The 55,076-nt window shown below is 70.3% G+C and carries 55 protein-coding genes, 2 tRNA genes, 2 pseudogenes and 1 riboswitch (2 of these 60 cut by a window edge); of the genes and pseudogenes, 40 read left to right on the top strand and 19 right to left on the bottom strand.

The features are described 5' to 3' along the window. Positions 1-1,659 carry the 3' portion of a serine/threonine-protein kinase gene (locus tag ABD327_RS01570; RefSeq protein WP_344448241.1) on the top strand. The gene continues 600 nt to the left of window position 1, outside the view, so the window shows 1,659 of its 2,259 coding nt (coding positions 601-2,259); its start codon lies off the left edge, out of view; it ends in the stop codon at positions 1,657-1,659. Positions 1,660-1,878: 219 nt separating this feature from the next. Here ABD327_RS01570 and ABD327_RS01565 read toward each other — a convergent pair whose 3' ends face one another. Continuing rightward, complete coding sequence (locus tag ABD327_RS01565) at positions 1,879-2,967, bottom strand: ADP-ribosylglycohydrolase family protein (RefSeq protein ID WP_344448239.1); 1,089 nt, start codon at positions 2,965-2,967, stop codon at positions 1,879-1,881. 161 nt (positions 2,968-3,128) lie between these two features. After that, complete coding sequence (locus ABD327_RS01560) at positions 3,129-4,217, bottom strand: class I SAM-dependent methyltransferase (protein ID WP_344448238.1); 1,089 nt, start codon at positions 4,215-4,217, stop codon at positions 3,129-3,131. A 317-nt stretch (positions 4,218-4,534) separates the two neighbouring features. Between ABD327_RS01560 and ABD327_RS01555 the strand changes: the two genes are divergently transcribed. The 7 genes from ABD327_RS01555 (at position 4,535) to ABD327_RS01525 (ending at position 9,768) form a co-directional block, all read left to right on the top strand. Further along, the gene (locus ABD327_RS01555) at positions 4,535-5,851 is read left to right on the top strand and encodes a hemolysin family protein (RefSeq protein WP_344448237.1); all 1,317 of its coding nucleotides are present in this window, start codon (positions 4,535-4,537) and stop codon (positions 5,849-5,851) included. Then, the gene (locus ABD327_RS01550) at positions 5,848-6,867 is read left to right on the top strand and encodes a hemolysin family protein (RefSeq protein WP_344448236.1); all 1,020 of its coding nucleotides are present in this window, start codon (positions 5,848-5,850) and stop codon (positions 6,865-6,867) included. The genes ABD327_RS01555 and ABD327_RS01550 overlap by 4 nt, the downstream gene beginning before the upstream one ends. An 80-nt stretch (positions 6,868-6,947) precedes the next feature. Continuing rightward, complete coding sequence (locus tag ABD327_RS01545) at positions 6,948-7,586, top strand: TetR/AcrR family transcriptional regulator (protein ID WP_344448235.1); 639 nt, start codon at positions 6,948-6,950, stop codon at positions 7,584-7,586. 25 nt (positions 7,587-7,611) lie between these two features. Continuing rightward, a complete protein-coding gene (locus tag ABD327_RS01540; RefSeq protein WP_344448234.1) occupies positions 7,612-8,151 on the top strand; it encodes a TetR family transcriptional regulator in 540 nt (179 codons plus the stop codon). A gap of 56 nt (positions 8,152-8,207) precedes the next feature. Next, positions 8,208-9,419: a cytochrome P450 gene (locus ABD327_RS01535; RefSeq protein ID WP_344448233.1), complete on the top strand. Its 1,212-nt coding sequence runs from the start codon at positions 8,208-8,210 to the stop codon at positions 9,417-9,419. Positions 9,420-9,478: 59 nt separating this feature from the next. Continuing rightward, positions 9,479-9,595, top strand: coding sequence for a DLW-39 family protein (locus tag ABD327_RS01530; protein WP_344237191.1), 117 nt, complete (start codon positions 9,479-9,481; stop codon positions 9,593-9,595). Positions 9,596-9,695: 100 nt separating this feature from the next. Further along, positions 9,696-9,768, top strand: a tRNA-Ala gene (locus ABD327_RS01525). Between the two features lie 42 nt (positions 9,769-9,810). Here the strand turns inward: ABD327_RS01525 and ABD327_RS01520 are convergent. Beyond that, on the bottom strand, positions 9,811-10,422 hold the full coding sequence (locus tag ABD327_RS01520; protein WP_344448232.1) for a TetR/AcrR family transcriptional regulator: 612 nt from the start codon (positions 10,420-10,422) through the stop codon (positions 9,811-9,813). Between the two features lie 120 nt (positions 10,423-10,542). Here ABD327_RS01520 and ABD327_RS01515 point away from each other — a divergent pair, with 120 nt between their 5' ends. The 4 genes from ABD327_RS01515 to ABD327_RS01500 are packed head-to-tail and all read left to right on the top strand — an operon-like array spanning position 10,543 to position 13,312. Beyond that, positions 10,543-11,406: an SDR family oxidoreductase gene (locus tag ABD327_RS01515; protein WP_344448231.1), complete on the top strand. Its 864-nt coding sequence runs from the start codon at positions 10,543-10,545 to the stop codon at positions 11,404-11,406. A gap of 33 nt (positions 11,407-11,439) precedes the next feature. Next, positions 11,440-11,793, top strand: a complete 354-nt coding sequence (locus ABD327_RS01510) for a PadR family transcriptional regulator (RefSeq protein WP_344448230.1) — start codon at positions 11,440-11,442, stop codon at positions 11,791-11,793. Then, the gene (locus tag ABD327_RS01505; RefSeq protein WP_344448229.1) at positions 11,790-12,620 is read left to right on the top strand and encodes an ATP-binding cassette domain-containing protein; all 831 of its coding nucleotides are present in this window, start codon (positions 11,790-11,792) and stop codon (positions 12,618-12,620) included. The genes ABD327_RS01510 and ABD327_RS01505 overlap by 4 nt, the downstream gene beginning before the upstream one ends. Continuing rightward, positions 12,620-13,312, top strand: coding sequence for an ABC transporter permease (locus tag ABD327_RS01500; protein ID WP_344448228.1), 693 nt, complete (start codon positions 12,620-12,622; stop codon positions 13,310-13,312). Before ABD327_RS01505 ends, ABD327_RS01500 begins: the two co-directional genes overlap by 1 nt. 31 nt (positions 13,313-13,343) lie before the next feature. On the opposite strand, the gene ABD327_RS01495 is transcribed toward ABD327_RS01500, so the two are convergent. Further along, positions 13,344-14,384, bottom strand: coding sequence for a saccharopine dehydrogenase family protein (locus ABD327_RS01495; RefSeq protein WP_344448227.1), 1,041 nt, complete (start codon positions 14,382-14,384; stop codon positions 13,344-13,346). Between the two features lie 99 nt (positions 14,385-14,483). On the opposite strand from ABD327_RS01495, the gene ABD327_RS01490 reads away from it, so the two are divergent. Further along, a complete protein-coding gene (locus tag ABD327_RS01490) occupies positions 14,484-15,461 on the top strand; it encodes a helix-turn-helix domain-containing protein (RefSeq protein ID WP_344448226.1) in 978 nt (325 codons plus the stop codon). A 67-nt stretch (positions 15,462-15,528) separates the two neighbouring features. Here the strand turns inward: ABD327_RS01490 and ABD327_RS01485 are convergent, their stop codons facing one another. Further along, complete coding sequence (locus ABD327_RS01485; protein ID WP_344448224.1) at positions 15,529-16,662, bottom strand: Fic family protein; 1,134 nt, start codon at positions 16,660-16,662, stop codon at positions 15,529-15,531. A 227-nt stretch (positions 16,663-16,889) separates the two neighbouring features. Between ABD327_RS01485 and ABD327_RS01480 the strand changes: the two genes are divergently transcribed. The 6 genes and pseudogenes from ABD327_RS01480 (at position 16,890) to ABD327_RS01455 (ending at position 21,558) form a co-directional block, all read left to right on the top strand. Continuing rightward, positions 16,890-18,182, top strand: coding sequence for a sensor histidine kinase (locus ABD327_RS01480; RefSeq protein ID WP_344448223.1), 1,293 nt, complete (start codon positions 16,890-16,892; stop codon positions 18,180-18,182). After that, positions 18,182-18,829 carry a LuxR C-terminal-related transcriptional regulator gene (locus tag ABD327_RS01475; protein ID WP_344448222.1) on the top strand — a complete coding sequence of 216 codons (648 nt, stop codon included), beginning with the start codon at positions 18,182-18,184 and terminating at the stop codon, positions 18,827-18,829. The genes ABD327_RS01480 and ABD327_RS01475 overlap by 1 nt, the downstream gene beginning before the upstream one ends. 95 nt (positions 18,830-18,924) lie before the next feature. Beyond that, positions 18,925-19,044: pseudogene (locus ABD327_RS01470) on the top strand (response regulator transcription factor); the annotation flags it as partial. Between the two features lie 93 nt (positions 19,045-19,137). Continuing rightward, the gene (locus ABD327_RS01465) at positions 19,138-20,262 is read left to right on the top strand and encodes an ABC transporter permease (RefSeq protein ID WP_344448221.1); all 1,125 of its coding nucleotides are present in this window, start codon (positions 19,138-19,140) and stop codon (positions 20,260-20,262) included. Continuing rightward, positions 20,259-20,957, top strand: coding sequence for an ABC transporter ATP-binding protein (locus ABD327_RS01460; protein ID WP_344448220.1), 699 nt, complete (start codon positions 20,259-20,261; stop codon positions 20,955-20,957). The genes ABD327_RS01465 and ABD327_RS01460 overlap by 4 nt, the downstream gene beginning before the upstream one ends. 19 nt (positions 20,958-20,976) lie before the next feature. Beyond that, positions 20,977-21,558, top strand: coding sequence for a TetR/AcrR family transcriptional regulator (locus ABD327_RS01455; RefSeq protein ID WP_344448219.1), 582 nt, complete (start codon positions 20,977-20,979; stop codon positions 21,556-21,558). Here the strand turns inward: ABD327_RS01455 and ABD327_RS01450 are convergent. Further along, a complete protein-coding gene (locus tag ABD327_RS01450) occupies positions 21,540-22,184 on the bottom strand; it encodes a TMEM175 family protein (protein WP_344448218.1) in 645 nt (214 codons plus the stop codon). The genes ABD327_RS01455 and ABD327_RS01450 overlap by 19 nt on opposite strands. Positions 22,185-22,324: 140 nt before the next feature. Here ABD327_RS01450 and ABD327_RS01445 point away from each other — a divergent pair, with 140 nt between their 5' ends. From ABD327_RS01445 to ABD327_RS01425, 5 genes are all read left to right on the top strand, one after another. Further along, positions 22,325-24,064 (top strand): choice-of-anchor M domain-containing protein, encoded by a 1,740-nt coding sequence (locus ABD327_RS01445; protein WP_344448217.1) that lies wholly within the window; start codon positions 22,325-22,327, stop codon positions 24,062-24,064. 137 nt (positions 24,065-24,201) lie between these two features. After that, positions 24,202-25,026, top strand: coding sequence for an NAD(P)-dependent oxidoreductase (locus ABD327_RS01440; protein ID WP_344448216.1), 825 nt, complete (start codon positions 24,202-24,204; stop codon positions 25,024-25,026). Then, on the top strand, positions 25,019-25,399 hold the full coding sequence (locus tag ABD327_RS01435; protein ID WP_344448215.1) for a carboxymuconolactone decarboxylase family protein: 381 nt from the start codon (positions 25,019-25,021) through the stop codon (positions 25,397-25,399). Before ABD327_RS01440 ends, ABD327_RS01435 begins: the two co-directional genes overlap by 8 nt. Before the next feature lie 207 nt (positions 25,400-25,606). Then, positions 25,607-27,286 carry a DEAD/DEAH box helicase gene (locus tag ABD327_RS01430; protein ID WP_344448214.1) on the top strand — a complete coding sequence of 560 codons (1,680 nt, stop codon included), beginning with the start codon at positions 25,607-25,609 and terminating at the stop codon, positions 27,284-27,286. A 134-nt stretch (positions 27,287-27,420) separates the two neighbouring features. Further along, positions 27,421-28,236 (top strand): polysaccharide deacetylase family protein, encoded by an 816-nt coding sequence (locus ABD327_RS01425; RefSeq protein ID WP_344448213.1) that lies wholly within the window; start codon positions 27,421-27,423, stop codon positions 28,234-28,236. A gap of 1 nt (position 28,237) precedes the next feature. On the opposite strand, the gene ABD327_RS01420 is transcribed toward ABD327_RS01425, so the two are convergent. Both ABD327_RS01420 and ABD327_RS01415 read right to left on the bottom strand, forming a co-directional pair. Beyond that, positions 28,238-29,014 carry an acyltransferase gene (locus ABD327_RS01420; RefSeq protein ID WP_344448212.1) on the bottom strand — a complete coding sequence of 259 codons (777 nt, stop codon included), beginning with the start codon at positions 29,012-29,014 and terminating at the stop codon, positions 28,238-28,240. 79 nt (positions 29,015-29,093) lie between these two features. After that, the gene (locus ABD327_RS01415; RefSeq protein WP_344448211.1) at positions 29,094-29,894 is read right to left on the bottom strand and encodes a hypothetical protein; all 801 of its coding nucleotides are present in this window, start codon (positions 29,892-29,894) and stop codon (positions 29,094-29,096) included. A 159-nt stretch (positions 29,895-30,053) separates the two neighbouring features. Here ABD327_RS01415 and ABD327_RS01410 point away from each other — a divergent pair, with 159 nt between their 5' ends. Continuing rightward, on the top strand, positions 30,054-30,593 hold the full coding sequence (locus ABD327_RS01410) for a peptidylprolyl isomerase (protein ID WP_344448210.1): 540 nt from the start codon (positions 30,054-30,056) through the stop codon (positions 30,591-30,593). 49 nt (positions 30,594-30,642) lie between these two features. Beyond that, entirely contained in the window at positions 30,643-31,449 is an 807-nt protein-coding gene (locus ABD327_RS01405; RefSeq protein WP_344448209.1) for a rhomboid family intramembrane serine protease, read from the top strand. Between the two features lie 101 nt (positions 31,450-31,550). Here ABD327_RS01405 and ABD327_RS01400 read toward each other — a convergent pair whose 3' ends face one another. Then, positions 31,551-31,808 carry a cell division protein CrgA gene (locus tag ABD327_RS01400; protein WP_344448208.1) on the bottom strand — a complete coding sequence of 86 codons (258 nt, stop codon included), beginning with the start codon at positions 31,806-31,808 and terminating at the stop codon, positions 31,551-31,553. 150 nt (positions 31,809-31,958) lie between these two features. Here ABD327_RS01400 and ABD327_RS01395 point away from each other — a divergent pair, with 150 nt between their 5' ends. Genes ABD327_RS01395 through ABD327_RS01385 form a run of 3 tightly spaced genes read left to right on the top strand, consistent with a single transcriptional unit; the run spans position 31,959 to position 33,420 of the window. Next, the gene (locus ABD327_RS01395) at positions 31,959-32,603 is read left to right on the top strand and encodes a class E sortase (protein ID WP_344448207.1); all 645 of its coding nucleotides are present in this window, start codon (positions 31,959-31,961) and stop codon (positions 32,601-32,603) included. Between the two features lie 9 nt (positions 32,604-32,612). Then, entirely contained in the window at positions 32,613-32,780 is a 168-nt protein-coding gene (locus ABD327_RS01390; protein ID WP_344448206.1) for a hypothetical protein, read from the top strand. Continuing rightward, positions 32,767-33,420, top strand: coding sequence for an anthranilate synthase component II (locus tag ABD327_RS01385; RefSeq protein ID WP_344448205.1), 654 nt, complete (start codon positions 32,767-32,769; stop codon positions 33,418-33,420). The genes ABD327_RS01390 and ABD327_RS01385 overlap by 14 nt, the downstream gene beginning before the upstream one ends. A 133-nt stretch (positions 33,421-33,553) precedes the next feature. Here the strand turns inward: ABD327_RS01385 and pknB are convergent, their stop codons facing one another. The 8 genes and pseudogenes from pknB to ABD327_RS01345 all read right to left on the bottom strand — a co-directional run bounded on the left by pknB (position 33,554) and on the right by ABD327_RS01345 (position 42,679). After that, on the bottom strand, positions 33,554-35,470 hold the full coding sequence (pknB, locus tag ABD327_RS01380) for a Stk1 family PASTA domain-containing Ser/Thr kinase (RefSeq protein ID WP_344448204.1): 1,917 nt from the start codon (positions 35,468-35,470) through the stop codon (positions 33,554-33,556). 24 nt (positions 35,471-35,494) lie between these two features. Next, complete coding sequence (locus ABD327_RS01375) at positions 35,495-36,652, bottom strand: serine/threonine-protein kinase (protein ID WP_344448203.1); 1,158 nt, start codon at positions 36,650-36,652, stop codon at positions 35,495-35,497. Between the two features lie 9 nt (positions 36,653-36,661). Beyond that, positions 36,662-38,179 carry a peptidoglycan D,D-transpeptidase FtsI family protein gene (locus ABD327_RS01370; protein ID WP_344448202.1) on the bottom strand — a complete coding sequence of 506 codons (1,518 nt, stop codon included), beginning with the start codon at positions 38,177-38,179 and terminating at the stop codon, positions 36,662-36,664. Beyond that, positions 38,176-39,720 (bottom strand): FtsW/RodA/SpoVE family cell cycle protein, encoded by a 1,545-nt coding sequence (locus tag ABD327_RS01365; protein ID WP_344448201.1) that lies wholly within the window; start codon positions 39,718-39,720, stop codon positions 38,176-38,178. The genes ABD327_RS01370 and ABD327_RS01365 overlap by 4 nt, the downstream gene beginning before the upstream one ends. Positions 39,721-39,751: 31 nt before the next feature. Further along, positions 39,752-40,441, bottom strand: coding sequence for a hypothetical protein (locus ABD327_RS01360; protein ID WP_344448557.1), 690 nt, complete (start codon positions 40,439-40,441; stop codon positions 39,752-39,754). 292 nt (positions 40,442-40,733) lie between these two features. Next, positions 40,734-41,336, bottom strand: a pseudogene (locus ABD327_RS01355) (PP2C family protein-serine/threonine phosphatase); the annotation flags it as partial. Between the two features lie 47 nt (positions 41,337-41,383). Further along, complete coding sequence (locus ABD327_RS01350) at positions 41,384-41,929, bottom strand: FHA domain-containing protein FhaB/FipA (protein WP_344448200.1); 546 nt, start codon at positions 41,927-41,929, stop codon at positions 41,384-41,386. A 9-nt stretch (positions 41,930-41,938) separates the two neighbouring features. Then, on the bottom strand, positions 41,939-42,679 hold the full coding sequence (locus ABD327_RS01345) for an FHA domain-containing protein (protein WP_344448199.1): 741 nt from the start codon (positions 42,677-42,679) through the stop codon (positions 41,939-41,941). Positions 42,680-42,809: 130 nt separating this feature from the next. Here ABD327_RS01345 and ABD327_RS01340 point away from each other — a divergent pair. The 6 genes from ABD327_RS01340 to ABD327_RS01315 all read left to right on the top strand — a co-directional run bounded on the left by ABD327_RS01340 (position 42,810) and on the right by ABD327_RS01315 (position 47,719). Next, positions 42,810-42,892 (top strand) — tRNA-Leu (locus tag ABD327_RS01340). A 244-nt stretch (positions 42,893-43,136) separates the two neighbouring features. Beyond that, positions 43,137-44,108 carry an ABC transporter substrate-binding protein gene (locus tag ABD327_RS01335; protein ID WP_344448198.1) on the top strand — a complete coding sequence of 324 codons (972 nt, stop codon included), beginning with the start codon at positions 43,137-43,139 and terminating at the stop codon, positions 44,106-44,108. Further along, positions 44,105-45,133: a FecCD family ABC transporter permease gene (locus ABD327_RS01330; protein ID WP_344448197.1), complete on the top strand. Its 1,029-nt coding sequence runs from the start codon at positions 44,105-44,107 to the stop codon at positions 45,131-45,133. Before ABD327_RS01335 ends, ABD327_RS01330 begins: the two co-directional genes overlap by 4 nt. Then, positions 45,130-46,167: a FecCD family ABC transporter permease gene (locus ABD327_RS01325; protein WP_344448196.1), complete on the top strand. Its 1,038-nt coding sequence runs from the start codon at positions 45,130-45,132 to the stop codon at positions 46,165-46,167. The genes ABD327_RS01330 and ABD327_RS01325 overlap by 4 nt, the downstream gene beginning before the upstream one ends. Then, positions 46,164-47,015 carry an ABC transporter ATP-binding protein gene (locus tag ABD327_RS01320; RefSeq protein WP_344448195.1) on the top strand — a complete coding sequence of 284 codons (852 nt, stop codon included), beginning with the start codon at positions 46,164-46,166 and terminating at the stop codon, positions 47,013-47,015. The genes ABD327_RS01325 and ABD327_RS01320 overlap by 4 nt, the downstream gene beginning before the upstream one ends. A gap of 74 nt (positions 47,016-47,089) precedes the next feature. Then, positions 47,090-47,719 (top strand): TetR/AcrR family transcriptional regulator, encoded by a 630-nt coding sequence (locus tag ABD327_RS01315; RefSeq protein ID WP_344448194.1) that lies wholly within the window; start codon positions 47,090-47,092, stop codon positions 47,717-47,719. A gap of 18 nt (positions 47,720-47,737) precedes the next feature. Here the strand turns inward: ABD327_RS01315 and ABD327_RS01310 are convergent, their stop codons facing one another. Together ABD327_RS01310 and ABD327_RS01305 are read right to left on the bottom strand one after the other, a co-directional pair. Then, entirely contained in the window at positions 47,738-48,592 is an 855-nt protein-coding gene (locus ABD327_RS01310) for an SGNH/GDSL hydrolase family protein (RefSeq protein ID WP_344448193.1), read from the bottom strand. A 537-nt stretch (positions 48,593-49,129) separates the two neighbouring features. Beyond that, positions 49,130-49,453 carry an SSI family serine proteinase inhibitor gene (locus ABD327_RS01305; protein WP_344448192.1) on the bottom strand — a complete coding sequence of 108 codons (324 nt, stop codon included), beginning with the start codon at positions 49,451-49,453 and terminating at the stop codon, positions 49,130-49,132. Positions 49,454-49,644: 191 nt separating this feature from the next. Here ABD327_RS01305 and ABD327_RS01300 point away from each other — a divergent pair, with 191 nt between their 5' ends. From ABD327_RS01300 to ABD327_RS01280, 5 genes are all read left to right on the top strand, one after another. After that, entirely contained in the window at positions 49,645-49,980 is a 336-nt protein-coding gene (locus ABD327_RS01300; protein ID WP_344448191.1) for a rhodanese-like domain-containing protein, read from the top strand. 37 nt (positions 49,981-50,017) lie between these two features. After that, a riboswitch (TPP riboswitch) is annotated at positions 50,018-50,135 on the top strand. Beyond that, positions 50,131-51,549, top strand: coding sequence for a purine-cytosine permease family protein (locus ABD327_RS01295; RefSeq protein ID WP_344448190.1), 1,419 nt, complete (start codon positions 50,131-50,133; stop codon positions 51,547-51,549). It overlaps the preceding riboswitch by 5 nt. A gap of 118 nt (positions 51,550-51,667) precedes the next feature. Continuing rightward, positions 51,668-53,518, top strand: a complete 1,851-nt coding sequence (locus tag ABD327_RS01290) for a PAS domain S-box protein (protein WP_344448189.1) — start codon at positions 51,668-51,670, stop codon at positions 53,516-53,518. A gap of 251 nt (positions 53,519-53,769) precedes the next feature. Then, positions 53,770-54,240: an ATP-binding protein gene (locus ABD327_RS01285; protein ID WP_344448188.1), complete on the top strand. Its 471-nt coding sequence runs from the start codon at positions 53,770-53,772 to the stop codon at positions 54,238-54,240. Positions 54,241-54,431: 191 nt separating this feature from the next. After that, on the top strand, positions 54,432-55,076 hold the 5' portion of the coding sequence (locus ABD327_RS01280; protein WP_425547019.1) for a response regulator transcription factor. The gene runs 60 nt beyond the window's last position; 645 of the gene's 705 nt are visible here — the first part of the coding sequence; its start codon is at positions 54,432-54,434; its stop codon lies off the right edge, out of view.

Raw genomic sequence — 55,076 nt, 5'->3', positions numbered from 1 at the left:
CCGTCGGCCCGTTCGCTGCGGCGGGGCGTCCTGCCCGAACTCGACGCCCATCTGCGCGATCTGCTGGCGAAGGAGCCCGGGCGCGGCCCCTCCAAGGCCGCCGAGGTCGCCGAGACGCTGCACCGGGCCTGCGCCCCCTACGAGTCGCGGTACCGGCTGCGCCTGCTGGCGGAGGCCGAACGGATCGCGTGGTCCATCCCGTTCTGGCACCACCGGATGCCGGTGCTGCAGGGCATCGTCGAGGTGCTGGCCGAGGAGGACCCGGAGGAGGCGGAGCGCCTCGCCCGCACCGTCACCAAACCGCACTTCCAGGCCCACCTGCTGCTGACCATCGCCAAGACGCGGGCGGGCGATGACGCGAGCCTGGCCAAGAAGCTGCTGACGGCCATCGAGGCCCTCGCCTACACCGTCTCCGACCCGGTCGTCTCCCGGGACGGGATCCTGCGCGGCCTGGTGGAACTGCTGGCGGTGCACGACCCGGAGGACGCCGAGCGCCTCGTCCGCAACATCTCCGGGCAGTACGACATGCCCGCCGCGCTGTGCGACCTCGCCGAGGCGGTGGCCGACCGGGATCCGGAACGGGCGAAGGAACTGCTGAGGGAGGCCGCGGAGTGCGTCGCCGCGATTCCCAGCACGTCCGAACGGGTGGGAATGGCCTGCCGGGTGTCCGGAGCGCTCGCCGGACGGGATCCGGAGAGGGCGAGGGAGCTTCTGGCCGACGCCGAACGCCTGGTCCGCGGGGACAGGTCCACCAGGGGCGGCGGCTGGGACGGGGATCTGCCTCCGCAGAACGGCTGGCTCTCCCGGATCGTCGAGGCGATGGCCGGGCAGGATCCCGCGGCCGCCGAGCGGCTGGCGCGCGGAATCGACGACCCCGAGGTCCGGGCCAGGTCGCTGGGATCCATCGTGGAGGCCGTGGCGGGACGGGATCCGGCGGCCGCCGAGCGGCTGGCGCGCGGCATCGAGCACGCGGGCACCCGCGACGTGGCGCTGGGCGGCATCGTCAGGGCGGTCTCCGCGCGGGACCCGGTCGCCGCGGAGCGCATCATCGACGACATCGAGGACCCCGACTTCCGTATCACCCCGTGGTTGGACCTGGTCAGGGCGCAGGCGAGACGGGACACGGCGTTCGCCGAACGCATCGCCCTCGCCATCCCCGATCCCGAGTCCCGGGCGTGGAGGCTGCGGGACGTGGCCGAGGCGCTGGGCGCCGAGGACCCCGTACGGGCGCGGGCCCTGCTCGCGGAGGCGGCGGCACCGCGGGTGAGCGCGGCCGCGCTGCGCGCGGTCGTCGGGGTGCTGGCGGGGCTGGACCCGCCGGAGGCCGAGCGGCTGGCGCGCGGCATCGACGATCCGGCCCACCGCGCGCAGGCGCTCCGGGACGTCGCGGTCGCGGTGACCGTGGAGTCCCCGCATCATGCACGCGGGCTGCTGGCCGAGGCGGAGAGCCTCGCGCGTACCGTCGTGCGTCCTTACGACCGCGACGCGGTGCTGCGCGAGACCGTCCAGGCCCTGGCCGCGATAGACCCGCCGGAGGCCGAGCGGCTGGCCCACACGATCGGCGCCCCCGAACAGCGGGCCGTCGCGTTGCACGACATCGCCGCGACCCTGGCCGGATACGACGCCGCCCCCCGCTGCGGCTGCCGGCCATCCGGATAGCGACCCTCCGTCCGGAACGACGGCGGACCACCGCGATACCTTGCACCGGCAGGAGGCGTCGGCGGCCCCGGGTAGCGGCTGCTCCAACGGTGGTCCGCCGGCGGTTCTCCATAATGCCGACGATCATTGTGGGAAGGCGTCGGCAGCCCTGAGTGGTAGCTGCTCCCCGGTGTACGAGAGTGGTTTCTTCGGGGTGTCGACGATCGTCGTGAGGAGGCGTCAGCAGCCCGGGTAGCGGGTCTCCCAGGCGGGGGTGCGGGAGCCGGGCATGAACCGGGTGGCGAAGTCGTCGGCGAGTTCGGTGATGGTGCCGCGGCCCTCCAGCAGGGCCAGCCAGTCCGGGGGCAGGCCGAAGTCGCCGTGGCGGATGCCGACGAGGTTGCCGCACATCGAGCCGGTGGAGTCGCTGTCCCCGCCGTGGTTGACCGCGAGGATGAGGGCGCCCGCCGCCGAGACGGTCTCGGCCAGCGCGCAGTAGACGGCGATGGACAGCGCCTCCTCCGCCACCCAGCCCTCACCGAGGCTCTCGACCTTCGCCGGGCTGGGGCTGCCCTTGTCCGCGAGGTCCAGGGCCTGCCGGAGGGCGTCGGAGGTCTCCTCGTGCCCCGGGTGGCTCCGCAGCGTCTCCAGGGTCTGCAGGACGGCTCCGCGCAGGGACTCGCCCGCCATGAGGTGGGCGACGATCTTGGCGAAGGCGCCGGCCGAGTAGTAGCCGGTGGGATGGCCGTGGGTGAGTTTCGCGCAGTCGGCCGCCAGGTCGAAGGCGCGGTCGGGGAGGCAGGCGATCCCGAAGGGCGCGGATCGCATCACGCCGCCGCATCCCTTGGAGTCGGGGTTGACCGGCCCGGAGGATCCGCCGGGGCGCCGGTGGGCCTCGAGCCCGGACAGGCAGGCGTTGCCCGGCGCCCGCCGCGCGTACAGCCACTCCTGCTCCCGCAGCCATCCCGTGCGGACGATCTCGTCCGGAGGCTCGGGCCGTGCGGACCGCTGGGTCTCCAGCCAGCGCAGCAGGGCGTTGCGCACCACTTCGGTGGGGTTGCAGAAGCCCCTCTGCTCCTGCCGGGAGGAGGCGCGGATCAGCCCCTCCGCGGTGAACAACGTCATCTGCGTGTCGTCGGTGACCAGCCCGATCCGCCCGGCGGCGTCGGGGACGAGCCCCACGACGCCGTCCGGACCGTGGTTGCTCCGGATCGCCGCCAGCGAGTCGAATTCGACCGGATAGCCGAGTGCGTCCCCCAGCGCCCCGCCGAGCAGGCAGCCCCGCACCCGTGCCCGGAACGCCGCCTGCTCCTGCCAAGACCAGCTCAATGAAGATCCCCTCGGTCGGCTACCACCTGAACTTTCGTATTTATCCGGTCGACACCCTAGATCGATAAGGGGAGATTCGGGAGGGGGCATGGTTTCACGTGGATCCATGGCGCTCATGGACCACCGTGATCGGCCAGGCGAGGGGCTCGCGGCACCGCGCGTCAGGCGGTGAGGTGGTAGAAGCGCCACAGGTCGTGGTCTATCGGGGCCTCCTTGAAGGACGCGTACCCGGCCGCGACGGCGTATTCGCCGACGGTCGGGGAGCGCAGGACGGTGCCGGCCTCCACCTTGGCCCCCTCGGCACGGGTCGCAGGAAGGCAGTGAAGGGTGCTGAAACCGTAGTTGAGGCGTTCCAGGAGGCCGCCGGGCGTGGCGTAGGCGTCGGCCACGCGTTCGTCTCCGATGAGGACGGAGCCTCCGGGGACGAGCACATGCCTTACATTGCGCAGGACCCCTATGGGATCGGCCATGTCGTGGAGGGACTCGAAGACGCAGGCCAGGTCGTACCGGGCGCCGCCGGGGTCGAAGGCGGCGGCGTCGGCGTGGAAGAAGGCGACGCGGTCGGCGACGCCCCGGGACACGGCGTTCTCCCGGGCCTCGATCACCGAGGCCTCGTCGAGGTCGACGCCGTGCACCCGGGCGGCGGGGAAGGCCTCCGCGATGGCGATCGTGGACCAGCCCGTGCCGCAGCCCAGGTCCAGGACGTGGGCTGCGTCCTCGACCAGCCGGGCGGACTCGGCCAGCCGGGCGGAGACGTCGGGCAGGGCGTCGATCCATCCGGCGATCGAACGGAGGAACATCGGCCGGTTGAGCCGTCCGATGCCGTGCCGGGTGCCCGCTCCGTAGGCGGAGAAGGGGACGCCTCCGCCGGTCCGGAAGGCGTCGGCCACCTGGTCGACCACCCCGGCGACGGACGCGACGAAGCCGGGGAGCGTCCCCGCGTAGAAGGCGCTGTCCTGGTCGATGAGGACCTCGTGCACCTCGTCCGGCAGCCGGAAAGTCCGCGCGTACGGGTCGCCCGCGCCCTCGTCGGCCACGGCCAGCCAGCCGGCCGAGCCCTGCTGCTCCAGCCACTCCCGGGCGTAGCGCGGGTGGACGCCGGCCTTCTCCGCGAGGCCGTGCGCGTCGAGGGGGCCTCCGGCCAGGGCCTCGTACAGCCCGAGCCGCACGCCCAGGCAGACGCCGAGCGTCTCCAGCGCGGCCACCGCCTCGGTCAACATCCGTTCGACCAGTTCCTCGGCTGTGGTCATGCTCCGCCTTCCTCTCGACCCGCTCTGACGTGGTGGTTCCGCTCCCTTCGGCCTGCCCCGTGACCCTCTGTCTCCACCCTGTGACCGAATGGTCGTGTCGGCCACGGGCGGCCGTACGGAAAAGGGTGATTTTCCTGCGGAGACCGTGAAGGGCCTGCTAGAGCGAGAGGTTTCCTGGGCTTAGGGTTTAAGGGATAACTCTTGGACGTTCCGGTTCGTTGAACCGGACAGAGAACGATCAGGGAGAGGGGTGCGGTGTCCGATAGTTCGGACTCCGGTCATAGAGCGGGCCTGTCGCAGAGGCCGGGTGAACCCCGGTGACGGTCTTGTTCGGGTTGGCCGCCGTGTTCATCCTGACGGCGGCGACCGGATACTTCGTGGCGCAGGAATTCGCCTACGTGACGGCCGACCGGCTCGAATTGGAGCAGGCGGCCCGAGAGGGCGACAAGAAGGCGGCGCGAGCCGTCAAGGTGCTGGAGCGGCTGTCGTTCATGCTCTCCGGCGCCCAGCTGGGGATCACGGTCACCACCCTGGTGGTGGGCTTCATCGCGGAACCGGCCCTGGCACAACTGATCAGACCGGTGCTGGAACCCCTGGGAGTGCCCGAGGCCGCCGTCGGCGGGGTGGCGCTGGGAATCGGGTTCCTTCTGGCGATCATCATCCAGATGGTGCTGGGCGAGCTCTTCCCCAAGAACCTCGCGCTGGCCAGACCGGAGACCCTGGCGCGGGCGCTGGCTCCGTCCACGCTGCTGTACCTTACGGTCGCGTCCCCGCTGATCAGGTTCTTCGACTCCTCGGCCAACCGGGTGCTGCGGGCGGCGGGCATCGAGCCCGTCGAGGAGCTGCACCACGGCGCGACGCTGGAGGAGCTCGGCCTGATCATCGGTGAGTCGGAGGAGGAGTTCGCCGACGAGCACGTCCACCTGCTGGAGCGGGCCCTGGTCTTCTCCGAGCACACCGCGGACGAGGCGATGATCCCGAGGGTCGACGTGGTGACCATCCCGGCCGAGGCCACCGCCGACGAGATCGTCGAGGTCATCGGGCGGAGCGGCCACACCCACTACCCGGTGGTCGGGGAGCGGGTGGACGACATCATGGGCGTCCTGGGGCTGCGGCAGATGCTGCCGGTCTCCGCCGAGGAGTGGGACAAGGTCACCGCGGGGAGCCTGGCCCGCCAGGCGCTGCTCGTCCCGGACTCCCTGCCGCTGCCCGAGGTGATCGTGCAGATGCAGGAGCGCAGGGACGAGATCGCCGTGGTGATCGACGAGTACGGCGGGTTCGCCGGGCTGCTGACCCTGGAGGACGTCGCCGAGGAGCTCGTCGGGGACATCTCCGACGAGACCGACCTGGAGAGCCCGCAGGTCACGCCCAAGGACGAGTGGTGGCATCTGGACGCCGGCCTGCGGATCGACGAGGTCGAGCAGCTCACCGGACTGGAGCTTCCCGAGGGGGACTACGACACGGTGGCCGGGCTGGTCCTGCGCAGGCTGGGGCGGTTCGCCGACCCCGGTGACGTGATCACGGTGGAGGAGGGCGGCCGTGCCCTCGAGATCGAGGTGCTGAGCAACGGCCACCACGTGCCCGACAGGATCCGGCTGCGGGAGCGGCCGGTCCGGGAGGAGGAGCCGGCATGAGCGTGCCCACCGGAATCCTGCTGACCGTCCTCCTGCTGCTGGGCAACGGCTTCTTCGTCGCGGCGGAGTTCGCGCTGGTGGCCGCCAGGCGGCCCCGGCTGGAGAAGGCCGCCTCGGAGGGCAGCCGGGCCGCGGCCTCGGCGGTGGCCGGGATCCGCGAGCTGTCGCTGATGCTGGCCGGCGCCCAGCTGGGCATCACGATGTGCTCGCTGGGCCTGGGCATCGTGTCGGAGCCGGTGATCGCCGAGGTGCTCAGCCCCGCCTTCCACGCGCTGGGGATCTCGGACGCCGTCTCGCACGCGGTGTCGTTCGTGATCGCGCTGGCGCTGGTGACGTTCCTGCACATGGTCATCGGCGAGATGGCGCCGAAGTCCTGGGCGATCGCCCGCCCCGAGCGGGCGGCGATACTGCTGGCGCTGCCGTTCCGCGGCTTCACCAAGCTGTTCCGGGTGGTCCTGCTGGCTCTCAACCGCACGACCAACGCGCTGCTGCGGCTGATGCGCGTCCAGCCGCGCGACGCGATGTCGGTGTCGCGCACCCCCGAGCAGCTCAGGCATCTGGTGGAGGAGTCCCGCCGCCTGGGCCTGATCGACGAGGTGGACCGCAACGTGCTGAGCCGGGCGCTGGAGGCGCCGGAGACCAGCCTGCTCCCGCTGATCATCCCGCTGGAGGAGCTGACCTCGGTGGAGCCGGACGCCGACGCCGAGACGGTCGTCGACACCGCGGTGCACACCGGGCACACCCGGCTGCTGCTGCGGGACGCCGACGGCGAGCTGGTCGGCATGGTCCACGCCAGGGACGCCTATCTGGCGCGGGCCAAGGGCGAGCCCTTCCGCGCCATGGACGCCGGCTACCCGGTGCCGGTGCTCACCCCCGAGACCCCGGTCGCCGGGGCGCTGGCGATCCTGCGGAGCCGGCACAGCCAGCTCGGCCTGGTGCGGGGCGAGCACGGACTCGTCGGCCTGATCAGCCTGGACGACCTGGTCACGACACTGCTGGCGCCGACCGAGCGGTGAGGCGGACGAGCCTTCGGGCTCCGGCGCCGACGGGCACCGGGGCCTTCGTCCGTCCGGAGGGCGGTTCTAGGGTGGGGAATGTGGAAGACGGGCTGCGGGAGCGCAAGAAAAGGGAGACCCGGCAGCTGATCTCGGACGCGGCCACCGGGCTCTTCCTGGAACGCGGGTTCGACGACGTCACGGTCGGGGAGGTGGCGGAGGCGGCCGGGGTGTCGGCGAAGACGGTGTTCAACTACTTCCCGCGCAAGGAGGACCTGTTCCTCGACCGGTTCCCCGAGGCGCTGGAGCTGGTCGCCCGGGAGGTGCGGGAGCGTCCGGAGGGCGCCCACCCGGTGGCCGTGCTGCGTGATCTCATGCTTCGGCTCCTGGCGGAGGGCGACGCGCTGGGCGGTTACGCGAGCAGGCCGTCCTTCGCCCGGTACTGGCAGGTGGTGCTGGAGTCGCCCGCGTTGACGGCCCGGGTCCGGGAGTTCGTGGAGGAGCTGGAGGACCTCCTCGCCCGGCTCTTCGCCGAGGCCGGCGGGACGGATCCCGACGCTCCCGGCAACCGGCTGGCCGCGGCGTGGGCGGTGGCGGCCTACCGCACCGTCTACGCGACGGGGGTGCGGCGCGCCTTCGCGGGGGAGGACGGGGAGGCGTCGAAGGCCGAGGTGGCGGAGCTGATCGAAAAGGTCTTCCACAGGCTCCGTTCGGCTGTGGAGGAATGCTCGGTCCTGTGACCGGCGGCTGATACCGTCCGGACACGTGTCCGTACATGAGTCCACACGTCGGCGGCTGACCGACCGCCAGGCAGACACCGTCCGCAGGCTGACCGAGGCGACCGTCGCCGAGGTGCGGGAGACGGGGTACGACGGGCTGACCGTCAGGAACGTCGCGCGTCGCGCCGGAGTGGCGGCGGCCACCGCCTACACCTACTTCGCCTCCAAGAACCATCTTCTCACCGAGGTCTTCTGGCGCAGGCTGGAAGGGCTCCCGCTCACCGAAGGAGACGCGGCCCAGGCGCTCAAGGACGTCCTCCTGCTCGTCGCGAGCGAGCCGGAGCTGGCGGCGGCCTGCACGACGGCGGTCCTCGCGTCCGATCCGGACGTGCAGGAGCTGCGGCTTCGCATCGGCGTGGACATCCACAAGAGGCTGGTGCACGCCCTCGGACGGGAGGACCCGCTGATCCTGGACGGGCTGGAGATGGCCTATTCGGGCGCGCTCCTCCAGGCGGGGATGGGCTACATGTCCTACGCCGAGGCGGCCGAGCGGCTCGCCGAGGTGGCCCGTCTCCTCGTGCGCTGAGCTCTTCGGGGTGCCCCTCTTGCCCGCGCCGTTGCGTTGAACTAACGTCTGGACACGTGTCCAGTAATCTCGAGTACAGCCCGTACGACTACCGGATCCACGAGGACCCCTATCCGGTCTACGCCCGGCTCCGCCGCGAGGCGCCGCTCTACCGCAACGAGGAGCTCGACTTCTGGGCGCTGTCCAGGCATGCCGACGTCGCGGGCGCCTTCCGCGAATGGGAGCGCTTCTCCAGCATCAACGGCGTCACGCTCGACGCGTCCGCGTGGGGCCCGTGGGCGCACCGGACGATGTCGTTCCTGGCGCTGGACCCGCCCCGGCACACCCGCCTGCGCGGCCTGGTGTCCAAGGGCTTCACCCCGCGGCGGGTCCGCGAGCTGCACCCGCGCATCCTGGAGATGACCCGGGAACTGCTGGAACCCCTGGTGGAGGAGGGCTCCTTCGACTTCGTCGCCGACTTCGCAGGCGTCCTGCCGATGGACGTCATCTCCGAGCTGATGGGCGTGCCCGAGGCCGACCGGCCCGAACTGCGCAGGCTCGCCGACGTCGTCGTCCACCGCGAGGAGGACGTGCAGGACGTGCCGCCCGCCGGGATGGACGCGGCGCTCACCCTGGTCGGCTACTACGAGGAGCTGCTCGCGGCCAAGCGCCGCAAGCCCGGGGACGACCTCACCTCGGCCCTGCTGGAGGCCGAGCTCGACGGCGACCGGCTCGCGGACCGCGAGATCATCGCCTTCCTGTTCCTCATGGTCATCGCCGGCAACGAGACCACGACGAAGCTGCTCGCAAACGCCCTCTACTGGGCCTGGAGGCACGGATTCGTCGAGCGTTCCCTGAAGGAACCGGTGGACGGCTGGATCGAGGAGACGCTGCGCTACGACACCTCCAGCCAGCAGCTCGCGCGCACCGTCACGGAGGACTTCACAGTCCACGGGCGGACCGTCCCGGCGGGGTCGCGGCTGCTCCTGCTGGTCGGCTCCGCCAACCGCGACGAGGACGTCTTCCCCGACCCCGACCGCTACGACCTGGGCCGCGACACCTCGCAGCTCATCAGCTTCGGCGCGGGAAGGCACTACTGCCTGGGCGCGAACATGGCCCGTCTGGAGGCGCGGATAGCGCTCGACGAACTGGCCCGGCTGGCCTCCTCCTACGACGTGGACGGCGGGCGGGCGGTCCGCGTGCACTCCTCGAACGTGCGGGGCTTCTCGACCCTGCCGGTTTCGGTGATCCCCCGCTCCCGCGGAAGAGCCGGAGGGGACGTTCGATAGTGTTCAGACGTTGCTAGGTTTGAGTTCTGACCACTGTCGACGGTGAAGGGGTCCTCACCATGAAAAAGCTTCTCGTGCTCGCCATTCTCGGCCTCGGCGGTTTCGCGGTCTGGAAGCGCCTCCAGCAGGACCGCGCCGAGCTGGACCTGTGGACCGAGGCGACCTCCGCCGAGTGACGGGCTGACGAGAACCGGCGCCGCGCTTTCAGCGGCGCCGTTTCCATGACCGGGAACCCGTTCGCGACCGGCGGCTTTCCCCGGTACTCTGGCCGCACCAGGGGCCGTAGCTCAATTGGTAGAGCACCTGCCTTGCATGCAGGAGGTCTGGGGTTCGATTCCCCACGGCTCCACCGCCACCCCGTCCTCCCCGAGGGCGGGGTTTCGCTTTTCCGTCAGGCGCGGTGGCGCAGGCCGTTGAGGGCCGTCTCGACGATCCGGTCGGCGTACGCGTGGGTCAGGGGGCCGCCGCGTTCGAGCCACCGGGTGCGCAGCGGTCCCCACAACATCTCGACGGCCAGGTCCAGGTCCAGGTCGTCGGACAGTTCCCCGGCACGCTGCGCGCTGCGCAACCGCTCCTTCTTCAGTTCCTTCATCGGTCCGTCCAGCTTTTCGGCGTAGGCGGCCGCGAGGGCGGGGTCCTGGAGGATCTCGGTGTTCAGCGCCCGCATCGGCTCGTCGTAATGAGGATCGTTCAGCTCGTCGGCCGTGGCGCGCAGGACCGTCTTGAGGTCGGCTTCCAGGTCTCCGGTGTCGGGCAGCGCCGCTTCCCGGCCGTCCTGTCCCTCGGTGAGCGCGAGGAAGGCATCGAACAGGACCGCGCCCTTGGACGGCCACCAGCGGTAGATGGTCTGCTTGCCGACTCCGGCGCGGGCGGCGATGCCCTCGATGCTGAGCTTGGCGTAGCCGACCTCTCCGACCAGCTCGAAGGCCGCCGTGAGGATGGCGCGGCGCGATGCCTCGCTGCGGCGGGCGGCGTCGGGGCTTTTTCTGCTCTGCGTCGTCATGCGCTCATGTTAGCTGAGACGAGACGGTCCGTCTTGACATGGATTCGTCCGGGGTGCACCATGGCTCCTGCAAGACAAGACGCAACGTCTCGTCTTGCCTCATCGAGAAGGAGTTTCCTCATGGCCACCTCCCCCGCAAGCCGCGTCTGGTTCGTCACCGGTGCCAGCAAGGGTCTCGGCCGGGCCTTCGCCCAGGCCGCGCTCGAAGCGGGCGATCGAGTCGTCGCCGTGGCGCGCCGTACCGCCCCGCTGGACGAGCTCGCCGCCGAGCACGAAAGCCGGCTGCTGACCCTGCCGCTGGACGTCACCGACCGCGACGCCGTCTTCGCCGCCGTCGCCAAGGCCGTCGAGCACTTCGGCCGGCTCGACATCGTCGTCAACAACGCCGGTGTCCTGTTCCTGGGCATGCTCGAGGAGTTCACCGAAGCCCAGGCCCGCACCCAGATGGAGACGAACTTCTTCGGCGCCCTGTGGGTGAGCCAGGCGGTGATGCCGTACCTGCGCGCCCAGGGCTCCGGACACCTTCTCCAGATCTCCAGCATCGGCGCTCTGGGAGGCTTCCCCAGCAACGGCATGTACAGCGCCAGCAAGTTCGCTTTGGAGGGCATGAGCGAGGCGCTGGCGATGGAGGCCGCCTCGTTCGGCGTTAAGGTCACCATCGTCCAGCCCGGCGGCTACTGGACCGACCTGTACTCGACCGGCATGACGATGACCGAGCCGATGGAGGCGTACGACTCGCTGCGCGCCGAAATGCAGAAGCAGTGGGCCGAAGGCTCGATCGACAGCGATCCCCGCCTGGCCGCCGAGGCGGTGATGAAGCTGGTCGCCTCCGACGACCCGCCGCTGCGCCTCCTCCTCGGCAGCATGGTCTACGACCTCGCCTTCGACATCTCCCGGCGCCGCATGGACACCTGGGCCGCCTGGGAGGAGGTCAGCCGGGCCGCCGAACACGCCATCCCCGCCCCGGGTTCGGATGATAGCTAGACTGAGTACTGGTAATCAGTTAGCCTACCTACCATGTGGAGACAGATGAGGCAGCAGTGGCTGCACGGATTTCTGGACGTGTGCCTGCTGTCTCTGCTCGCCGAGCGTCGCGACTACGGACGGGGGCTGGCGGAACGGCTCGTCGAAGCGGGATTCGACGAGGTTCCGGGCGGCACCCTCTATCCGGCCCTGCTGCGTCTGGAGAAACAGGGGCTGGTCCGGACGGAGAAGGAGGCGTCCACGTCGGGGCCGCCCAGGAAGTACTACGAGCTCACCGAACTCGGCCGGACGGGCGTGCGCGAACGGCGACACGCATGGGAGCACTTCAAGACCGCGATGGACGCCGTCGTCGTCTCGCCACTGGACGCGGAGGAGGTGGGGACGTGACTCCCGAAGAGGAATGGGGGACGCAGCTTCTCAAGCACCTGACGTCCACCGGGATCGCACTCGCGGAGGCGCGTGAGCTCGCGGGGGACGCCCTGGCCGAGGCCGCGGCCGCCGGAATCGACCCTCGTGCGATGTACGGACCGGCCGTCGCCTACGCCAGTACGGTCGCCCAGGCCGTGCGGAGCGCCACAGCCACCGCGGCGCCGCTGTCCCGTACGCGAGGGCCGGTGGTGCTCCGGCTGCACGGCGTCTCCAAGCGCTACCGCCGTCGGCGGGTTCTGAAGAACGTGCACCTGAGCCTGCGCGCAGGCGAGGTGGCGGCGATCGTGGGCGCGAACGGCTCGGGCAAGTCCACCCTGCTGAACATCTGCGCCGGGCTCACCCGCGCCACGTCAGGCGTGGTCGAGCGCACCGCGCGGGTCGGCTACGCGCCCCAGCAGGACGGCGTCGCTCCGCTGCTGACGCCGGAGGAGCACTTCCGGCTGTTCGGAGCGGTGCACCGGATGGGCCGGAAGAAGGCCGCGGCGATCGGCACCGGCCTGGCTTCCCGGCTCGGCTGGCGTCCGCGCGAGGGCGTCGTCGTCGCGCACCTGTCCGGCGGAACGCAGCAGAAGCTCAACGTCGTCCTCAGCGAGCTCAACCGGCCCGAGCTCATCCTGCTCGACGAGCCTTATCAGGGCTTCGACCAGGGCTCCTATGTCGACTTCTGGGACCAGGTCTTCCGCTGGCGGGACGGCGGCGCCGGGATCCTCGTCGTCACGCACATGCTCCACGACCTCGACCGCGTCGACCACGTCCTCGAACTGCAACCGGTGGAGGAGCCCTGATGCTGCTGACCGTGGCCTCGACCAGCCTGCGCGAACTGGCCCGCCGCCGCGTCGCCCTGCTGTTCGTCTTCCTCCTCCCGTGCGTCTTCTACTGGGCGCGCATCGACGTGTCCTGGCAGGCGGTCCGTTTCCTCGCGATCGGCGTCGGCTGGGCCGTCGCCACCCTGTCGCTGTTCAGCCACGTCGGCGCCCGCCGCCTCGACCAGCGGCTCAGCGTGATCGGCGCCTCCCCCACCGCGTTGTTCTTCGGCAGGCAGCTCGCCCTCCTGGGCATCGGCGTCATCATGGCCGGCGTGTACTTCGTCCTCGTCGCCGCCACCCAGGACGGCCTGGCGAGGCTTCCCGCGGTGTTCCTCCTCCTGCTGACGACGGTGCTGATCAGCGCCCCGCTGGGCGCCCTCGTCAGCCTCGTCATCACCCGGGAGCTCGAAGGCGCCCTGGCCCTCCTGTCGATCATGGCCCTCCAGCTCCTGGTGGACCCCGACGGCTCCGCCGCCAAGCTCCTCCCCTTGTGGTCCACCCGCGAACTGTCCGCCTATGCCATCCAGACCCCCGCCGCCGACAGCCTCCCGAGCGGCCTGTTCCACTTCGCCCTCACCCTGACGCTCTGCGTCGCCATCGCCTGGTTCGCGAGCGCCCTCCGCCTCCGCCCGGTTTCCCTCAGCCCGATCCGCCCCGACACACCCCATTGACGACGTCTCGGCTCCGAACGGTCTCCGGTCGTCAGGGTGCGGTGAGGACATCGTGCTGGTGGAGGTGGGGGGTGAGGGCTCGGAGGAAGTCGGGGGCGTCGAAGAGGGCTCCGGCGGAGGCGACGCCGGTCGTCCTGGTGCGGCCGGTGAGGATGCGGTCGACCGCTTCGACGATGAGGGGTGCGGTGATGGCGTAGATGTCGCGGCCGCTCACCGCGGCGCGTCGTTCGACGCCGTCGCGACGGACGACGGCGTCGACGAGGAAGGTCTGGGTGGACCGTCCGGACTCGTCGGCCGGGGTCGGCTCGGGGGCGTCGGGGGAGGCGAGGTCCTGGGCGGCTTCGAGTGCCATGGAGGTGTGCACTTCGGGGATGGGGAGGTGGCTGGGGATGGTGACGACGTCGGCCATGGTGAACTCTCCGATGACGGTTCGGAGGCCCAGCGGTTCGGGGAAGCGCCACTCCCGGGTCGGCGGGGCGTCGTCGCGGTACTCCAGCCGGCCGCCGGTGTAGACGACGCGTCGGCCGTCGCGTCGCTCCCGTGAGACTCCGCCCGACGCGCGCGTTCCGGGGGTGGGGTGCCAGCTGCTCAGGCCGTAGGCGACGTGTGCCTCGTCGGCGGTCGTCCAGTCGCCCATCGCGGCGGTGACCAGGAGGTCGCCGAGGCCGCCGTAGAACGCCATCGCGGGCAGGACCACGGTTCCGGCGGCGCGGGCGCGGTCCGTGAAGTGCGTGAAGGTGTCGGCGTTCGCTTCGATCTCGGCCGCCACGTCGACGTAGGGGATGCCCGCGCGCAGCGCGGCTTCGATCACGGGTCCCGCGGTCGTGGCGAAGGGGCCCGCGCAGTTGATCACTGCTGCGGCGTCGGCCAGGGCGAGGTCGAGGGAGGCCGGATCGTCGACGGACGCCGGGCGCGCGTCCAGTCCGCCCCGGGACGCGGCCAGCGCGTGCACCCGGTCGGCGTTCCGGCCCGAGACGATCGGGTGGAACCCGCGCTCCAGCAGTTCCGCCACCACGAAGCGGCCGGTGTGCCCGTACGCGCCGTAAACCACGACCTTCTGTGCCGATTCCATGAGTTTCTCCCTGCTGGTGTGGTCTGTTGTGACTCATCCTGGCGAGGGAAGATCGTTGCCACGAGTGGCTGGAACGCCATTACCCGTACAATTTCCGACATGGGTACTGTGGCGTTGGCCGTCACCGACGGCATGTTGCACTTCGAGCTGGCGATGGCCTGCGAGGTCTTCGGGCCAGGAATGATCGGCAAGGTCGACTCCTGGTACGACCTTCTCGTCTGCGGCCCGGGCCCCGTACGTGCGGATCTGTTCCGTCTGGAACCCGACCACGGCCTCGACCGGCTACCGCACGCCGACACCGTCATCGTCCCCGGCTGGGCGGACGTCGAGGTGGAGCCGCCCGCCGACCTGGTCGACGCCGTACGCGCGGCCCACGCGGCGGGCGCACGCGTGGCGTCCCTCTGCACGGGCGCCTTCGTGCTGGCCGCCGCCGGGCTGCTGGACGGAAGGCGCGCCACCACCCACTGGGCGCACACCCGGCACCTGGCCACCCGATACCCGAACGTCGAGGTCGACCCCGACGTCCTCTACGTCGACGACGGAGACGTGTTCACCTCCGCGGGCAAGGCCGCCGCCATGGACCTGTGTCTGCACCTCGTCCGCCTCGACCACGGCTCCTCGGTCGCCAACACCCTCGCCCGCCGCCTGGTGGTGCCACCGCACCGGGAGGGCGGCCAGGCCCAGTTCGTCACCACCCCGGTGCCCGCCCCCGAACGCCACCCGCTGGCCGGCCTGCTCCCCTGGGCGATCGAACGGCTGGACCACCCGCTGACCGTGGAGGACCTGGCCCGCCAGGCGCGGATGAGCTCCCGCACCCTGACCCGCCACTTCAGGTCCGCCACCGGCACCACCCCGCTGCAGTGGCTGCTGAACCAGCGGATCCGCCACGCCCAGGAACTCCTGGAGACCACCGGCGAGAGCGTCGACGCCATCGCCGCCGCCACCGGCATGGGCACCGCCACGACCCTCCGCCGCCACTTCAACCGCGCGATAGGAGTCCCCCCGGACACCTACCGCCGCACCTTCCGCCCCCGCCCCGCCCCGCTCGACCCGTCCCCGACCGCAGACCACCGCTGAGCGATCGGCCGCCCAGCGCCGCTCACGGCACGTCCGCGTATCCGGCCTCCGACGACCGGGCGGACCGTCATACCGGGTAAGGGGATGTCAGTGATATCGGTGTGCGGGCGATCTCGAGTGCGGGCTCGGGGAAGCGCGGGCCAGGAGTGTAGTAGCGGGACCGGGTGCGGCCGACCGATTCGAGAACGCCCGCGGTGACGAGGTCGCGAAGGTCGCGTTGGGCCTGCTGGGTGCTGAGGGACTCGGCGTGCTCGTAGCGCAGGCGACGGACGCGGCCGGCCATCGCGACCTCGTGGAGGGCCGAGACCGTGCGTTCGTCGAAGGGCATGCCCGCGACGAATTCCGTCAGGGCCGCCCAGACCTTGACGGACCGGTCGAGGCGGGCTTGGACGGTCTGGGCCTGCTGGTGGTAGGCGGTGAGGTTGAAGCGGATCCAGGAGTGGACGTTTTGATCCGGCAGGTAGGTGGCGCCGCGGGCGCCCAGTTCGCGGTAGTACTCCCAGGTGTTGCCCGGACGGCCCAGCCAAGCCTCGATCGAGGAGAACTCGGGGGCCAGCACGCCTTCGCGGGCGATCATCAAGGTCTGCAGGGAGCGGGACATGCGTCCGTTGCCGTCGCTCCAGGGGTGGATCGACACCAGGTGCAGATGAGCCATGGCCGCGCGCACCAGCGGATGCGTCCCGTCGTCGGCGTTCAGCCAGTCGATGAGCTCCGCCATCAGGGCGGGCACGCGGGATTCGTCCGGAGCCGTGTACGCGGCGATGCTCGGGTCACGCGTGTCGGTCACGTAGACGGGGCCTATCCGCCACTGGCCCGCCGGTTTCCGCGTGTTGTGGCGATGCCCTTGGAGTATCCAGTGGAGCCCGTTCAGCAGCCCCTTGCCGTAGGAGAAGTCCGACACGTCATGGAGCGTCTGGATGTAGGTCATCATGCGCTGGTAGGCGAGGGTCTCTTCGCGGTCCTCTTCGGAGACCTCGACGTCGCGTTCACCTTCCATCAGATCGGCGACATCGACGGTGGAAACCCGGAAGCCTTCGATCGAGTTGGAAGCGGCCACGGCATCCGCCGTGAGGAACTTCCGCAGACCGTCCGTCCACTTGGCCGGAGCCCGCACCTGGTGACGCAACGCATGACGCATCTGCTCGATCTCACCGAGGACCCGCAGATCCTCGGTATCCAGCTCCGGCGTGGGAAACAGCATGCCGCCATGATGCATTGACGCAAACACCGCGTCAATGCATCACACTGCCCGGCAGGTTGTCACCCGCCGCTCGTGGCCGCGGCGGGGTGGGCGCTGCTCACCCTGTGCGGGCTGATGGTCGCGTACGGGTTCTACTGGAGCGCCCTCGGCGGGAGATAGGCGCCGAGTCCGGAAGTGTCGGGCTGGCTGGATGGTGTCCGCTTCGGGTGGCGAGAAGTATGAAGGGCATGACGACGACCACGACGCGGCTCGAACGACCTCCGGTCCGGATTCGCGGGGTTCAGCGTGTGCTGCTCGACTCCGCCTACGCGCTCACGGCTTTTCCCGTCTCTCTCGCCGCCTTCGTGGTGGTGGTGCCGGTGCTCGCCACCGGTGCGGGATTGTCGGTCCTGGGGGTCGGGCTGGCGCTGATGACGCTCTCGGTGCTGATCGCTCGCGGGTTCGCGGTGGCCGAGCGGGTTCGGCTTCGCGGGATGCTGGGGCGGTCGGCGCCCGGGCCCCGCTACCTTCGGGCCCGGGAGGGCGACGGGGTCGTGCGGCGGGTTCTCATGCCCCTGCGGGATCCGCAGAGTTGGCTGGACGTCGTGTGGTCGCTGGTGGGTCTGGTGACCGGGACGGTCGCGTTCTCGGTGGCGGTGGCCTGGTGGGCGGCGGTCGGCGGCGGGCTGACCTACTGGTACTGGGAGCGGTTCCTGCCCATGGACGAGGACGGCGTCACCCTCGCGTCGCTCATCGGGATGGGTGAGGGGCGCGAGCCCGAGATCATGCTGAACACCGGATTCGGCGTCTTCGCGCTGCTCACCCTGCCCTGGGTGATGCGGATGGCCGCGCTGACGCACGCCGGGCTGGCCTCCGTGCTGCTGTGCGGGCGTGCGGAGCTTCAGGGGCAGGTCGAGCGGGTCCAGGATTCGCGGGACGCGGCGCGGGTGGCCGAGTCGGCGTCGATGCGTCGGCTCGAACGCGACATCCATGACGGGCCGCAGCAGCGGCTGGTGCGGCTCGCGATGGACCTCGGGCGGGCCCGCCGCCAGGTCCACAACGATCCCGAGCGGGCCGAGAAGATCATCGAGGACGCTCGTCGTCAGGCCACCGAGACCGTCGCCGAGCTGCGGTCGCTCTCGCGCGGGATCGCCCCGCCGCTGCTGGTGGATCGCGGTCTGGCCGCCGCGGTGGAGGAGATGGCGCAGGGCTGCCCGGTGCCCACGACGGTCAGCGCGTACGTGCCGGACGGGCTGCCCCCGCACGTGGAGACGGCCGCCTACTTCACGGTCGCCGAGGCGCTCACCAACGTCGCCAAGCACAGCGGGGCCGGTGAGGCCCAGGTCCATGTCACGATGTCCGGCATGGGGCTTGTGGTGGAGGTGTCCGACGACGGTGTCGGCGGCGCGCACGAGGGCAAGGGGCTCGGCCTGGCCGGGCTGGTCCGCCGGATCGAGGCCGTCGAGGGCGAGTTGACCGTGGCCTCGCCGGTCGGCGGCCCGACCCTGGTGCGGGCGTGCATCCCGGTGGACCGGCGCTGATGCGCATCGTCGTCGCCGACGATTCGGCGCTGCTGCGGGAGGGACTGCAACTGCTGCTGGGCGAAGCGGGACACGAGGTGGTGTCCGCCGTCCGCGACGGGCCCTCGTACGTCGAGGCGATGCTGAAGGAACGCCCCGACATCGGGATCGTCGACGTGCGGATGCCTCCCAGCCACACCGACGAAGGACTGCGCGCCGCCCTGAAGGTGCGCGCGGCCTGGCCGGACGCCCGGATGATGGTGCTCTCCCAGTACGTCGTCGTCCCCTACGCCGAGGACCTGTTCGCCGGAGACCCGAGCGGCACCGGCTACCTTCTCAAGGACCGCGTCAGCGAGATCGACGAGTTCCTCGACGCCCTGGAGACCGTCGCCGACGGCGGGACGGTGCTCGATCCGGCCGTCGTGCGCGGCCTGATGGACCGTCGGCGTGACCCGCTCGCCGCACTGACGCCCCGCGAACGCGAGGTCCTCACTCTGATGGCGGAGGGCCGCTCCAACACCTCGATCGCCGAGGCGCTAGTGGTCACCGTCGGAGCGGTCGAGAAGCACACCCAGCGCATCTTCGCCAAGCTCGGCCTCTCGCCCGACGACGACGCCCGCCACCGCCGCGTCGCCGCCGTGACCCGGCTTCTGCGTTCGTCCGGCTGAGCCTCGGCTCAGGAACGGCCCCGGCGCTGCGCAGCCAGGATCCGGAGGAGCACCGGATCCCCGACGTCGCCCCGCCCCGCCTGGTGGACCTGGCCCTGTACATCAGCGAGACGACCGTGAAGTCGCACGTCTCCCGCATCCTGACGAAGCTGGGCCTGCGCTCCCGCGTCCAGGCCGCCGTCCTCGTCCGGGAACGCGGTCTCGGATCGCCGTAGCGCGCTGAAGCAGGGGTCCCGCAGGTTACCGACAGGGCGTCGATACGATGCCGACATGATGTCGATAAATTATCTTTCCGAGGGGCGGGACACATGTTCCTGGCGCTGAGGGAGTTGAAATTCGCCCGGGCCCGGTTCGGGCTCATGGGCGCCGTGGTGGCGCTGATCGCCGTTCTCATGGTGCTGCTGTCCGGCCTGTCGGTGGGTCTGGTGAACGACGGCGTGTCCGGGCTGCAGCGGCTGCCCGCGACGTCCTTCGCCTTCGAGAAGGGCGTGCAGCACTCGTCGGCCTTCTCGCGCAGCGTGGTGGAGACCTCCGCGGTCGAGACCTGGGCCGGACGCGACGGGGTGGAGGAGGCCGAGCCGTTCGGGAACACCCTGGTCAACGGGCGCAGCGGCGACGGGGTCGAGATCGACCTGGCGCTGTTCGGCGTGGAGCCGGGCTCCTACCTCTCGCCCGCGGTCGCCGAGGGCACCCGGCTGAACGGCGACGCCCCCGGCGGGATCGTCGTCAGCAGGACGGCCGTCGATGACGGCATCAAGCTGGGCGACACCATCACGATCGACCGGATCGGCACCGAGCTGAAGGTCGTCGGGACGCTCGAAGACCAGCACACCTACGGGCACGTGGACGTCGCCTACGTTCCGCTGCGCACCTGGCAGGAGGTGCACGCGGGGATCCGTCCGGGCGACGAGGCGCCCGCGCGCGTCTACCAGGAGATCACCGCGGTGGCCGTGAAGGGCGAGGCCGCCGATCTCGCGGCCGGGGACAAGGCCGCCGGCACCGAGAGCCTGACCCTGAAGGAGTCCTTCGACGCCTCCCCCGGATACAGCGCCGAGACGTCGACCCTGTCGCTCATCGAAGGCTTCCTCTACGCCATCTCCGCGCTGGTCGTCGGCGCGTTCTTCACCGTCCTGACGATCCAGCGCAAGCAGGAGATCGCCGTGGTGCGCGCGATGGGCGCGTCCACCGGATACCTGCTGCGCGACGCCCTCGCCCAGGCGCTCATCCTCCTGGCCCTGTCGGTCGGCGTGGGCGTCGGCATCGGCGTCGGGCTCGGCAGCATGATCGGCGGCACCGCGCCGTTCGCCCTGGAGACCGGGGCCATCGTGGCCGCCTCCGCGCTGCTCGTCTTCCTCGGCGTGGTGGGCGCGCTCGGCGCGGTGCTGCGCATCACCGCAGTCGACCCCCTGACCGCCCTGGGAGGCAGTCGATGAAACCGGCCGAAACCGTGTCCGAGAAGAGCACCCTGGGCCTCGTCATGCGGGACGTGAACCTGCAGATGGGCGACGGCGAGGACGTCGTCGATGCGCTGAGCGACGTGTCGCTCGCCGTGGAGCCGGGAGAGTTCATCGCCGTCGTCGGTCCTTCCGGCGCCGGCAAGTCCAGCCTTCTGGCCGTCGCGGGCGGTCTCGCGACGCCGACCTCCGGCACCGTCATGGTCGCCGGACGCGACATGACGGTCTCCAGCAAGAAGGCGCGTACGGCGCTGCGCCGGGAGGCCGTCGGGTTCGTCTTCCAGTCCGGCAACCTGATCCCGGCGCTGACGGCCGAGGACCAGTTGCGCCTGCCCGTGAAGTTCGGCAAGAAGAAGGGCCGTGACCCCCTGAAGCTGCTCGCCGAGGTCGGACTGGCCGAGAAGGCGAAGCGGCGCCCGCACCAGCTCTCCGGCGGCGAACGCCAGCGGGTGGGCATCGCCCGCGCGCTCATGACGGGACCGAGCCTGCTCCTGGTGGACGAGCCGACCGCCGCGCTCGACCGGCAGCGCAGCCGCGAGATCGTGGAACTGCTGGCCCGCGAGACCAGGGAACATGGGGTGGCCACCATCATGGTGACGCACGACCATGACGTGCTGGGCCACTGCGACACCGTCTACGAGATGGTCGACGGAAGGCTCGCGCGCGTCGAATAGAGGAGGAGTGAGGAGACCCGTGCCGAAGATTCAGGCGGCCACCGTCGCGGAGCACCGCGCCATGCAGCGCAAGGCCATCCTGGACGCGGCACGGGACATCCTCGCCCAGGGCGGGAGCGAGACGCCGAGCCTGGCCGCGGTCGCCAAGCGCACCGGTCTGGCCCGCTCCAGCATCTACCAGTACTTCAGCTCCAAGGACGATCTGCTGGAAGCCGTCATCGTCGACATGTTCCCCAGGTGGGCGGCCTATGTCGCGGCGCGGATCGAGGAGGAGTCCGCCCCGGCGGACCGCGCCCTGGCCTACGTGTACGCCAACCTCCACCTGGTGGCCTCCGGTGAGCACGCCATCGCCCGCGGGCTGGCGGTCTTCGCCCGCGCCGAGTTCCTGGCCGAGTCCAGCAAGGTCCTGCACGACCAGCTGCGCACTCCTCTGGACGAGGCGCTCGTCGCCCTGGGCTGCGAGGATCCCGGCGCGATGGGCGAACTGATCCAGGCCGTCGTCCAGCGTGCGTCCCTGATGCTCGAGAGCGGCATCCTGTCCGAGGACAGGGCCCGCGCTCTCACCCGTGAGCTCCTGGAGCCCTATCTCCGCTCTTCCTGATCCTCCAGGACGCCTTGGCGGACGCCGCGGGAGGCGAGGAAGCGGATGGGGACGAGCAGGAGCCACGTGAGCTCGGCCGCGGTGGCGGAGACCAGGAAGGCGACGGGGACGGAGGCGAAGACGACCACGGCCGAGAGAGCCGGCCGGAGCAGCTGCGCGCGGATGAGGGCGGGGCGCACTCCCGGGCGCCGTACGTCGGGCCTGCGCTGGATGAAGACCATCAGCGCCATGTTGGCGAGGACGGCGAGGCCGACGACGGTGGCGTAGACGGCGGGGGCCAGCGGGTCGGCGGAGTAGTTGCCCAGCAGCGAGGTGGGGAACGGGATCAGCGCGATCAGCACCAGGAAGATCATGTTCAGGGCGAGCAGCCCCGGGGTGACGGACCGCGCCAGCGAGAGGATCTGGTGGTGGCGCACCCAGAAGATGCCGACCACCATGAAGCTGAGCAGGTAGGTCAGCAGGGAGGGGATGTTGTCCCGGAGCCCGGCGCGGAGCGCCTCGGCGGTGAGCCCGTCGGGCGAGTGCAGTTCGAGTACCAGCAGGGTCGAGGCGATGGCGAAGACGCCGTCGGAGAAGGCGTTGAGCCTTTCCACCCCGAGGCGGGTGAACGAGGGGCGGGCGTCCATGGGGCGAACCTCTCGCGGAGAGGGGGCCCGTCCCGCGGGGGAGCGCGGGAGTTCCCCGCTTCCTTGCCCGGACATGACCGGGAGCGGACGGGTCGGGATTCGCCTCGAGAGAAGAGAGACCCGCCTTTAGTGTGGGGTGAGTGATCCTGTTCGCGGCCGGTTCGACCTTGGGGGAGAGCGTGCGGAGAACGTGGGTGCTGCTCGCCGGATGCGCGGCGCTGGTGCTGGCCGCGTTGCAGCTGGGCCTTCCCGCGGCGGCCGGGCCTCCTCCGGTCGCGATCGCGCTCCCCGAGGCGGCGGACGGGCAGGTGGACGTCCTCGCCGTCTCCCCCGCCGCGGACGGGCTCGCGGTGAACACCCGGACCGCGACGGCGACGTACGCGCCGGGGGACGTGGCGATCAGGATCCCCGAGACCGCCGCGACGGACGAGAAGAGCGACGTGCTGCCCGACGGCACGTGGTACGTGGCCGCCGCGGTGGGGGAGACGGGCGCGCCGCGGCTCGGCTGGTCCGCGGACGGGCTGGCCGCCGCCGGTTACCGGTCGGTCGAGATCGAGTTCGTCGGGGTCGACTCCGGCGACGGAAAGCTGGAGGTCTTCTCGGGAACGGTGGCGGCGGGGCGGCGGGTGCTCTCCTGGACGGACGCCACCGCCCGGAAGCACACCTACCGGCCGACCGAATCCGGTTCCCGGGAGGTTCTGAACTGGGCGTTCGGGTCTCCCGGCCGCTACCGCGCGACCTTCAGGGTGACGGCCACCGGCACGGACGGCCGGAAGGTCCAGTCTCCGCCTTCGACCTTCACCTTCCTCGTCGGGACGGCGGCCGCGGCCGCCACCCCCACCACGACGACGCTCACGGCCGCGCCGGGGAGCACGGCGGGCCGGACGAGGCTGACGGGCGCCGTCACGGGAACGGGCGCCCGCGGCTGGGTCGAGTTCTTCGACGGGAACGCGACGTCACTCGGGTACGCCGAGGTGGTGGACGGCGTCGCGAGCGAGGAGTTCCCGTTCGCCGCCGGGACGTACACGTTGAAGGCGGCGTTCAGACCCAAGTACCTCGGCGACCATCTGGCGTCCGAGTCCCCCGCCGTCTCGTACACGGTGAACGCGGGTTCGACGGACGTCCCCACGGCTTCGGCGTCCCCGACGGTTCCCGCCGGCCAGGACGGCACCGCGGTCCCGACCGCCACGGCTTCCCCGACCCTCGAGATGACGGCGCTCCCGGTGGAGGGCGACTCGTCGTCCACGTGCACGGTCCTCGGCGAGGGCGACGTCGACTACGCCGTCCGCCTCAAGGACGGGAAGCCGCAGTCCGCGTTCAGGGACGCCGCCGGCGGATGGCACGAGCCGTCGAGCGCCGTCGTGAAGGTGGGCGCGGAGACGGTGCTGCCGCTTCCGGCGGGTCAGGACTTCCTGGGCCCGGCGGGGACGTCGGTCTGGCAGTTGCCGCAGACGCCCCGTGAAGGCGTTCCGTCCCTCGGCTGGCTGGCCGAGGGCACCGCCGCCACGTGGACGCTGGACGGTGTGGAAGGCCCCGGGAAGGTCGTGTTGTTCGAGGCCGGCACCGAGGGCGCGCCGAGCGTGGTGTTCGGCGGGGCGGGCATGTCCCGCGAGCTCGCCTCGGGCGTCCACGCCCACGGGACGTGGGGTTTCACCGAGCAGGGCGTCTACCGCCTGGCCTTCACCCACCGGACGTCCTCCGGTGAGGAGGACACCGGGAAGCTCACGTTCGTCGTGGGGGCGGCGGCGATGCCCTCGTGTCCGGGGAAGCTCGCGAACACCGGCGCCCACACCCTGCTCTACGCGAGCCTCGGAGCCATGGCGGTGTCGGCGGGGGCCGTGCTGCTCATCGGCGTCAACCGCAGGCTCGGGCTCTTCTGAGCGCGCCGGCGGACATCACGGGAGAGCGGCGGCCCTTGCGTGGCCTCCGGGGCCGGACTGTAATCTGGACAGGTGTCTGAAACAACCGCTTGGTATCAGAAGTCCCCGGTCCCCGGCCCCCGTGAGGTGCTCTCCTGATGATCGGTTTCGTCGGCCTGGGCCAGATGGGCGCCCCGATGGCCGGGCATCTGGTGGAGAGCGGTGTGATCGTCCACGACCTGCGGCCCGAGGTCGTCGCCGAACTGGTGGACAAGGGCGCCAAGGCGGCCCGCACCCTGGAGGACCTCGCCGGGGCGGAGCTGATCGGGCTGATGGTCCGCGACGACGCCCAGGTCCGGGAGGTCTGCGCCGTCCTCCTCCCCCTGGTCTCCCCCGGGACGGTCATCGCGATCCACTCCACGATCCGCGCCCGGACCGCCGTCGAGCTGGCCGCCGAGGCCGAGCGGTACGGGGTCGAGGTCGTCGACGCCCCCGTCAGCGGCAGCTTCCTCGGCGCGCACCAGGGCACCCTCGCCGTCATGGTCGGCGGCTCCGAGCAGGCCTTCGCCCGCTGCAAGGAGGCCTTCGACCCCTGGGCCGGGCTGATCGTGCACATGGGCCCGGTCGGCGCGGGCACCCACGCCAAGCTCGCCCGCAACCTGCTGCACTTCGTGGCCTTCACCGCCGCGGGCGAGGCCCAGCGCCTGGCCGAGGCGGCCGGGATCCCGCTGCGCAGGCTGGCCCGGGTGGTGCGGCACAGCGACGCGATCACCGGCGGACCCGGCTCGGTCATGCTCAGGTCCGAGACCGGCCCGCTGGCCTCCGACGACCCCCTGCACGACGTCTACGCGCACGTCCTGGCCCTGGGGGACAAGGACCTGGCCCTGGCCCTGGAGCTCGCCGGCGAGCTGGGGGTGCGGACCCCGCTGACCGAACTGGCCGTCGATCTCCTGCCCGAAGCCCTGGGGGTGCCCCGTGACTGACAGACGCGAACTCGGCCTGAGGAAGATGACCGAGGTCTACGGCTTCGACGTCACCGACAGCCCCGGAGACGAGTTCTTCGGCTACACCGTCGACCACCTCTTCGCCGAGATCTGGACCCGCGAGGGCCTGTCCATGCGCGACCGCAGGCTGCTGCTCGTCGGCCTGCTGGCCGGTCAGGGCCTCAACGACGTCCTGGACCTCCAGTTCCCCGCCGCCATGGACAACGGAGAGCTCGACGCCGCCGAGCTGCGGGAGATCGTCATCTTCCTCACCCACTATGTGGGATGGCCGCAGGGGGCGAAGCTGAACGGGCAGGTGGAGACGCTGATCGCCCGGCGGGAGAAGAAAGCCCGGCGGGACGGGGCGTCCTAGTCCCGGCCGATCGCGGGTATGCTGAACAGCTGTTGTGGAAAGTAGAGGCATAAAACTTCTTTCCGCAGCGTTAGTTCAGTGTTCACCCATTTCACGGCGTGCCGCTCGTCGGCCGCCGGGCTCGTCCTTGCAGCGACCCCCTCTTCGTTCGTGTGCCGCCGGCACCGGGGGCCTCCCGAGACGTGCCCCCCTCTCGGAAGGCTGTACGTGTCAGACGTATCCCCTGCCCTGTCCACCCCCGCCACGGAAGAAGAGATCCTGCCCACCTTCGCGGAGCTGGGCCTGCCCGCCGCGCTCGTGGAGTCGCTCGCCCGCAACGGCATCACCCACCCCTTCCCCATCCAGGCCGCGTCGATCCCCGACGCGCTCGCCGGACGGGACATCCTGGGCCGCGGTAAGACCGGCTCGGGCAAGACCTTGGGCTTCGGCCTCCCCCTGCTCACCCTGCTGAGCCACCAGCAGGCCCGGCCCAAGAAGCCGCTCGGCCTCATCCTGGTGCCGACCCGCGAGCTCGCCCAGCAGGTGCAGACCGTCATCGAGCCGCTCGGCCGCGCCGTCGGCCTGCGGATGAAGACGGTCATCGGCCAGACCTCGATGCCCCGCCAGATCGACGCGCTGCGCCGCGGCGTCGAGATCCTGGTGGCCACTCCCGGCCGCCTCAAGGACCTCATGCGCCAGGGCGCCTGCGACCTGTCGGACGTGCGCATCGCGGTGCTGGACGAGGCCGACCACATGGCCGACATGGGCTTCCTGCCCGACGTCACCGACATCCTGAACGAGGTCCGGCCGGGCGGGCAGCGGATGCTGTTCTCGGCCACCCTCGACCGCGAGGTCGACGTCCTGGTCAACAAGTACCTCAACGACCCGGTCACCCACGCGCTCAGCGAGGTGGGCGACACGGTCGACACGATGGAGCACCACCTTCTCCTGGTCCCGCCGAAGGAGAAGAACACCATCACGGCCGAGATCGCCAACCGGGAGGGGCGGACGATCCTGTTCGCCCGCACCAAGCACGGCGTCGACCGGATCGCCAAGCAGCTCACGTCGGTCGGCGTGCGCGCGGCGGGCCTGCACGGCGGCAAGTCGCAGAACCTGCGCACCCGCACGCTGGCCGAGTTCCGCGAGGGCCGCATCAGCGTCCTGGTCGCCACGGACGTCGCCGCGCGCGGCATCCACGTGGACGACGTCACCCTGGTGCTGCACGTCGACCCGCCGGCGGACCACAAGGACTACATGCACCGCGCCGGCCGCACCGCGCGTGCGGGGGAGAAGGGCACCGTCGTCACGATGGTCCTCTCCCACCAGGTGCGGGCGACGACCTCGATGATGCGCCGCGCCGGCATCCACGCCGAGCGCGTCAAGGTGACCTCGATGGACCCGGCTCTGGTCGCGCTGACCGGCGCGCGCGAGCCGTCCGGAGAGGCCCTCCCCGAGCCCCTCATCCCCGAGCAGGAGAAGCGCTCCTCGCGGCGTCAGGGCGGCGGCTTCGGCGGCCGCGGCGGGCCCCGCAGGGGAAGCGGCGGACCCCGTCGCTTCCGCGACGGCGAGGGCGGCTCCTCGGGGTCCTCCGAGGGCGGACGCCGCTCCTACCAGGGCAACCGTGAAGGCGGCGGTTACCAGGGCAACCGCGGCGAGGGCGGTGGCTACCAGGGCAACCGTGAGGGTGGCGGTGGCTACCAGGGCAACCGCAGCGAGGGCGGCGGTTACCAGGGCAACCGTGAGGGTGGCGGTGGCTACCAGGGCAACCGCGGCGAGAGCGGTGGCTACCAGGGCAACCGTGAAGGCGGCGGCGGCCGTCCCCACCGGGGCTCCGCCCGGCACACCGGCGGCAACGCCTCCGGTGGCGGTGACCGTCCGTACCGGCAGCGTCGTTCGACGACCGCCTGATCCACTCATCACAGACTGATCGGCACAGGCCGGGCCCATGACGGGTCCGGCCTGTGTCATTCTTGCTTTCTCCACTTTCTTACCGTTTGTGGTGACTGAGTTCTAGACTCCGATGGTCGTGGTGGCGGCGAAGAATGCGGGGATCAGTGCGCTGGGGCAGGAGGCTGGCGATCGGTGTCGCCGGGCTGATGGGGCTGATGCTGGTGTCAGGGGCGTCGGTGAGCGACGCCCACCGGACCGAACGGACCTCCGCCCAGGCGGACAGCTGGGAGGACGCGGAGCTCCTCCCTCCGCTGCCCACCCTTCCCCCTTCCTTCGAGCGGCCGAAGACGGACTGCAGGAAGCTCAAGTGCGTCGCCCTGACCTTCGACGACGGGCCGGGCCCCGACACCGAGCGGTTGCTGGACATGCTCGGCAGGGCGAAGGCGAAGGCGACCTTCTTCGTCGTCGGCCCGCAGGTCTCGCAGTTCCCCGGCACCCTGCTGCGCGAGGCGGAGGAGGGGCACGAGGTCGGCAACCACACCCAGCACCACCTGCAGCTGACCGCCGAGTCCGCCAAGGTCGTGCACCGGGAGCTGGACGACACCAGCAGGATCATCGAGGAGATCCTCGGGTTCGGCCCCGACCTCTTCCGCCCGCCCTACGGAGCCACCGACAAGCGGGTCGAGAAGGAGGCGCGCAAGGAGGGCATGTCAGTGATCCTCTGGAGCGTGGACACCGATGACTGGCGGCACAAGAACAGCTCCAAGGTCGCCCGCCAGGCCATCCGGGGGCTGCGCCGCGGATCGATCATCCTCATGCACGACATCCACCCCACGACCGTGGACGCCGTGCCCCGCATCCTCAAGGAGGCCAAGCGCCGGGGTCTGACCCTGGCGACGGTCACGGACGTCCTGGCGGCCCTGGAAGGGGAGAAGCCGAAGCCCGGGAAGAAGTACCTGGGCCACTGACTCAGCCGGCCTGCTCGCGCCTCTCCCGGTCCTCCTGGATCGACTGGTTCTCCTCGCGCAGCTTGTCCTGGAGCTCCTGGAGCCCGCGCATGCCCTCCACCGACAGCAGGGCGAGCTCCTCCGCGGTGATGAGCTGGGGCTTGTTCTTCAGCGGGGGCAGCCAGCCCTCCTCGGAGTCGTACCTGCGGAGGATCTTCGCCGGAACGCCCCCGATCACGCAGTTGTCGGGGAACTCGCCCCTGACCACCGCGCCGCCCGCCACCGCCACGTTCCTGCCCAGCCGCGTCCCCGGCAGGATGATCGAGCCGGTGCCCAGCCAGCAGCCGTCGCCGATCTCGACGGGGCTGTTCTCGGGCCACTGCCGGCCGATGGGCGCGTCGAGCTGCGCGTAGGTGTGGTTCTGGTCGGTGACGTAGACGTACGGGCCGGTGAAGACGTCGTTGCCGATGACGATCGACTGGTGGCCGACGATGTGGGTGCCCCGCCCGATGGAGCAGCTCTCGCCGATCCTGACGATGACGTCGGGGCCGAGGTCCAGTCCCGGTACGAAGCCCGCCGAGATGGACACGTGCGTGCCGACCAGGGTGTGCGCTCCCACCGAGATCCAGGATTCGCCGAAGATGGCGCCCTGCGGGAAGGCGATGCAGGCGCCCTCTCCCAGATGGTGGAAGCGTTTGCCCCCGGGGGAGGCGGGGCTGATCTCGCCCAGCCTGCGGATCAGTGCGTAGGCCCGGTGCACGGCCTTTCCGGCCAGCCGGCGCGCGCCATCCTTCAACATGGGGCAAAGGTACAGGGACCTAGAAAACGGGCTACCCGCCGGTAGGGCGGGTAGCCCGGAAACGCAGCTCATCCAGGGATCACGGGGATCCCAGGCCCCCCGGCCGGGTGCTCCTGGGCGCGGAGCCGCGGCCGGCCTCCCCGTAGGAGGCGCTCTGGCCGGTCGGGCTGTAGGAGCCCGAGAGCGTCTGCTCCCGGTTGCGGCGCTCCGACTCCAGGCCCTCCTCGGGCTCCAGGAGGTGCTGCATCTGGTGCCGGCGCCGGGTCATCATCATGGCCACGGTGGCGCCCGCCAGGCAGGCGGCGAGGGTGCCCACCATCGTGTTGCGGGTGGCGCGGTGGCGCTTGGGAGGCTCGATCCAGGCGGCGGTGCCGCTCAGAGCGGAGCCGATCTTAGGAGCCATGCTGCCGTTGAAGTAGACGGCCGCACGCTCGACGCGCGGGGCGGTCCAGCCGCGGGCGTCCGTCATCCGGCGGGACGCGATCCTGCGCGCCGCGATCGAGGCCGGGACCATCCAGCCGATGGCCTGGGCGGCCCCCGTCTGCGTCCGGTGCATCCCCGTCTGCACGCGGGACGCGCCGGTGTGGGCGCGCGACATCCCGGTGCGCGCCCGAGACTTGATCCGGGCCTTCGAAAGGGACGGCTTCGAAAGAGACGGCTTGGACAACGAGGGCTTCGACAGGGACTTGGCGATGGAGCCCCGGCTCTTCATGCCCGGGCTCTTCTTCAGGCCCGGCATGCTGGAGTTCCGGCTCTTCATGCCCGGGCTCTTCTTCAGGCCCGGCATGCTGGAGTCGCGCATGCTCCCGGTCAGACCCTTGGTTTTCAGCCGGAACTTCCGGTTGACCTCCTTGGGCGTGCTGCGAACGGAAAGACGCATGGACACGTTTCCTCCCCCGAATAGCTGACGGTCCTGAAAACTCCCTTCCCCGGCCCCGGTGCGTCACACCTTCCCGGGCACACGTCACACCTGCGGACGCTTGGTCCGGGGAGCGTGGCAGGATGGCTTGGTCAGCGCTGACAAGCATCAGGAGGAGCCATGGGCGAGACGCTCGCGACGTTCAACATCAGTCAGGGAAAGACCAAGGGAAAGATCGTCGTTCGTCTGTTCCCGGAGCTGGCGCCGAACACGGTGGCCAACTTCGTGGAGCTGGCCGAGGGAACCCGTGAGTGGAAGCATCCGGAGACCGGCGTCGTCTCCAAGACCCCGCTCTACGACGGGACGGTCTTCCACCGGGTGATCGACAACTTCATGCTCCAGGGCGGCGACCCGCTGGGCAAGGGGATCGGCGGCCCCGGCTACGACTTCGACGACGAGATCCACGCGCAGAACAAGTTCGACCGCCCCTACCTGCTGGCCATGGCCAACGCGGGCAAGCGCGGCGGCAAGGGCACCAACGGCTCGCAGTTCTTCATCACCACCGTTCCGACCCCGTGGCTGAACAACGGCCACACCCTGTTCGGAGAGGTCATCGAGGGCCAGGACCTGGTCGACGTCCTCGGAAAGACCCCGACGGGCCCCGGCGACCGCCCGCTGGAGCCCGTCGTGCTGGAGTCGGTGACGATCGAGCGTCGTTGACCGTTGTACTGACGTGACAGACACTCCCCCGGCTCAGGAACAGACCGGAGTGCCCACCTGTTACCGGCACCCCGGACGAGAGACGTACGTTCGCTGCACCCGGTGCGACCGGCCCATCTGCCCCGACTGCATGGTCGAGGCGTCGGTCGGCTTCCAGTGCCCGGAATGCGTCAAGGCGGGCAACCGCGACGTCCGGCACGCGGCCGGCAGGTTCGGCGGCGAGGTGGCGACCTCGCCCCGGCTGACCTACGCGCTGATCGCGGTCAATGTCGTGGTCTTCCTGCTGCAGTACGGGCTGGGCGACGCCGGCCTGATCCGGTTCGACTTCGGGCTGATCCCGCCGCTGGTCGCCGACGGCGAGTTCTACCGGCTGGCGACCTCGGCCTTCCTGCACAACAGCCTGGCGCACCTGGTGCTCAACATGTGGGCGCTGTGGGCGGTGGGCCAGTCGCTGGAGCTGTGGCTCGGCCGGACGCGCTTCCTCACCCTGTACGCGGTGAGCGCGCTGGGCGGTGCGACGCTGGTCTACCTGGCCTCGCCGTACCTGTCCAACACGGCGGGAGCGTCCGGCGCCATCTTCGGCCTGTTCGGCGCGATCTTCGTGCTGTCCCGCCGGATGAACCTGGACATCAGGCCGATCGCCTTCGTGATCATCCTGAACCTGGTCTTCACCTTCGTGTGGTCCGGCATCAGCTGGCAGGGCCATCTGGGCGGGCTGGTCACCGGCGGGCTGCTGGCGTTCGCGTACGCCTACGCGCCGCGGGAGCGCCGGAACGCCGTGCAGTTCGGCGCGACCGCCGCGATCACGGTGCTGCTGCTGGCGCTGATCGTGGTGCGGACCGGCGCCCTGACCTGAGGATTGTGGATAAACCCAGACAGCCTGGGGATAACGACTCGCGTTATCCCCAGGCTGTGGAAAACATTCGTGGATTGAACCACGGGCCGAGTGGGTAAGGGCTAACGCCACTTGGTCGACAGGATCACCCCGAAGATGATCAGGGTGAAGCCGATGCCCAGGTTCCAGTTGCCCAGATCGCTGATCAGCGGCACGTCGGATCCGGTGCTGGCTCCGACGTAGTAGGTGGCGATCCACCCCAGTCCGATCAGCCACGCGGCGAGCATGACGGGCACCAGCCAGCGCGGTGTGACGGCGGCCTTCTCGGCCCGCACGGGCGGAGTGTAGACGGCCTTCTTGCGGGTCTTGGACTTGGCCACGGGTAGTCTCCTCAACGAACGCGGGGACGCGCGTCTCTCCCGCGCAAACGTCCAGTCCGCTGAATTCTAATAGCTCCCGCACGCGGACGCAGCGTCCCCGTGGTGCGCGCGCCCCGCTGGTAGGTTGATCCGGGTGGGAGGGCTTCTCTGATGCGCGGGCTCATCAAGGTCCTGGGTGAGTTCTTCATCACCTTCGGGCTGGTCGTGTTGCTCTTCGTGACCTACGAGCTGTGGGGCACCGGCCGGTACACCGAGGCCCACCAGGAGACGTTGACCGAACAACTGGACCAGAAGTGGTCGAAGCCGGCCGAACCCCATGTCACCACAGAGAAGGTGAAGCTCGGCGACGGGCTGGCGCTGATCCGCGTCCCCCGGTTCGGCAAGGACTACAAGTTCGTGATCGTGGAGGGCACCACCCCTGCGGACCTGCGGCGCGGGCCGGGCCACTACGCCAGGACGGCCCTGCCGGGCCAGGTCGGCAACTTCGTGGTCTCCGGCCACCGCACGACCTACAGCGCGCCCTTCAACAAGGCGGACAGGCTCAGGGCCGGTGACGAGATCCTCATCGACACCAAGAAGACCCAGTACGTCTACAAGGTGACGAAGCTCCAGATCGTCGCGCCCACCCGGGTCGAGGTGACCGCGCCGGTCCCCCTCCACCCGGGGAAGAAGCCGAAGCGGAAGATGATCACGCTCACCACCTGCCATCCCAAGTATTCTGCGGCGCAGCGGCTCATCGTCTTCGGTGAGCTGGACCGGCAGCTCCCCCGTGTCAGCGGCGGGGGCCAGAAGTAAGGCAGTCCGATGTACCTCTGGATCTGGCGCCACCTTCCCGCCAAGAGCCCCCTCGCCAAGTCCGCGATCGCGCTGGCGCTCGTCCTGGCCCTCGCGGCCCTGCTCTGGTACGTCGTCTTCCCCTGGGTGGAGCCGCAGATCCAGTTCGACCAGGGAACCATCCATGAGGACAACTGAGCGCGTCCTCGTCGTCGACAACCGCGACAGCTTCGTCTACAACCTCGTCCAGTACCTGCGGGAGCTCGGCGCCGACTGCCGGGTCCTCGACCGCGACGAGGCGCGGGCGGAGCACGCCTCCGGCATGGACGGGGTGCTGCTCAGCCCCGGTCCAGGCCACCCCGCGGACACCGGCGTCTGCCTGGAGCTGCTGGCCGGCGCCCGCCGCGGCGGGCCGCCCGTCCTGGGCGTCTGCCTCGGCCACCAGGCCCTCGCGTACGCCTGCGGGGCGCGGGTGGGGCCCGCGCCGAGCATCGTCCACGGCCGCACCAGCGAGATCCTTCACGCGGGGCGGGGGGTCTTCGCCGGGCTGCCGCCGCGGTTCCGCGCCACCCGGTACCACTCGCTGGCGGTGGACCCTCGTACGGTCCCGGCGGAGCTGGAGGTCACCGCCACCACCCCCGACGGCGTGATCATGGGCTTGAGGCACCGGACGGCGCCGATGGAGGGCGTGCAGTTCCATCCCGAGTCCGTCCTCAGCGAGCACGGCCACGCCCTGCTGGCCACCTGGCTGCGCTCATTGCGCCCGGGAGGAGTTTTTTCTTCAACTTCTTTCCAGGAACCTGTAACGACGGGCCCTGGTATGACGAACTCCGTATGAGGGCTTCCGCCATCGCCCCCGAGTGGCGGAAGCCCTCTTCTCATGCCCGGAGACCCTCCGGCCGATTCTGATCGTGCGAGCGAAGAGCCCCGGACCTCGAGGTCCGGGGCTCTTTCACGTTCTCAGAAGCCGATCACGGCGCGAAGGGGTTGGTGTCGTCCTCCTCCGGCGGCAGGTTCGGATCCGGCTGGGTCGGGTCCGGCTGCTCCGGCGGCGGGGTCTGCTCCGGCGGCACTTCCTGCTGCTTGGCGATGTAGACCACGATCGAGCTGTTCACCGGGATCTCCTGACCGGCCGGGATGTTGGTCGCGAAGACCGTGCCCGGCGCGTAGTCGCCCTCGGCGGCCTTCTCCACGAAGTTCGGCTTCTTGGTGAAACCGGCGTTCTGGAGCGCGGCGGCGGCGGCGGCCTGGTCCATGCCCGCCAGGTCGGGCATCACGGCCTTCTCCACGGCCTTGGCCACGAAGACCTTGACCGTCCCGCCCGGCGACACCGACGAGCCGGAGCCCGGGTCGGTCCTGATGACCAGGCCCGGCTTGACCTTGTCGCTGGTCTCGTCATGCCGCTCGACCAGCAGTCCCATGCCCTCAAGCTGCTTCTCGACGGTCTCGAACGGCTTGTTCGCCAGTCCGCCGGGGAGCGTCAGCTTCTCCTTGCCGGTGGAGACGAACAGGGTGACCGTGCTGCCCTTCTCGGCGTCCTGGCCCGCGGCGGGATCGGTGCCGATGGCCTTGCCCTTGGGAACGCTGTCGTGGGGCTGCTTCTCGGCCTCGACCTTGAAGCCCTGATCTTCCAGGGCCTTGGTGGCCTCGCTCTGGGACATGTTCTCGACGCTCTGGATCGCCACCGTCGTCTTGGCGTTCTCGTCGCCGCCGTCATCGCCGCCGCTGGTCAGCAGCACGGCCAGTCCGGCGAAGACACCGATGACCACGACCGCCAGCAGCAGCCACAACGCGGCCTTCTGTGCCTTCTTGCCGGGTTCGTCGTCATCGGAGGCGACCGGGCGCCTCCCGCCCTGCTGGGTGGGCTGATCGTCGTACCGGACGGGCGGCAGGTCGTCGTATCCGCCCTGCCCGGCGTAGGTGGCGGGGCTCACGGGCTGCTGGACCCGGGTCGGGCCGCCGGGGACCTGGCCCATCACCTGGGTGCCGGCCATCGGCGGCACCACCATGGTCGAGGTGCTCTGGGAGGCCACCTGGACGCCCTGCATTGCCCGCTGGATGTCCGCTCGGAACTCCGAGGCGCTCTGGTAGCGGTTCGCCGGGTCCTTGGCCATGGCCTTCAGCACGATCCTGTCGGCCCACTGGGGGATCTCCGGATCGAGCCGGGACGGCGGGATCGGCTCCTCCCGTACGTGCTGGTAGGCGATCGCCACCGGCGAGTCCCCCTGGAAGGGGGGCCGGGCGGTCAGCAGTTCGTAGAGCACGCAGCCGGTGGAGTACAGGTCGCTGCGGGCGTCGACCCGCTCGCCGCGGGCCTGCTCGGGCGACAGGTACTGGGCGGTGCCGATCACCTGGGCGGTCGCGGTCATGGTGGCGGCCGAGTCCGACATCGCGCGGGCGATGCCGAAGTCCATCACCTTGACCTCGTGGTTGCGCGTCAGCATGACGTTGGCGGGCTTGATGTCCCGGTGGACGATCCCGCCCCGGTGGGAGTAATCGAGGGCGAGCAGGATGCCGTCGACGATCTCCAGCGCGCGCTCGGGCCGCAGCCGCCGCTCCGCGCCGTTCTCCGGGCGGATCAGCTCGCGCAGCGTGTGGCCCTCGACGTACTCCATGACGATGTAGGGCACGGGCTGGCCGTTGAAGTCGTCCTCGCCGGTGTCGTACACCGCGATGATCGACGGGTGGTTCAGGGAGGCGGCCGACTGCGCCTCGCGCCGGAACCGGGCCTGGAACGTGGGGTCCCTGGCCAGGTCGGTGCGGAGGGTCTTGATCGCGACGGTGCGGTCGAGCCGGAGGTCGCGGGCACGGAACACCTCGGCCATGCCTCCGCGCCCGATGACCCCACCGAGCTCGTAACGGCCGCCCAGCAGCCGAGGCTGTGTCATGTCTCGCAGTTCCTTTGATCCGAGTCAAACCTTGTTATCCGAACCTAGCGCCCGAGTGGTAGTGCTTCCGGGATTGGGTTCGGTGTGAAGCTTCGTTGTGGTAATCGTTACGGATGATCCCGCAGCGTCATAGTGCGGTCTTGCTGGGGTTGTAGGAGGTTGCTTCGTATGTTCTGGTGTGACCGGAGTCTCGGTGGGCGAAACCGAGGCGTCGGTCTCCTCCGTGTCCGCGCCGTCCGGTGAGCCGGCCGTGAGAGAGCCGCCGAGCAGGGTGCCCAGCAGCAGGAATCCAACTCCGGCGACGACGGCCGGGCACTTCGCGCGGTACGCCGAAACAGCTGGCGGCGGAGTCGCCCGGGCCCTGCGCAGTTCGATCAGCGACCGGCGGATCGCCTCGGCCCGCTCGGCGACCTGCGCCGCCGAAAGCGGACGCTCCAGCGGGTCCTTGCTGAGCAGCTGCCCGACCAGCGCCCGTACCGCCTCGGGGACGGAGGACGGCAGCGGCGCCGGCTCCTCGTGCACATGCATGACGGCGACCGCCACCGGGGTCTCGGCGTCGAAGGGCACCCGCCCGGACAGGCACTCGTAGGCGACGACGCCCAGCGCGTACAGGTCGCTGGCCGGGCCCGCCGACCTTCCGTCGGCCTGCTCGGGCGAGAGGTACTGCACCGTGCCCATGATCGTCCCGGTCTCGGTGAGCCTGCCGCCCGCCGGGTTCAGCGCGATGCCGAAGTCGGTGATCTTGACGGTGCCGTCGGCGTCGAGCAGCAGGTTGCCGGGCTTGACGTCCCGGTGCACCACCCCCGCCGAGTGCGCGGCGTGCAGGCCGCGCGCCACCTGGGCGACGAGCTCCAGGGTGGTCTCGACGCCCAGCCTCCCGGACCGGCGCAGGAGCTCGGACAGCGGCTCGCCGCCGACCAGCTCCAGCACCAGGTAGGCCAGGTCCTCCTGCTCGCCGTAGTCGTAGACCCGGGCGATGTTCGGGTGCATCAGGGCCGCGGCCGTCCGGGCCTCGGCCCGGAACCGCCGCCGGGCGACGTCGTCGGCGAGGTATTCCGCACGCAGCCGCTTGACCGCGACGGTGCGGCCCAACTGCTCGTCCGAGGCCCGCCAGACGTCGCCCATGCCGCCGGAGGCCAGGCGCTCCAGCAGCCGGTAGCGATGCCCGAACAGAGCCGTCATCTCACGTCGTCACTTCTGGTTCAGGGCGGCGATGATGTCGGCGGCGATCGGGCCGGCGGTGTCGGCGCCGAAGATCCGGTCGGTGCCCTCGACGAAGACCGCGAAGCCGTACTTGGGCTTGTCGGCCGGGGCGAACCCGACGAACCAGGCGCCACCGCGACCGACGGTGAGCTCGGTGGTACCGGTCTTGCCCGCGATGTTGCGGCCCTGCAGAACACCGGCGGTGCCGTTGGTGACCACCCGGCGCATCATCTCCTGCAGTTGGCCCGCGGAGTCGCTGCTGATCGGCTTGCCCAGTGCGGTCGGGTCGGCCTCGTAGATGGTGCCGGCCTCCTCGGGCTTGCCCTTGTCGCCCTCGACCCGGGCGACGGCCTTGTCCACCAGGTAGGGCTTCATCATCTCGCCGCCGTTGGCGATCGCCGCGCCGATCATCGCCATCTGCAGCGGGGTGGACTTGGTCTCGCCCTGGCCGAACGAACCGCGCAGGATCTCGTCACGGTTCTGCACGTTGTGCGGGTACTCCGACGCCGGGGCGGACAGGTCGGACTCGATCTGGATCTTCTTGTAGAAGCCGAACTTCTCCGACTGGGCGCGCACCGCCTCGTTGCCCAGGTACTGGTCGTCGGCGCCGAGCAGGGCGTAGGTGGTGTTGCAGGAGTGGGCGAAGGTGTTGATCAGCGGTGCTTGCGCAAGGCCGCAGTTGAGGCCGTCGTTGTGACTGTTGCTGATCGGCTTGCTGCCGCTGGTCGGGATCTCGCCCGGGGCGGGCACCGGTGTGTTCAGGTTGTTGCCGTTCTGGCCGAGGAAGGCGGCGGCGACCACGGTCTTGAAGGACGAGCCGGGCGGGAAGAGCTCGGCGTAGGCCTTGTTGACCATCGGCTGGCCCTTGTCCGTCGTCAGCTTGTTGAGGTTGGTGGCGACCTCGTTGAGCTTCTGGATGCTGGCGACCGTGTTGGGGTCGAAGGAGGGGAAGCCCGCCGCGACCTTGACCGCGCCGGTCTCCGCCTCGATGACGACGGCCGCGGCCCGGCTCGGGTTCTTTGCGAGGAGCCGCTGGTAGGCCACCTGCTGGGCCTTGGCGTCGACGGTGGTGTAGACGTTGCCGCCCAGCGGCTTCTCCCCGGCCAGGGTCCTGATCCAGGAGGTGGCGGTCTGCCGCTCGTCCTGGCCGTCCAGGATGGAGTCGAAGGAGAGCTCCACCCCGCCCTTGCTCAGGGTGCTGGTGAAGTACCCGGTGACGGGGACGAAGACCTCGGCGTTCTTCAGGTACTTGCGCTGGTACTTCGTCTTGGCGTTGCCGGGGTTCAGCGGCTCGGAGAAGGCCAGCTTCACCTTGTCCGAGGAGTAGATGTCGCCCCGGAACCGCAGGAAGATGCCCTGGGACTTGCGGTTGTTCAGCGCGTGGTTCTGCAGGTCCTTGGCCTGGAACGCCTGGATGTAGTTGGCGTTGATCATCAGGATGGCGATCAGCACCAGGCCGACCAGCGCCACCCGCTTGAGCTGGTCGTTCATCGACATCTTGCTCATCGCAGGCCCCCCACGTTGACGATCTGCGTCATGCCCTCGTCCTGGATCGCCACCGGCGCCGGCTTGCGCGCCTCGTGGCTGAGCCGGATCAGGAGGGCGATCAGCACCCAGTTGGCCAGCAGCGAGGATCCGCCCTGCGACAGGAACGGCGTGGTCAGACCGGTGAACGGGATCAGCTTGGTGACACCGCCGGTGATCACGAACACCTGGAGCGCGAAGACGAAGGAGACCCCGCCCGCGAAGAGCTTCGCGAACTCGTCCTTGGTGGCGATGGCGACCTTGAAGCCGCGCTCCACCAGCAGGACGTAGAGCATCAGGAGGGCCATGATGCCGGTCAGGCCCAGCTCCTCGCCGAGCGAGGTGAAGATCTCGTCGCTGAACGCCAGCGGGGTGCGGTAGGGCTGGCCCTGGCCGAGCCCGGTGCCCAGCACGCCGCCCTCGCCCATGGCGTACAGGCCGGCCATGAGCTGGTCGCTCTCGGCGTAGCTGCCGCCCGCGGCGATGCACTCGTCGTAGGTCGGCTTGGCGTCGATCATGTTGTCGACGGTGCCGTCGGGAAGCTTGCAGCCGCCGCCGAAGTAGTTCTCGGGCGACAGCCAGATCTCGACGCGCTGGTTGATGTGGTCGATGCCGATCAGCTGGGCGCCGATGTAGATGATCAGCACGCCGCCGATGAACAGGCTCAGGCCGATGAAGACCCAGGACGCCTTCCCGGTGGCGATGTAGATCATGCTGACGAACAGGCCGAAGAACAGCAGCGCGGTGCCGAAGTCGTTCTCCACGGCCAGGACCATCAGGGTGAGGATCCAGAAGCCGAGGATCGGGTAGAGGTCGCGCGAGCGCGGCAGCTCCAGCAGCCAGATCTTGCGCTGGACCAGGGAGAGAGCCGCCCGTTTCTTCACCAGGTAGGCGGCGAAGAAGACGACGAAGGCCATCTTGCAGAACTCGGCGGGCTGGATGGAGAACGGCCCGAGCTTGATCCAGATCCGGGCGCCGTTGAGCTCGGTGCCGATGACCGGGACCATCGGCAGCATCAGCAGGACCAGGCCGACCGCGCCCAGCGTGTAGTGGTACCGCTGGAAGGCCTTGACCTCCTTGACGATGACCAGGGCGGCGATGAACAGGCCGATGGACAGGACCGTCCACAGCAGCTGCCCCATGATGTCGGCGCCCACGCCGAACGGCACGTACTCCTGGCCGGGGTTGGCGGCCTCGAACCGGTCCCTCTCCTCGGCGAAGTCGGAGGTCGTGGTCTGGTCGATGCGGTAGATCATCGCCAGCCCGAGGCCGTTGAGCAGCATCGCGAGGGGCAGCAGGACCGGGTCGGCGTAGGGGGTCCACCGCTGCATCACGAAGTAGGCGACTCCGGCCAGCGCGATGATCGCCAGCGCGTACCCGAACATGTCGGTGGGCAGGCCGCCGTCGCGGGCGAGGCCGACCTGGGCGAAGCCCGCGATGGTGACGACGAGCGCGAAGACGAGCAGGCCGAGGGACGCCGCCCGGCGTGGTCGCGCAGCCGTCGGCGTGGCTACCGCAGTCATGACTTCTGGAGTCCCTTCCTCACGCGCGTCCTCACTTCGGGCAGTCGCCCTGGTCGGGCTTGGCCTTGCAGCTCTCGGCGCGCTGGTGCAGGTCGGCCAGTTCGGCGACCGCCTCCGCGACCGTCGTGTACTTCTTGCTCTTGGCCTCTTCGAGCGCGGTCGCGGGCAGGGCGCTCAGAGCGGGCCGCGGAAGCGGCTGGCCGGACTGGGGGTCCTGGACGAGCGGCTGGGCCGGGCAGCCCGGCTGGCCCTCGCCCCTGATGATCACCACGGTCCTGTCCTGGTCCCGGAGCCGGATGGTGCAGGCGCTCTCGAGGCGGAGGATCTCCTGCTTGATCGCGGCCAGGTCGTCGCGGTGGATCGACTTGGCGCGGATCTTCTTCTTGTCGGGGTTCGGCACGTCGGCCAGGGTGAGGTCCGGCTGGTCCTTCTGCGGCGCCTTGCTCGAGGAGGAGAGGCCGAACAGGTTCTTGTTGGTGCCTTTGAGGACGACGACCTTCTCGCCTTCGGCCGCGAGGTAGAAGCCCTTGTTCAGGCTGTTGTAGCCGAAGTAGCCGGCGGCGATCACCAGCAGGCCGACGACCCCGGCGGCGCCGAGCAGCAGCACGGGCCTGCCCTTGCGGCGGCCGGGCGGCGGTCCGCCCGGCGGACCGCCCTGGGCGGCGGGCGGGGGCGGAGCCGCAGGGGGCGCTCCCCCCGCCTGCTGGTAGGGCGGCGGCACGGCGCCCTGGGCCGCCGGGCCCGGGGGCGCGGGGGAGGGCGGCGGAACGTAGTCGTTGTTCAGCTGGAGCGACGGCTGCGGCAGGGTGTCCCGCAGGTGGTCGGCGGGCCGNNNCGGCGGGGCGCTGCGGCTGCGGGGCGGCCTGCGCCGCCTCCTGGGCCTTGGTGGCCGCCGCGCCCGCCAGCATCTGGCGCTCCTTGGCGGGGGGCTCCCGGTCGAGGTCGACGACGTCCGCGACCACGCAGGTGATGTTGTCGGGGCCGCCGCCGCGGTTGGCCAGGTCGATCAGCTGGCGGATGGCCCCCTCGGGGGCCTCCTGGGCGGTGAGCACCTGGTGGATCGTCTCGGCGCTGACCACCCCGCTGAGCCCGTCGGAGCACAGGAGGTAGCGGTCGCCGATCTGGGCCTCGCGCAGGGACAGGTCGGGTTCGACCTCGTTGCGGCCGTCCAGGGCGCGCAGCAGCAGGGAGCGCTGCGGGTGGGTGGCGGCGTCGTCCAGGCTGATCCTGCCCTCGTCCACCAGCGACTGCACCAGGGTGTGGTCGTGGGTGATCTGGAACAGCTCGCCGTTGCGCAGCAGGTAGGCGCGGGAGTCGCCGATGTGGGCGAGCGCGACCTGGCTGCCGGACCAGAGCATGGCGGTCAGGGTGGTGCCCATGCCCTGCAGGGACGGGTCGCCCTCCACCATGTGGTGGAGCTTGTCGTTGGCGGCCTTGACCGAGTGCTCCAGCGCGACCAGGAGCTGGTCGGCGGGCACCTCGGTGTCCAGTTTGCGCAGGGTCTCGATGGCCGCGGCGCTGGCGATCTCGCCGCCGACGTGGCCGCCCATGCCGTCGGCGACGGCCAGCAGCCGGGCGCCGGCGTAGCCCGAGTCCTCGTTGCCCTCGCGGAGCATGCCCACGTCTGAGCGGGCGGCGTAGCGGATGCCGATACGTGGAGTGTTCATTTGCGCAACTCGATTACGGTCTTGCCGATACGCACCGGGACGCCGACAGGGAGTTGGGTGGGCCGGGTCACCTTCGACCTGCCCAGATAGGTGCCGTTGGTCGAGTTCAGGTCCTCCAGGATCCAGCCGGCGTCCTGCCGGAAGATCCGGGCGTGCCGACTGGAGGCGTAGTCGTCGGAGACCACCAGGGTGGAGTCGGGGGCGCGGCCGATGCTGATCGTCCCGGAGGTGGCCAGGTCGATCCGGGTACCGGTCAGCGGCCCGTCGGTGACGAGGAGGACCGAAGGCTCTTGGGACGGCGGCTGGGGCTGCTGGGACTGCTGCTGCTGGGGCGGTTGTGCGGACTGCGCCGCCGGCTGACGCTGCTGCCTGGCCCTTTCCTGGGCCGTCTGCCGGGGCTGTCTGGGGGGACGGTTCGCGGCCCGCTCTGCGGCCCGGGAACCGAACAGGTCGGCGCGGATCACGCCCACCGCGGCGATGACGAAGAGCCACAGCACCGCAAGGAACGCGATCTTGATGAGCGTCAGGGTGATCGGGGTCATCGAGGGGTGCTACTCCCGGTCGCGGCGGAACACGAGGTTGGTCCGGCCGATCGTGATCCGGGTGCCGTCGATGAGCGATACTCGTCGAATCGGCTGACCGTTCACGAAACTGCCGTTGGTAGACCCTAGATCCACGAGCGCGATTTCGGGACCTTCTACACGGATCTCTGCGTGGTGGCGCGACACTCCGGGATCGACCAACCGAAGATCGCAGTCGGTGCCCCGTCCCAGCAGCGTCACCGGGGTGGTGATGTCATAAGACTGGTGTGCTCCGTCTCCCGTGGTCACGTCGAGTCTCGGTCGGCCGGGGAAGGCGCTGCCGCGGCCCTGCGGGTGATCGGACGCGGGGCGGCGGATCTCGTTGTTCTCGATCGTCGAGCCGCGCACGACGCCCGAGCGTATCCGGAACATTCCGGTGCTCAGGTCCCCCGCGGGCTCGAACCGGACCCGGACCGGGCCCACGAACGAGAACCCCTGCTCCTTGGCGTACTCCCGGGCGAGGTTGGCGAGCTCCTGGCTCAGGCTGTCGGCGTACACCTCCAGCCGCTGGCCGTCCGGGTGCGAGATCTCCACCACGAAGTCGTTCGGCACCAGTGTCCGGCCCTGGGCCACGATCGCCGCGCGCTCGTCCATCTCCCGCTGAACCGCGCTGGCCACCTCGACCGGCTGCAGCTCGGACTTGAACGCCCGCGCGAAGGCACCCTCGACCATGCCCTCAAGCCGGCGTTCGAAGCGCTGTAGGACGCCCACCGGGCACCTCCTCTCCCTGCTAGTCAGACGATCGTATCCGGGGGAAGGTTCGGGGCCCACCGTCGTTCGCAAACCACCCGCGGAGACGTGCTAATCTTTTCAAGCGCCGCCGGAAAGCGGCCAATCGCAAGGGCGAGTGGCGGAACGGCAGACGCGCACGGTTCAGGTCCGTGTGCCCGAAAGGGTGTGAGGGTTCAAATCCCTCCTCGCCCACCCTCGGGTGGCGACGAAAGTCGCCGCCCACTGCTTGGCGGAACGGCCTCGACGCGAAAGCGTCGGGGCCGTTCTGCATTTGCGGATCTCCTGGTGCCGTAGTCCGATATAGCCCAGGGAGGGCGGCAGGTGCCTGTAGGGGCCAGCCTGTTCGGTTTTGGGCTTTGTTAAGGTTAGGTTTGCCTAAGTAGCCCCTATGTCGTTTTCGGGGGTTTTTCCGTGTTGTCCGAGAGGTCTCTCACCCATGCCCAAAATCTTTGACCGCCGCAACGCGATGGCCGCTCTCGCGGTCGCCGCGCTCGCCGTCACCACCGCCTGCGGCTCCTCCGGCGACGACGCGAAGGAGTCCTCGTCGTCGGCCGGCGCGAAGCACACGGTGACCACGGCCATGGGTGAGGTGCAGGTCCCCGGAAGCCCCCAGCGCGTCGTCGTGCTGGACACCGACGCGCTGGACTCGGCCGTCACGCTGGGCGTCACCCCGGTCGGCGCCACGGCGGCCTTCGCCGACGCGCCGCTCTCCTCCTACCTGCCCCAGGACAAGCTGGCGGGCGTCAAGGAGGTGGGGCTCATCGGCCAGCCGAACCTCGAGGCGATCGCCGCCCTGAAGCCGGACCTGATCCTGAGCAGCAAGGTCCGCGACGAGAAGAACTACACGGCGCTGACCGCCATCGCGCCGACCGTCTTCACCGAGACCACCGGTCCCGCGTGGCGCGAGAACTTCGAGCTGCACGCCGACGCCCTGGGCAAGAAGGACGAGGCGAAGCAGATCGTCTCCGGTTACGAGTCCCGCGTCGGGGAGGTCGCCGAGGCCCTCGGCGGCGCCGAGAAGGCCAAGGAGACCAAGGTCGGCTTCGTGCGCTTCATCGAGGGCGCCGACACCCGCCTCTACCTCAACGACACCTTCGTCGGCTCGATCTTCGCGGACCTGGGCGTCGGGCGGCCCGCCAACCAGGACACCACGGGCTTCTCGCTCGACATCAGCCCCGAGCAGGTCGACAAGGCCAACGCGGACGTCATCTTCTACTCCACCTACGGCGCCCCGGAGACCGCCAAGGAGACCGGCATCACCACCGGGCCGCTGTGGAAGAAGCTCGACGCGGTGCGGAACGGCAAGGTCTTCAAGGTCGACGACACCCTGTGGATGCTCGGCATCGGCTACACCGGTGCGGGCATGATCCTGGACGAGATCCAGAAGGACCTCTCGGCCGCGGAGTGACCGAGAAGACGACACGGCGCCCGGTCCGGCGGACCGGGCGCCGCATCGGCCTGCTGCTGGCGGGAGCACTCCTGCTGCTGCTCGCCATGCTGCTCAGCCTCATGATCGGCAGTCGCTCGATCGGACCCGCCGAGGCGATGGACGCCCTGCTGCACGGCGGCGCCACCGACGACGCCTACGTCGTGCGGTCGCTGCGCGTGCCGCGCACGGTCATCGGCCTCATGGTCGGAATCGCCCTGGCCCTGGCCGGCGCGGTGATGCAGGGCATCACCCGCAATCCCATCGCCGAGCCGGGAATCCTGGGGATCAGCCAGGGGGCGTCGCTCGGCGTCGTCTGCTCGATCGCCTTCGCCGGGGTGCACACGCTGACCGGGTACGTGGGGTTCGCCTTCGCCGGAGCCGCCGTCGCGGCCGTGGCCGTCTACCTCTTCGCCGGCAGCGGCCGCGGCGGCGCGACTCCCGTCAAGCTGGCACTGGCCGGCGCGGCGATGAACGCCCTTCTCGCCGCGCTGGTCTCGGGCATCATGATCACCAACGGGCGGGTGCTGGACGAGTTCCGTTTCTGGCAGGTCGGTTCGATCAGCGGCCGCGGACCCGAGGTCGCCGCGCAGATCTGGCCGTTCCTGCTCGTCGGGCTGCTGCTGGTGGCCGTGATGGCACGCAGCCTGGACGCGCTGGCCCTGGGCGACGACGCCGCCAAGGGACTCGGCCACAACGTCGCGCTGATGCGGATTCTGGGCGCTCTGGGCGCCACCGTCCTGACCGGTGTCGCCGTCGCCGCCGCCGGGCCCATCGTCTTCGCCGGCCTGGCCGTCCCCCACATGGCGCGCGCTCTGGTCGGCACCGCCCACCGCTGGCTGCTGCCCATGGCCGCGCTGCTGGGGCCCGTGCTGATCCTCGTCCCGGACGTCGTCGGCCGCGTCCTCTTCCCGCCCTCGGAGGTGCCGGTGGGCGTCATGACCGCGCTGCTGGGCGTGCCCTTCCTAGTAGCCATCGTCCGGCGGAAGGCGGTGGCCGCGGCATGAAGCCCGCCGGGTACACCGCCGTCACGATGGGACGGGCCGCCTTCCTGGTACACCGCCGGTCCGCCGTCGCGGCGCTCGCGCTGGCCGCCGCGCTGGGGGCGGCCGTGGTCGCGTCCCTGTGCGTCGGGGAGTCCTTCGTCTCCCCGGTGGAGGTCGTGCGCGTGCTGCTCGGACGGCCGAGCCCCGACGAACTCGTGGTGGGCACGCTGCGGCTGCCGCGTCTGGTCGTCGGCCTGCTGGTCGGCGCCGCCTTCGGCCTGGCCGGGGCCCTGATCCAGACGGTGGCGCGGAACCCGCTAGCCAGTCCCGACATCATCGGCGTGTCCCACGGCGCGGGGGCGGCGACGGTCGCCGCGTTCACCTTCGGAATCACCTCTTACGCCGCGCTGCCGCTGGTTTCGCTCGGCGGCGGCATCACGGCCGCCCTCCTGGTCTATGTCTTCGCCTGGCGGAACGGACTGCGGGCCACGCACTTCGTGCTGATCGGCATCGGGTTCTCGGCGGCGATGTCGTCCCTGACCCAGCTGTTCCTGACCAAAGGCGACTTCCTCGTCGCCGAGCAGGCCAAGGTCTGGCTCACCGGATCGCTCAACGGCCGCGGCTACGACCAGGCTGCGCCCCTCGCGGCGGTCCTGCTGCTGCTCATCGTGCCGCTGCTGTGGGCGGCACGCGCGCAACGCGACATGTCACTCGACGACGACACCGCGACCGCCTTGGGCGTCCGTCTCGGCCGCGTCCGTCTCGGCCTCGTCGCGCTCGGCGTCGTCCTCGCGTCCGTGGCGACCGCCACCGCGGGCCCGGTCGACTTCGTGGCCCTGCTCGCCCCGCAGATCGTCCGCCGCATGACCCGCGGCGCCCAGATCCCCCTGCTTTGCTCGGCGCTCATGGGCGCGCTCATCGTCATCCTCGCGGACCTGCTGGCCCGCAGGCTGTTCTCGCCGATCGAACTTCCGGTCGGCGTGCTCACCGCCGCGGTGGGCGCCCCGTATCTGTTGTGGCTGATCGTCCGAAGCCGTTCAGGAGGCAGGACATGACCGGTAATCGCCTGACGGCCAGGGACCTCACCCTGTCGTACGAGAGCCGTACCGTCGTCGACGGACTCGACCTGGAGATACCGCAGGGAAAGGTGACGGTCGTCGTCGGCCCCAACGCCTGCGGCAAGTCCACCCTGCTGCGCGCCCTCGGACGACTGCTCAAACCCCGCCGCGGCGCGGTCCTCCTGGACGGCGTCGAGCTCTCCCGCATCCCGACCAAACAGATCGCCCGCACGATCGGGCTGCTGCCGCAGACGCCGACGCCACCTGAGGGGATCACCGTCGCGGACCTGGTCGCGCGCGGGCGGCAGCCGCACCAGAAGTGGTGGCAGCAGTGGTCGGGGGACGACGAACGGGCCGTCACCGAGGCGATGGAGCGCACGGACGTCGCCGAGCTCGCCGAGCGGCCGGTCGACGAGCTGTCCGGCGGCCAGCGCCAGCGGGTCTGGATCGCCATGGCCCTGGCCCAGGACACCGATCTCCTCCTGCTCGACGAGCCGACCACCTATCTCGACATCGCCCACCAGGTCGAAGTCCTGGACCTGGTCCGGCGGCTCAACCTCGAACGCGCCCGCACCGTCGTCGCCGTCCTGCACGACCTCAACCAGGCCGCCCGCTACGCCGACCACCTGGTCGCCATGAAGGCCGGCCGCGTGATCGCCCAGGGAGCCCCCCGCGACATCGTCACCGCCGACCTCGTCCGCGAGGTCTTCGGCCTCGCCTCGGTCGTCGTCCCCGACCCGGTGACCGGGGATCCCCTGGTCGTCCCCGGTGCCCCCTGGCGACCTGCCGTGAACCGCGACTCCGTGGACCCCGTGAAGGGACCGGCCGCAACGCCGGCCGACTAGGTCCTGTTCCGTGTCCGGATTTCCGCCTCCTCGGCCACAGGTGCGGCCGGAACGCCGTGGATTAGGGTGAGGGGATGGCGAGCGAGCGGGGTTCCTCGGCCACCCGGTGGGCGGGTGTCTCCCTGGCCGACCGCAGGAGCGAGCGGCGCGCCCTCCTGGTGGAGGCGGCGTTCGAGCTGTTCGGCACCGAGGGCGAGGCCGCGGTGTCCGTGCGCGCCGTGTGCCGGTCGGCCCGTCTGCACGCCCGCTACTTCTACGAGAACTTCGCCGGCACCGACGAGCTGCTCGGCGCCGTGTACGACCAGGTGGCGGCGGAGCTGGCCGAACGGCTGCTGGCCGCGGAGGCGGCCGGGCAGGGCGGCGACCCGGCCGCCGGGCTCAGGGCGGGGATCCACGGCGTGCTCGAGTTCAGCTCGGCCGACCCGCGGAGGGGCCGGGTGCTGTTCACCGAGGGAAGGGCGAACCCGGTGCTGGCCGCGCGGCGCCAGGCCACCCAGACCGCGCTGATGGACGCCGCGCTGCAGCAGAGCACCCAGGTCCGTCCGGAGCTCGGCTCCCGCCAGGCGAGGGTGAGCGCCGCGATGTTCACCGGGGCGATGGTGGAACTCGCCCACCAGTGGCTCTCCGGAACGCTCGGCGAGGACCTGGACGCCGTGGTGGAGTACGCGGCGTCCCTGGTCATGCACGGCGATCCGCGCTGCTGACCGGGGTCTTCTCCAGGCTCAGCGGATCGTCGCCGCGAAGACCTCCGCGATCCGCCGGTGGCCCTCGGCGTTGGGATGGATGTCCCGTCGCTCGCACATGTACGTCCACTGGCAGATCCGCGCCACGCCGACCGGCACGCTCCCGATCACGGGGAGGCTCGTGCGGTTCTCGAAGTCGGTGGAGGAGAACGCCTTGGCGACGTCCGCGACGCGGTAGCCGGCGAGCAGGTAGAGCGTCGACTCCAGCCCGTTGGCGCTGCTCACCAGGTGGGAGGAGAGCCGCGCCGTCCGTCGGCCGGATTCTCCCGACAGCCAGGAGGCGAGGATCGGGTTGTAGTAGTTCATCCCGGTGTAGCTGACGCCGGTTCCCCCGGCCTTCTTGATCTCCGTGATGATCTTCCACAGGTTCCCGGCGACGACCCCCACGTTGTCCACGACGCACTGGTAGCCGATCGAGCTGCCTTTGACGCACTGGTTGATGTCGTTGCCGCCGATGTCCAGCGTCACGTAACGCACCTGTCCGCGATGCTCCCGGAGGAATTCAACGGCCTGTTTCAGCTGCGAGCCCTTCTCGTAGGAGCATTTGCCTCCCTGTACGAAGGTCTTGGACGTCTCGCCTCGGCAGCCGAACTTCACCAATTCGAGCCCCGGCGTCCGCTGGGCGAGCGACGGAAGCAACTGGTCCGGATATCCGTCCGTGGTGTCACCCGTTCCGGGCTGGTAACCGGTGGCCAGCGAGTCCCCCAGGGAGACGTAGTAGAGCGGCTGGGGCTCGGCGTTCGCGGGGGTCGCAAGCCCGCAGGCGAGCAGCATGCCCGCCCCGAGGAAGGTGAGCGCGGCGCGTACTGGGAGCGGGGAGCGGCGGAAGCGCATGGGAGGGCCTCTGGACTTCTTCCGGGGGTCGGATCACCGCAGTATCGGCCCGCGTCCCTCTGTAGCGGCAGAAAAGGAAGAAATCACTTATGAATCGGTTTGGTTAAGCATCCTGGTGAATGGCAAGGAATGTAATTCCTGCCGCTTTCGTAGACTCAAGTCACACCGTTCACAGGAGTTCGGACGGCGACGGAAAGCGCCGCAGCCGTCTCCGAGGGCGACGGGCGCCGTCGGCGGAGGCCTTCCTCGAGGGGTGATGACGGCGGTCCGTGAGCACCGCCGGACATGGACGGGGGCAGCGGGAAGGCCGGTGGAATCCGGGCATGGCGAAGCCCCCTGGGGAAAGTTATCCACAAGCCCTGTGGATAACCCCGGGGGAAAACCTCTAGGAGGTATGTCGGGATTTGATGTGTTTTGACGGTCCGTGGGACCGGATTTCCGACCTCACCTTGAGTTATCCACAGGCTTTGTCCACAGGCGTCCACAGGGCTGTGGACAACTGGGGAAAACCTGTGGACGGCCTGTGGGGAAGGCGGTTCAGCGCACGCGGGGCAGTTCGCCGAAGAGCTCGCTGACCTTGGACCAGCGGTCCAGGCCGCACCCGTCCTTACGCTGGTAGGTGGCCTGGATGCGGGTGCCGCGCCAGGTGCCTTCGATGGAACCCTGCTCGGGGCCGCCGTAGATCTCGGTGCACACGGCGTCGGACGGGATGGGCTCGAAGGCCTTCTCCCCCTGCTTGGCGAGCTGGGCGCAGGCCTTCTTCGGCTCGGGGTGGTCGCCCCCGGGCGGGTCGCAGGTCAGCTTCCAGGTCTGCGCCTTGGAGGTGGGCGACTTCTTCAGGGTGACGATGAGTTCGGTCACCCGGGCCGCGGGGGCGGAAGCCGAGGTGGGAACGGTAGAGTCCCCGCTTTCGGCCTTTTCAGTGCCACAAGCGCTGGCTGCGACCAGGGTCGCCGTGGTCAGAAGGAGGGCCGTGGCCACCGATCTGGACAAAAGGCACCTCACGCGCGGGTCGACGTGGTCGTGGTCAACAAGGTTCCATGGGAGTTGTGATGAGTTTCGGGGACAACGTACCCTCCGTCGACGCCGCGGCGGTGCCGTCGGACGCATATCTGCTGGATGTCCGTGAACCCGAGGAGTGGACGGCCGGGCACGCGCCCGGTGCGGTGCACATTCCGATGAGTCAGCTGCGCGACCGGGCCGGCGAGATCCCTCAGGACCGCGAGGTCTACGTGATCTGCCGGGTCGGCGGGCGCTCCGCGCAGGTCACGATGGCCCTCAACAACGCCGGCTGGCAGGCCTCCAACGTGGACGGCGGGATGATGGCATGGGTCCATCATGGCAGGCCGATGGTCGCGGAGGAGAGCGGAGACCCTTACGTGGCCTAGATCCGATTCACTCCGTGTGAGTACTATGCGGAGGATCTACACCCACCGCGGGAGCTCGGGCTCAGGGCCGGGCTGAGAGGGCGACCCCAGCGTGTCGCCGACCGCATGAACCTGTCCGGGTAATGCCGGCGTAGGGAGAGTGCTTCAGGCATGCCTTCTGTCACGCTCGAAAACGGCGACGACTCCTCCCGGGGGCCCGTGGCCCCCGGGAGCCCCGACCCCCACGAAGCCCCGCTGACACTCGACGAACCCGCGCCCAGGGTGCTGTCCTTCTGGGACCAGAGCGCCTTCTGGGCCAACCTCGGCGTCAGCCTGTTCGCCTTCTCCGGCGCCTACACGGTGCTCGCCCCCGACCTCGACGGGACGCTCCGGCTGTCGATCGCGGCGGGGATCGTCGCGATGATCGTCGGAACGCTCCTGGGCGGGCTCATGCTCGGCCTGGCGGCGGTTCCGGGCGCCCGTACGGGGCGTCCCGCGATGGTGCTGCTGCGCGGCCTGTTCGGCGCCCGGCTGTCGTACGTGCCGACGGTCCTGAACATCGCCCAGCTCATCGGTTGGGGAACGTTCGAGCTGATCGTGATCTCGGAGGCGGCCAGGGAGCTGTTCGGCGGCGGCCCCCGATGGCTGTTCGTCCTGGTCGCCGGGGCGCTGACGACCGTCCTGACGATCTGGCCGCTGGGCTCGGTCCGGCTGCTGCGCAGGTTCGTGACCGTCGCGGTGATGATCTCGCTCGTCTGGTTCTACATCCAGTTCTTCCGCGAGGGCCTGCCCGACCTGACGGCCAACCCCGGTCCCTCGGGCGGCGCGCCGTTCGGCACCGACTGGAGCATGTTCTGGATCGCGACCGACGCCGCCCTGGCCGTCTCGATCTCCTGGGTGCCACTGGCCGCCGACTACACCCGCCACTCCCGCAGCGAGAAGGCGGCCTTCGGCGCGGCGAGCGGCGCGTACGCGCTCACCCAGATCATCGCCTACGTCCTCGGCCTGTTCGCCCTGGCGCTCGCCATCGACGGCGGGGGCGTCTACCAGCCGTTCCTCACGGTGACGCTCGGCGCGGTGTTCTTCTTCGTGTTCGTACTCCGCGAGGCCGACCAGTCGTTCGCCAACGTCTACTCGACCGCGCTGTCCATCCAGAACCTGCTGCCGCGCGTCGACCGCCGGGTCCTCAGCATCGGCCTCGGCGCCCTCATCACCGTGCTGGCCCTGATGCTGAACATGGGCAACTACGCGGGCTTCCTCAGCCTGATCGGCTCGGTCTTCGTGCCGATGCTCGGCGTCCTGGCCGCGGACTTCTTCCTGCGGGCCCGCGGGGTCTGGAACACCGGCTCCGACGCCCCGTCCCGCTGGGGCATGATCGGCGCCTGGCTGGTCGGCTTCGCCGTCTACCAGCTGATCAACCCGGGCACGGTCTCCTGGTGGAGCGCCTTCTGGACCGACGTCCAGACCCTCCTCCACTTCACCCCCCAACCCTGGATGAGCGCCTCCCTCCTGTCCTTCCTGACCGCCGCCCTCGCCGCCCTCCTCATCGGCCGCCTCGACCGTTCCGAGCCGGTGCCGCCGAAATCCTGACCGGTGTGTCCGGGTCCCGGCCGTGGCGGACGGTCGGGACCCGGGGACGCGGCGGCGCGGACATACGCAATCCGGGCAGTGGCGGGTGGGGGAGAGCGAATGGTGGCAGCATTGCGGTGTGCCTCTGGACGTCTCCGAATCGATGGCACGCGCGGTCATCCGGTGCGCGGCCGATCCGATCGTGGCCGTCGACGAGGCGCTGTGCGTGACGGCCTGGAACCCGGCCGCGGAGCGGCTCTTCGGGTGGACCGCCGAGGAGGTGCTCGGACGGGTGGTGCCGATGGTCCCGGACGAGCTGAAGGCCGAGTACCACGCGGTGCTGGAGCGGGTGCGGGAGGGGCCGCAGATCTCGATCGGCACGCGGCGGCTCACCCGGGAGCGCAGGCCGGTCGACGTCCGGATCGACACCAGCGCGCTGCGGGACGACGACGGGTCGCTGCTCGGGTGGGTCAGCGTCTACCACCGGGTCACCGAGGCCGACCAGCACGCGACGGCGGAGAAGGCGCGCCTGGTGCGGCGGCTCAACGACATCCTCGGCGACCTGAACGCCCAGCACGACCTGGACAGGGTGCTGGACCGGATCACGGCCGCGGTGCTGGAGCTCACCGGCGCGGACGCCGCGGCCTTCGTGCGGATCGAGGACGACCGGCTGCGGCTGGTGTCGGCGCGCGGCCTGCCGGGGGACGTCGTCGGCAGCTCGGTGGATCTGAGATCCAGCCTGGTGGAGGAGCTGATGGAGACGGGCCGGACGGTCCTGCTGGCCACCGGCCCCCGGGTGGACGCGCTGATCTGGCGGGTGCTGCCGGGCCTGCGGATGATCGCGCTGGGCCTGGCCTTCCTGGGCGACCGCCCCTACGGCGGGCTCTACGCGCTGTTCACGGGCCGCTCGGCCGGCCACACCGAGCTGGAGCTGCTGGAGCTGCTGGCCGGGCACGCGGGCGTCGCGGTCGGCAACGCCATGGCCTACCAGGAGGTCGTCCGGCAGCGGGCGCACGAGCGTGCGGTGATCGACGCGAGCGCCGACGGCATCGCGGTGCTGGACCCCGGCGGCAGGGTCCGCCAGTGGAACCCGGCGGCCACGCGGATCACCGGGATGGCGCCGGAGGAGGTGCTGGGCGAGGCGCCGCCGTTCGACTACGACCCCGACGGCGAGGTCACCCTGCCGCTCGGCAACGGCACCTGGCTGGAGATCCTGTGCGCGGAGATCCCCGAGACCGGCGAGCTGGTGGTGGACTTCCGCGACGTCACCGCGGCCAAGGAGCTGGAGGAGTCCAAGGACCTCTTCCTGGCCACGACCAGCCACGAGCTGCGCACTCCGATCACCGTGGTGCAGGGCTTCGCCGACACCCTGGTCAACCGCTGGGCGGAGCTGCCGGACTCCGAGCGGCGCAAGGCGGTCGGCACCATCGCGGACCGGGCCAGGGCGCTGGGCCGGCTGGTGGAGCAGCTGCTGCTGGGTTCCCGGGCGGGGGCCGAGGAGCTGCCGGTGGTCCGCGAGCCGTTCGACCTCGGCGGTCTGCTGCGGCGGGTCGTCCCGGCGTTCGAGCCGCTGTCGGAGCTGCACCGCCTGGACGTGCGGGTCCCCGAGGGGCTGCCCCGGGCGCTGGGGGATCCCATGGCCACCGACATCATCGTGGGCCAGCTGGTGGAGAACGCCTGCAAGTACTCGCCCTCGGGCGGCCGGATCACGGTGGAGGCCGCGCTGGGGGACGGGGGTCTGGTGGTGACCGTGGACGACGAGGGCGTGGGCATCGCGGAAGGCGACCATGAACGAATTTTTGATCGCTTCGTCCAGGGCGAGGCGGGGGACCGCCGCAGGTTCGGGGGTGTCGGGCTGGGTCTCTACATCGTGAAACGCCTGGTCACGGCCCAGGGAGGGGAGATCAGCGCGCATTCCCGCGAGGGGGGCGGGGCCCGGCTGAGGCTGGCCCTTCCGCTCGCGAATGTGACGGACGAAACGTGCGTGTGACGAGTAACCGGGTCGATAGCTGGAAATGGCTTGAAGTGCACAACCCCGGACGTCGCCTGACGGACGGATTACTAGTAGTTTGACCGCTTCGCGCCAACATACGGGGGTGGTTGGCCGTGACATCCTGGTCGGTCTCTCGCTCGTCGAGGAAACATGTGTTTCGCCCGGGTTTCCGGGCTTCACCAACTGGGCATTTCGGTCGTACCGAAGACGCAAGAGCTGCGCAAGGGGATGCGGAGGAGGTGACGACGATGAGCATCGTCTATCTTCCGCACGCACCCTCCAGCGTTTCGCTGGCTCGCCGGAGCCTCAACAACGATCTGTTGTCCTGGGGAGTCTCGGAGGGAGTGGTGGACGACGCCGCCGTGATCCTGAGCGAGCTGCTGAGCAACGCGCTGCGGCACGCCCGCCCGCTTCCGGGCGACGAGGGCGGCATCAAGATCTCGTGGATCAGGGTCGGGGACACCGTCGAGCTGGCGGTGACCGACGGCGGCGCCGCGACCGAGCCGCGCAAGGGGGAGCCCGCCCTCTCCTCGCTGGGCGGACGCGGACTGGGCATCGTCGAGATCCTCTCCCAGTCCTGGGGCGTCCGCCGAGACGACCAGGGCAGCACCGTCTGGGCCCACCTGCACGCCCCGTCCCGCTACGCCTTCGAGAACTCGGAGGACCGGGGCGCCGAAACGGGGGCCCCGGTGCAAAATCTTCGCCAAGTCACACGCTAGGGTCCTCCTTAGCTCGGGGTGCTGTCGTGCCCCCGTCGGTAGCACTCCGGGCGTCCAAACGGGTTCGCCCCGCTGCTCGGGAACGACGGCGCGCCTCGCGCGGGGCCCTCGGCCCACCAGGTCTTACATGGTGGTGACGTCCTCGCCCCTCCTCCTTCCGGGAGCCTTCGCCGCACTTACGGTAAGGGACCATGAGCGAGGTGACCGGCCGCATCCTGGTCGTCGACGACGACCCCACGGTGTCCGAAGTGGTGACGAGGTACCTTCTTCGCGACGGCCACGAGGTCGAATGCGTCCCTGACGGGCAGAAGGCCCTGGACCGGGCGCTGAGCGCCCCGCCCGACCTCGTCGTCCTGGACCTGATGCTCCCCGGCATGGACGGGCTGGAAGTCTGTCGACGGCTGCGTGAGCACTCCCCCGTACCCGTCGTCATGCTGACCGCGCTCGGCGAGGAGGCGGACCGGCTCACCGGGCTGGAACTCGGCGCGGACGACTATGTGGTCAAGCCCTTCAGCCCGAGGGAACTCGCCCTGCGCGTCCGCTCCGTCCTGCGCCGCGCACAGGGCGGCGGTCTCACCCCCTCGGACCAGGGCGTGCTGCGCGACGACGGCCTCGTCGTGGACATCGGCGCGTACGAGGCCTCCCTGCGGGGCGGGACGCTCGCCCTCACCGCCCGGGAGTTCGATCTCCTGGCCTTCCTTCTGCGCCACCCGCGCCAGGCGTTCACCCGCGAACAACTCCTGGAACACGTCTGGGGGTGGACGTTCGGCGACTCCTCTACGGTCACCGTCCACGTTCGCCGCCTCCGCGAGAAGATAGAAGTCGATCCGACGAAT

The sequence above is a fragment of the Actinocorallia aurantiaca genome (genome assembly GCF_039533685.1).
GTDB lineage: Bacteria > Actinomycetota > Actinomycetes > Streptosporangiales > Streptosporangiaceae > Actinocorallia > Actinocorallia aurantiaca.
This window is presented reverse-complemented; position numbering and strand designations above follow the sequence as displayed.

What these genes read in the sequence shown, in the direction of transcription:
- ABD327_RS01560 (WP_344448238.1), bottom strand. Translation starts at nt 4,217, where the DNA reads ATGACCACAGCCGAGGAACTGGTCGAACGGATGTTGACCGAGGCGGTG.
- ABD327_RS01550 (WP_344448236.1), top strand. Translation starts at nt 5,848, where the DNA reads ATGAGCGTGCCCACCGGAATCCTGCTGACCGTCCTCCTGCTGCTGGGC.
- ABD327_RS01530 (WP_344237191.1), top strand. Translation starts at nt 9,479, where the DNA reads ATGAAAAAGCTTCTCGTGCTCGCCATTCTCGGCCTCGGCGGTTTCGCG.
- ABD327_RS01520 (WP_344448232.1), bottom strand. Translation starts at nt 10,422, where the DNA reads ATGACGACGCAGAGCAGAAAAAGCCCCGACGCCGCCCGCCGCAGCGAG.
- ABD327_RS01515 (WP_344448231.1), top strand. Translation starts at nt 10,543, where the DNA reads ATGGCCACCTCCCCCGCAAGCCGCGTCTGGTTCGTCACCGGTGCCAGC.
- ABD327_RS01510 (WP_344448230.1), top strand. Translation starts at nt 11,440, where the DNA reads ATGTGGAGACAGATGAGGCAGCAGTGGCTGCACGGATTTCTGGACGTG.
- ABD327_RS01500 (WP_344448228.1), top strand. Translation starts at nt 12,620, where the DNA reads ATGCTGCTGACCGTGGCCTCGACCAGCCTGCGCGAACTGGCCCGCCGC.
- ABD327_RS01495 (WP_344448227.1), bottom strand. Translation starts at nt 14,384, where the DNA reads ATGGAATCGGCACAGAAGGTCGTGGTTTACGGCGCGTACGGGCACACC.
- ABD327_RS01490 (WP_344448226.1), top strand. Translation starts at nt 14,484, where the DNA reads ATGGGTACTGTGGCGTTGGCCGTCACCGACGGCATGTTGCACTTCGAG.
- ABD327_RS01485 (WP_344448224.1), bottom strand. Translation starts at nt 16,662, where the DNA reads ATGCTGTTTCCCACGCCGGAGCTGGATACCGAGGATCTGCGGGTCCTC.
- ABD327_RS01480 (WP_344448223.1), top strand. Translation starts at nt 16,890, where the DNA reads ATGACGACGACCACGACGCGGCTCGAACGACCTCCGGTCCGGATTCGC.
- ABD327_RS01475 (WP_344448222.1), top strand. Translation starts at nt 18,182, where the DNA reads ATGCGCATCGTCGTCGCCGACGATTCGGCGCTGCTGCGGGAGGGACTG.
- ABD327_RS01465 (WP_344448221.1), top strand. Translation starts at nt 19,138, where the DNA reads ATGTTCCTGGCGCTGAGGGAGTTGAAATTCGCCCGGGCCCGGTTCGGG.
- ABD327_RS01460 (WP_344448220.1), top strand. Translation starts at nt 20,259, where the DNA reads ATGAAACCGGCCGAAACCGTGTCCGAGAAGAGCACCCTGGGCCTCGTC.
- ABD327_RS01450 (WP_344448218.1), bottom strand. Translation starts at nt 22,184, where the DNA reads ATGGACGCCCGCCCCTCGTTCACCCGCCTCGGGGTGGAAAGGCTCAAC.
- ABD327_RS01440 (WP_344448216.1), top strand. Translation starts at nt 24,202, where the DNA reads ATGATCGGTTTCGTCGGCCTGGGCCAGATGGGCGCCCCGATGGCCGGG.
- ABD327_RS01425 (WP_344448213.1), top strand. Translation starts at nt 27,421, where the DNA reads ATGCGGGGATCAGTGCGCTGGGGCAGGAGGCTGGCGATCGGTGTCGCC.
- ABD327_RS01420 (WP_344448212.1), bottom strand. Translation starts at nt 29,014, where the DNA reads ATGTTGAAGGATGGCGCGCGCCGGCTGGCCGGAAAGGCCGTGCACCGG.
- ABD327_RS01415 (WP_344448211.1), bottom strand. Translation starts at nt 29,894, where the DNA reads ATGCGTCTTTCCGTTCGCAGCACGCCCAAGGAGGTCAACCGGAAGTTC.
- ABD327_RS01410 (WP_344448210.1), top strand. Translation starts at nt 30,054, where the DNA reads ATGGGCGAGACGCTCGCGACGTTCAACATCAGTCAGGGAAAGACCAAG.
- ABD327_RS01395 (WP_344448207.1), top strand. Translation starts at nt 31,959, where the DNA reads ATGCGCGGGCTCATCAAGGTCCTGGGTGAGTTCTTCATCACCTTCGGG.
- ABD327_RS01390 (WP_344448206.1), top strand. Translation starts at nt 32,613, where the DNA reads ATGTACCTCTGGATCTGGCGCCACCTTCCCGCCAAGAGCCCCCTCGCC.
- ABD327_RS01385 (WP_344448205.1), top strand. Translation starts at nt 32,767, where the DNA reads ATGAGGACAACTGAGCGCGTCCTCGTCGTCGACAACCGCGACAGCTTC.
- pknB (WP_344448204.1), bottom strand. Translation starts at nt 35,470, where the DNA reads ATGACACAGCCTCGGCTGCTGGGCGGCCGTTACGAGCTCGGTGGGGTC.
- ABD327_RS01375 (WP_344448203.1), bottom strand. Translation starts at nt 36,652, where the DNA reads ATGACGGCTCTGTTCGGGCATCGCTACCGGCTGCTGGAGCGCCTGGCC.
- ABD327_RS01370 (WP_344448202.1), bottom strand. Translation starts at nt 38,179, where the DNA reads ATGAGCAAGATGTCGATGAACGACCAGCTCAAGCGGGTGGCGCTGGTC.
- ABD327_RS01365 (WP_344448201.1), bottom strand. Translation starts at nt 39,720, where the DNA reads ATGACTGCGGTAGCCACGCCGACGGCTGCGCGACCACGCCGGGCGGCG.
- ABD327_RS01350 (WP_344448200.1), bottom strand. Translation starts at nt 41,929, where the DNA reads ATGACCCCGATCACCCTGACGCTCATCAAGATCGCGTTCCTTGCGGTG.
- ABD327_RS01335 (WP_344448198.1), top strand. Translation starts at nt 43,137, where the DNA reads ATGCCCAAAATCTTTGACCGCCGCAACGCGATGGCCGCTCTCGCGGTC.
- ABD327_RS01325 (WP_344448196.1), top strand. Translation starts at nt 45,130, where the DNA reads ATGAAGCCCGCCGGGTACACCGCCGTCACGATGGGACGGGCCGCCTTC.
- ABD327_RS01320 (WP_344448195.1), top strand. Translation starts at nt 46,164, where the DNA reads ATGACCGGTAATCGCCTGACGGCCAGGGACCTCACCCTGTCGTACGAG.
- ABD327_RS01315 (WP_344448194.1), top strand. Translation starts at nt 47,090, where the DNA reads ATGGCGAGCGAGCGGGGTTCCTCGGCCACCCGGTGGGCGGGTGTCTCC.
- ABD327_RS01310 (WP_344448193.1), bottom strand. Translation starts at nt 48,592, where the DNA reads ATGCGCTTCCGCCGCTCCCCGCTCCCAGTACGCGCCGCGCTCACCTTC.
- ABD327_RS01300 (WP_344448191.1), top strand. Translation starts at nt 49,645, where the DNA reads ATGAGTTTCGGGGACAACGTACCCTCCGTCGACGCCGCGGCGGTGCCG.
- ABD327_RS01295 (WP_344448190.1), top strand. Translation starts at nt 50,131, where the DNA reads ATGCCTTCTGTCACGCTCGAAAACGGCGACGACTCCTCCCGGGGGCCC.
- ABD327_RS01285 (WP_344448188.1), top strand. Translation starts at nt 53,770, where the DNA reads ATGAGCATCGTCTATCTTCCGCACGCACCCTCCAGCGTTTCGCTGGCT.